Annotated in this window: 50 protein-coding genes and 1 riboswitch (2 of these 51 running past the window's edge); of the genes, 17 read left to right on the top strand and 33 right to left on the bottom strand. The window is 72.5% G+C overall.

The features are described 5' to 3' along the window. The 4 genes in view from cydC to ACIBST_RS01000 are tightly spaced (at most 10 nt apart) and all read right to left on the bottom strand, a layout consistent with a single transcriptional unit that may run on beyond the window. A protein-coding gene (cydC, locus tag ACIBST_RS01015; protein ID WP_397167966.1) for a thiol reductant ABC exporter subunit CydC crosses the window boundary here: on the bottom strand, window positions 1-1,086 show its 5' portion. 594 nt of this gene lie to the left of the window's left edge; 1,086 of the gene's 1,680 nt are visible here — the first part of the coding sequence; the start codon lies at window positions 1,084-1,086; its stop codon lies off the left edge, out of view. Then, window positions 1,083-2,807: a thiol reductant ABC exporter subunit CydD gene (cydD, locus tag ACIBST_RS01010; RefSeq protein ID WP_397167964.1), complete on the bottom strand. Its 1,725-nt coding sequence runs from the start codon at window positions 2,805-2,807 to the stop codon at window positions 1,083-1,085. The genes cydC and cydD overlap by 4 nt, the downstream gene beginning before the upstream one ends. 7 nt (window positions 2,808-2,814) lie before the next feature. Further along, window positions 2,815-3,579 (bottom strand): cytochrome d ubiquinol oxidase subunit II, encoded by a 765-nt coding sequence (locus ACIBST_RS01005; protein WP_397167962.1) that lies wholly within the window; start codon window positions 3,577-3,579, stop codon window positions 2,815-2,817. Between the two features lie 10 nt (window positions 3,580-3,589). Continuing rightward, complete coding sequence (locus ACIBST_RS01000) at window positions 3,590-4,759, bottom strand: cytochrome ubiquinol oxidase subunit I (protein ID WP_397167960.1); 1,170 nt, start codon at window positions 4,757-4,759, stop codon at window positions 3,590-3,592. Window positions 4,760-4,848: 89 nt separating this feature from the next. Here ACIBST_RS01000 and ACIBST_RS00995 point away from each other — a divergent pair, with 89 nt between their 5' ends. Then, window positions 4,849-5,196 carry a helix-turn-helix transcriptional regulator gene (locus tag ACIBST_RS00995; protein ID WP_397167959.1) on the top strand — a complete coding sequence of 116 codons (348 nt, stop codon included), beginning with the start codon at window positions 4,849-4,851 and terminating at the stop codon, window positions 5,194-5,196. A gap of 162 nt (window positions 5,197-5,358) precedes the next feature. On the opposite strand, the gene ACIBST_RS00990 is transcribed toward ACIBST_RS00995, so the two are convergent. Then, entirely contained in the window at window positions 5,359-6,042 is a 684-nt protein-coding gene (locus tag ACIBST_RS00990) for a permease prefix domain 1-containing protein (RefSeq protein ID WP_397167957.1), read from the bottom strand. 104 nt (window positions 6,043-6,146) lie between these two features. Here ACIBST_RS00990 and ACIBST_RS00985 point away from each other — a divergent pair, with 104 nt between their 5' ends. The 3 genes from ACIBST_RS00985 to ACIBST_RS00975 are packed head-to-tail and all read left to right on the top strand — an operon-like array spanning window position 6,147 to window position 7,247. Next, a complete protein-coding gene (locus tag ACIBST_RS00985; protein WP_397167956.1) occupies window positions 6,147-6,500 on the top strand; it encodes a VOC family protein in 354 nt (117 codons plus the stop codon). After that, a complete protein-coding gene (locus ACIBST_RS00980; RefSeq protein WP_358293072.1) occupies window positions 6,497-6,823 on the top strand; it encodes a metalloregulator ArsR/SmtB family transcription factor in 327 nt (108 codons plus the stop codon). The genes ACIBST_RS00985 and ACIBST_RS00980 overlap by 4 nt, the downstream gene beginning before the upstream one ends. Then, complete coding sequence (locus ACIBST_RS00975; RefSeq protein WP_397167954.1) at window positions 6,816-7,247, top strand: SRPBCC domain-containing protein; 432 nt, start codon at window positions 6,816-6,818, stop codon at window positions 7,245-7,247. The genes ACIBST_RS00980 and ACIBST_RS00975 overlap by 8 nt, the downstream gene beginning before the upstream one ends. Before the next feature lie 9 nt (window positions 7,248-7,256). On the opposite strand, the gene ACIBST_RS00970 is transcribed toward ACIBST_RS00975, so the two are convergent. From ACIBST_RS00970 to ACIBST_RS00960, 3 genes are all read right to left on the bottom strand, one after another. Then, a complete protein-coding gene (locus ACIBST_RS00970; protein WP_397167953.1) occupies window positions 7,257-7,700 on the bottom strand; it encodes a calmodulin-binding protein in 444 nt (147 codons plus the stop codon). A 66-nt stretch (window positions 7,701-7,766) separates the two neighbouring features. Then, on the bottom strand, window positions 7,767-8,894 hold the full coding sequence (locus ACIBST_RS00965) for a hypothetical protein (protein ID WP_397167952.1): 1,128 nt from the start codon (window positions 8,892-8,894) through the stop codon (window positions 7,767-7,769). A 133-nt stretch (window positions 8,895-9,027) separates the two neighbouring features. After that, entirely contained in the window at window positions 9,028-10,398 is a 1,371-nt protein-coding gene (locus tag ACIBST_RS00960) for a pentapeptide repeat-containing protein (protein ID WP_397167951.1), read from the bottom strand. A gap of 106 nt (window positions 10,399-10,504) precedes the next feature. Between ACIBST_RS00960 and ACIBST_RS00955 the strand changes: the two genes are divergently transcribed. Together ACIBST_RS00955 and ACIBST_RS00950 are read left to right on the top strand one after the other, a co-directional pair. After that, window positions 10,505-12,202, top strand: a complete 1,698-nt coding sequence (locus tag ACIBST_RS00955) for an ExeM/NucH family extracellular endonuclease (RefSeq protein ID WP_397167949.1) — start codon at window positions 10,505-10,507, stop codon at window positions 12,200-12,202. A gap of 150 nt (window positions 12,203-12,352) precedes the next feature. After that, window positions 12,353-12,727 (top strand): thioredoxin family protein, encoded by a 375-nt coding sequence (locus ACIBST_RS00950; protein WP_352351738.1) that lies wholly within the window; start codon window positions 12,353-12,355, stop codon window positions 12,725-12,727. On the opposite strand, the gene ACIBST_RS00945 is transcribed toward ACIBST_RS00950, so the two are convergent. After that, entirely contained in the window at window positions 12,693-14,144 is a 1,452-nt protein-coding gene (locus ACIBST_RS00945) for an MFS transporter (RefSeq protein ID WP_397167947.1), read from the bottom strand. The two genes, ACIBST_RS00950 and ACIBST_RS00945, sit on opposite strands and share 35 nt — an antisense overlap. Window positions 14,145-14,170: 26 nt before the next feature. Here ACIBST_RS00945 and ACIBST_RS00940 point away from each other — a divergent pair, with 26 nt between their 5' ends. Further along, window positions 14,171-15,022, top strand: coding sequence for a LysR family transcriptional regulator (locus ACIBST_RS00940; RefSeq protein WP_397167946.1), 852 nt, complete (start codon window positions 14,171-14,173; stop codon window positions 15,020-15,022). A gap of 43 nt (window positions 15,023-15,065) precedes the next feature. On the opposite strand, the gene ACIBST_RS00935 is transcribed toward ACIBST_RS00940, so the two are convergent. The 4 genes from ACIBST_RS00935 to ACIBST_RS00920 all read right to left on the bottom strand — a co-directional run bounded on the left by ACIBST_RS00935 (window position 15,066) and on the right by ACIBST_RS00920 (window position 19,729). Continuing rightward, window positions 15,066-15,833: an SAM-dependent methyltransferase gene (locus tag ACIBST_RS00935; protein ID WP_397167945.1), complete on the bottom strand. Its 768-nt coding sequence runs from the start codon at window positions 15,831-15,833 to the stop codon at window positions 15,066-15,068. A gap of 250 nt (window positions 15,834-16,083) precedes the next feature. After that, a complete protein-coding gene (locus tag ACIBST_RS00930) occupies window positions 16,084-17,421 on the bottom strand; it encodes a class II 3-deoxy-7-phosphoheptulonate synthase (RefSeq protein WP_397167943.1) in 1,338 nt (445 codons plus the stop codon). Window positions 17,422-17,489: 68 nt separating this feature from the next. Next, window positions 17,490-18,686: an FAD-dependent oxidoreductase gene (locus ACIBST_RS00925; RefSeq protein ID WP_397167941.1), complete on the bottom strand. Its 1,197-nt coding sequence runs from the start codon at window positions 18,684-18,686 to the stop codon at window positions 17,490-17,492. A 95-nt stretch (window positions 18,687-18,781) separates the two neighbouring features. Then, complete coding sequence (locus tag ACIBST_RS00920) at window positions 18,782-19,729, bottom strand: LysR substrate-binding domain-containing protein (RefSeq protein ID WP_397167939.1); 948 nt, start codon at window positions 19,727-19,729, stop codon at window positions 18,782-18,784. A 77-nt stretch (window positions 19,730-19,806) separates the two neighbouring features. On the opposite strand from ACIBST_RS00920, the gene ACIBST_RS00915 reads away from it, so the two are divergent. Further along, on the top strand, window positions 19,807-22,050 hold the full coding sequence (locus ACIBST_RS00915; RefSeq protein WP_397167937.1) for a M64 family metallopeptidase: 2,244 nt from the start codon (window positions 19,807-19,809) through the stop codon (window positions 22,048-22,050). Here ACIBST_RS00915 and ACIBST_RS00910 read toward each other — a convergent pair. From ACIBST_RS00910 to ACIBST_RS00870, 9 genes are all read right to left on the bottom strand, one after another. Continuing rightward, window positions 21,997-22,989, bottom strand: coding sequence for a phosphotransferase family protein (locus ACIBST_RS00910; protein ID WP_397167936.1), 993 nt, complete (start codon window positions 22,987-22,989; stop codon window positions 21,997-21,999). The genes ACIBST_RS00915 and ACIBST_RS00910 overlap by 54 nt on opposite strands. Before the next feature lie 18 nt (window positions 22,990-23,007). Beyond that, window positions 23,008-23,835: an aldose 1-epimerase family protein gene (locus ACIBST_RS00905; RefSeq protein ID WP_397167934.1), complete on the bottom strand. Its 828-nt coding sequence runs from the start codon at window positions 23,833-23,835 to the stop codon at window positions 23,008-23,010. A gap of 54 nt (window positions 23,836-23,889) precedes the next feature. Further along, a complete protein-coding gene (locus ACIBST_RS00900; protein ID WP_397167932.1) occupies window positions 23,890-24,888 on the bottom strand; it encodes a LacI family DNA-binding transcriptional regulator in 999 nt (332 codons plus the stop codon). Beyond that, a complete protein-coding gene (locus ACIBST_RS00895) occupies window positions 24,869-26,278 on the bottom strand; it encodes a GH1 family beta-glucosidase (protein ID WP_397167930.1) in 1,410 nt (469 codons plus the stop codon). The genes ACIBST_RS00900 and ACIBST_RS00895 overlap by 20 nt, the downstream gene beginning before the upstream one ends. Beyond that, a complete protein-coding gene (locus ACIBST_RS00890; protein ID WP_358293033.1) occupies window positions 26,275-27,105 on the bottom strand; it encodes a carbohydrate ABC transporter permease in 831 nt (276 codons plus the stop codon). The genes ACIBST_RS00895 and ACIBST_RS00890 overlap by 4 nt, the downstream gene beginning before the upstream one ends. Continuing rightward, window positions 27,102-28,058: a carbohydrate ABC transporter permease gene (locus ACIBST_RS00885; protein ID WP_397167928.1), complete on the bottom strand. Its 957-nt coding sequence runs from the start codon at window positions 28,056-28,058 to the stop codon at window positions 27,102-27,104. Before ACIBST_RS00885 ends, ACIBST_RS00890 begins: the two co-directional genes overlap by 4 nt. Window positions 28,059-28,115: 57 nt before the next feature. Continuing rightward, on the bottom strand, window positions 28,116-29,456 hold the full coding sequence (locus ACIBST_RS00880) for an extracellular solute-binding protein (protein ID WP_358293029.1): 1,341 nt from the start codon (window positions 29,454-29,456) through the stop codon (window positions 28,116-28,118). A 407-nt stretch (window positions 29,457-29,863) separates the two neighbouring features. Beyond that, window positions 29,864-31,156 carry an RNA polymerase sigma factor gene (locus ACIBST_RS00875; RefSeq protein ID WP_397167926.1) on the bottom strand — a complete coding sequence of 431 codons (1,293 nt, stop codon included), beginning with the start codon at window positions 31,154-31,156 and terminating at the stop codon, window positions 29,864-29,866. Between the two features lie 45 nt (window positions 31,157-31,201). Next, complete coding sequence (locus ACIBST_RS00870; RefSeq protein WP_397167925.1) at window positions 31,202-31,639, bottom strand: YciI family protein; 438 nt, start codon at window positions 31,637-31,639, stop codon at window positions 31,202-31,204. 154 nt (window positions 31,640-31,793) lie between these two features. On the opposite strand from ACIBST_RS00870, the gene ACIBST_RS00865 reads away from it, so the two are divergent. Next, a complete protein-coding gene (locus ACIBST_RS00865; RefSeq protein WP_397167923.1) occupies window positions 31,794-32,612 on the top strand; it encodes a class I SAM-dependent methyltransferase in 819 nt (272 codons plus the stop codon). A gap of 54 nt (window positions 32,613-32,666) precedes the next feature. Here the strand turns inward: ACIBST_RS00865 and ACIBST_RS00860 are convergent, their stop codons facing one another. The 3 genes from ACIBST_RS00860 to ACIBST_RS00850 form a co-directional block, all read right to left on the bottom strand. Continuing rightward, the gene (locus tag ACIBST_RS00860; RefSeq protein WP_397167921.1) at window positions 32,667-33,362 is read right to left on the bottom strand and encodes a CHAP domain-containing protein; all 696 of its coding nucleotides are present in this window, start codon (window positions 33,360-33,362) and stop codon (window positions 32,667-32,669) included. Window positions 33,363-33,374: 12 nt separating this feature from the next. Then, a riboswitch (cyclic di-AMP (ydaO/yuaA leader) is annotated at window positions 33,375-33,512 on the bottom strand. Between the two features lie 117 nt (window positions 33,513-33,629). Then, on the bottom strand, window positions 33,630-34,583 hold the full coding sequence (locus tag ACIBST_RS00855; protein ID WP_397167920.1) for a Gfo/Idh/MocA family protein: 954 nt from the start codon (window positions 34,581-34,583) through the stop codon (window positions 33,630-33,632). Window positions 34,584-34,602: 19 nt separating this feature from the next. Further along, complete coding sequence (locus ACIBST_RS00850) at window positions 34,603-35,424, bottom strand: aldo/keto reductase (RefSeq protein ID WP_397167918.1); 822 nt, start codon at window positions 35,422-35,424, stop codon at window positions 34,603-34,605. A gap of 97 nt (window positions 35,425-35,521) precedes the next feature. Between ACIBST_RS00850 and ACIBST_RS00845 the strand changes: the two genes are divergently transcribed. Both ACIBST_RS00845 and ACIBST_RS00840 read left to right on the top strand, forming a co-directional pair. Then, window positions 35,522-36,466: a hypothetical protein gene (locus ACIBST_RS00845; RefSeq protein WP_397167917.1), complete on the top strand. Its 945-nt coding sequence runs from the start codon at window positions 35,522-35,524 to the stop codon at window positions 36,464-36,466. After that, entirely contained in the window at window positions 36,463-37,641 is a 1,179-nt protein-coding gene (locus tag ACIBST_RS00840; RefSeq protein ID WP_397167915.1) for a DUF6716 putative glycosyltransferase, read from the top strand. The genes ACIBST_RS00845 and ACIBST_RS00840 overlap by 4 nt, the downstream gene beginning before the upstream one ends. On the opposite strand, the gene ACIBST_RS00835 is transcribed toward ACIBST_RS00840, so the two are convergent. The 5 genes from ACIBST_RS00835 to ACIBST_RS00815 form a co-directional block, all read right to left on the bottom strand. Then, the gene (locus tag ACIBST_RS00835) at window positions 37,625-38,860 is read right to left on the bottom strand and encodes a polysialyltransferase family glycosyltransferase (RefSeq protein WP_397167913.1); all 1,236 of its coding nucleotides are present in this window, start codon (window positions 38,858-38,860) and stop codon (window positions 37,625-37,627) included. The two genes, ACIBST_RS00840 and ACIBST_RS00835, sit on opposite strands and share 17 nt — an antisense overlap. Next, entirely contained in the window at window positions 38,860-39,846 is a 987-nt protein-coding gene (locus tag ACIBST_RS00830; protein WP_397167912.1) for a glycosyltransferase family 2 protein, read from the bottom strand. Before ACIBST_RS00830 ends, ACIBST_RS00835 begins: the two co-directional genes overlap by 1 nt. Window positions 39,847-39,849: 3 nt before the next feature. Then, window positions 39,850-41,886, bottom strand: coding sequence for an N-acetylneuraminate synthase family protein (locus ACIBST_RS00825; RefSeq protein WP_397167911.1), 2,037 nt, complete (start codon window positions 41,884-41,886; stop codon window positions 39,850-39,852). 73 nt (window positions 41,887-41,959) lie between these two features. Next, window positions 41,960-42,643: a response regulator gene (locus ACIBST_RS00820; RefSeq protein ID WP_397167909.1), complete on the bottom strand. Its 684-nt coding sequence runs from the start codon at window positions 42,641-42,643 to the stop codon at window positions 41,960-41,962. Then, window positions 42,640-44,133: an ATP-binding protein gene (locus ACIBST_RS00815; RefSeq protein WP_397167908.1), complete on the bottom strand. Its 1,494-nt coding sequence runs from the start codon at window positions 44,131-44,133 to the stop codon at window positions 42,640-42,642. The genes ACIBST_RS00820 and ACIBST_RS00815 overlap by 4 nt, the downstream gene beginning before the upstream one ends. Before the next feature lie 104 nt (window positions 44,134-44,237). Here ACIBST_RS00815 and ACIBST_RS00810 point away from each other — a divergent pair, with 104 nt between their 5' ends. Next, window positions 44,238-45,566 (top strand): cation:dicarboxylate symporter family transporter, encoded by a 1,329-nt coding sequence (locus ACIBST_RS00810; RefSeq protein ID WP_397167906.1) that lies wholly within the window; start codon window positions 44,238-44,240, stop codon window positions 45,564-45,566. A gap of 27 nt (window positions 45,567-45,593) precedes the next feature. Here ACIBST_RS00810 and ACIBST_RS00805 read toward each other — a convergent pair whose 3' ends face one another. The 3 genes from ACIBST_RS00805 to ACIBST_RS00795 form a co-directional block, all read right to left on the bottom strand. Further along, on the bottom strand, window positions 45,594-46,412 hold the full coding sequence (locus ACIBST_RS00805; protein WP_397167905.1) for an SAM-dependent methyltransferase: 819 nt from the start codon (window positions 46,410-46,412) through the stop codon (window positions 45,594-45,596). A gap of 47 nt (window positions 46,413-46,459) precedes the next feature. Beyond that, window positions 46,460-47,815 carry a sensor histidine kinase gene (locus ACIBST_RS00800; protein ID WP_397167903.1) on the bottom strand — a complete coding sequence of 452 codons (1,356 nt, stop codon included), beginning with the start codon at window positions 47,813-47,815 and terminating at the stop codon, window positions 46,460-46,462. Window positions 47,816-47,878: 63 nt separating this feature from the next. Continuing rightward, window positions 47,879-49,372, bottom strand: a complete 1,494-nt coding sequence (locus tag ACIBST_RS00795; protein ID WP_397167901.1) for a glycoside hydrolase family 13 protein — start codon at window positions 49,370-49,372, stop codon at window positions 47,879-47,881. 298 nt (window positions 49,373-49,670) lie between these two features. On the opposite strand from ACIBST_RS00795, the gene ACIBST_RS00790 reads away from it, so the two are divergent. The 5 genes in view from ACIBST_RS00790 to ACIBST_RS00770 are tightly spaced (at most 58 nt apart) and all read left to right on the top strand, a layout consistent with a single transcriptional unit that may run on beyond the window. Next, window positions 49,671-50,948 carry an extracellular solute-binding protein gene (locus ACIBST_RS00790; RefSeq protein ID WP_397167899.1) on the top strand — a complete coding sequence of 426 codons (1,278 nt, stop codon included), beginning with the start codon at window positions 49,671-49,673 and terminating at the stop codon, window positions 50,946-50,948. Between the two features lies 1 nt (window position 50,949). Further along, window positions 50,950-52,518: an ABC transporter permease subunit gene (locus ACIBST_RS00785; protein WP_397167897.1), complete on the top strand. Its 1,569-nt coding sequence runs from the start codon at window positions 50,950-50,952 to the stop codon at window positions 52,516-52,518. Further along, entirely contained in the window at window positions 52,515-53,354 is an 840-nt protein-coding gene (locus tag ACIBST_RS00780) for a sugar ABC transporter permease (protein WP_397167896.1), read from the top strand. Before ACIBST_RS00785 ends, ACIBST_RS00780 begins: the two co-directional genes overlap by 4 nt. Before the next feature lie 5 nt (window positions 53,355-53,359). After that, window positions 53,360-55,144, top strand: a complete 1,785-nt coding sequence (locus ACIBST_RS00775; RefSeq protein WP_397167895.1) for a glycoside hydrolase family 13 protein — start codon at window positions 53,360-53,362, stop codon at window positions 55,142-55,144. 58 nt (window positions 55,145-55,202) lie between these two features. Then, on the top strand, window positions 55,203-56,139 hold the 5' portion of the coding sequence (locus ACIBST_RS00770) for a right-handed parallel beta-helix repeat-containing protein (protein WP_397167893.1). Its footprint extends 314 nt past the window's final position; 937 of the gene's 1,251 nt are visible here — the first part of the coding sequence; it begins with the start codon at window positions 55,203-55,205; its stop codon lies beyond the right edge, outside the window.

Raw genomic sequence — 56,139 nt, 5'->3', positions numbered from 1 at the left:
CGTGCTCTTGCCCGCCCCGCTCGGGCCGACGATCGCCACCCGGCGGCCGGGGGTCAGGCGCAGGGAGACGCCGTCGAGCGCGGGCCGCGCGGCGTCGGGGTGGCGGACGACGAGGTCGTCGACCTCGACCGTCAGCGGAGCCGACGGCACGGGCGCGGGCGCGGCGGGCTCGGTGACGGCCGGCGCGGCGGCGCGGACCTCGCGCAGCCGCCGGATCGCCGCGGTGATCCCGGCCATGCGCTCGCCCGCCGCCGCCAGCGGCAGCACCGGCTCGAACGACACCAGCGCGGTCAGCGCGAGCACCGCCGTGGCGACGGACCCGGCGCCCGCCCCCTGGGCGAGCAGCACGATGGCGGCCACCGTCAGGCCCTGGGCCAGCGTCCCGACCGCGAGCGCGGCGGCGTGCACGCGCGACTGGCGGCGCTCCAGCGCGGCCAGCGCCTCGTCGGCGGCCAGCGCGCCGGACAGGGCCCGCTCGCCCGCGCCGTAGGCGGCCAGGTCGGCCGAGCCGTGCACGAGGTCGGCCACGCGGGCCGCCAGCGCGGCCCTGGCCGGGGCGATCCGGGCCGACCAGCGGCGCGCGGCGGCGGCGGTCGCGGCGGGCAGCAGCACGCCTGCCACCACGAGCCCGGCCACCAGCACCAGCGCGGTCAGCGGCAGCACGAACAGCCCGATGGCGACCGCGGCCAGCCCGGTCAGCAGCGCGGCGGCGGCCGGGAGCAGCGCGCGGACCAGCAGGTCCTGGACGGCCTCGGTGTCGTCCACCATGCGGCTGAGCAGGTCGGCGCCGCCGTGGCGGGGACGCTGGGGCGGGACGAGCGCCTGGTAGAGCCGCTCGCGGGTGCCGGCCTGGGCGCGCAGGGCCACGTCGTGGCCGGTGAGCCGTTCGGCGTAGCGGAAGACGCCCTTGCCGGTCGCGAACGCCCTGGTCGCCACGATCGCCACGCTCAGCGCGGCCAGGGACGGCTGCTGCGCGGCCCTGGTGATCAGCCAGGCGGCGGCCGCGATCAGCCCCAGCCCGGCCAGGTCGGCAGCCGCCCCGGCCAGCACGGCCCACACCAGCCGGGTGCCCATGCGCCGGTTCATCGCGCGCTCCCCTCGGGAAGGGAGGCCACGCCCTGCGGCTCCCGGAGATCGTCGCCGTCCGGGTGGGCCGGCCGGTCGCGGGTGGTGTCGGAGACGACGCGGCCCTCGTGCACCCGCACGATCCGGTCGGCGAGGTCGATCATCGCGGGCCGGTGGGCGACGATGACGGCGGTGCGCCCCCGCGCGAGCTGCGCGGTGGCGGCCACGACGGCGGCCTCGCTGCGGCCGTCGAGGCGGGCGGTGGGCTCGTCGAGCAGCAGCGCCGTGGCGTCCGGGCGGCAGAAGCCCCGGGCCAGGGCCACGCGCTGCCGCTGGCCGGCCGACAGGTTCGCGCCGCGCTCGCCGACCACGGTGTCGAAACCCTGGGGCAGGCCGTCCACGAAGTCGGCGTGCGCGGCGGCGGCCGCCCGCCGGACCTCCTCCAGGGTCGCGCCGGGCGCGCCCAGCCGGATGTTGTCGGCCACGGAGGTGGTGAACAGGTGGGGGCGCTGCGGCACGTACGCCAGGGCCGCCCGCCAGCTGTCCAGGTCCAGCTCGCGCAGGTCGGCGCCGTCGACCAGGACGCGTCCCTCGGACGGGCGCAGGAAGCCCAGGACCAGGTTCAGGAGGGTGCTCTTGCCGCCGCCGCTCTCGCCGACCAGCGCCACCCGCTCGCCGGGCGCGATGGTGAGCGTCACGTTCTCCAGGGTGGGCTCGTCCCTGCCGGGATAGCGGACGGTCACGTTCTCCAGGCGGATCTCCGGCGCGCCGTGCCCGTCGTACCGGCGGGCGGGGCCGGACGGGTCGCCGGCGGCCTCGTCCAGGACGGCGAAGGCCGCGTCGGCGGCGGCCACGCCCTCCATGGAGGCGTGGAACCGGGTCCCCATGGCCCGCAGCGGCAGGTACGCCTCCGGCGCCAGCAGCAGCACCAGCAGCGCCGTCGTCAGGTCCAGCGAGCCGCCGAGCAGCCGCAGCCCGATCGGCACCGCCACCAGCGCCAGCGACAGCGACGCGCACAGCTCCAGCACCAGCGACGACAGGAACGCCACCCGCAAGGTGCGCATGGTCGCGCTGCGGTGGGCGTCGGCGACCTGCCGGATGACGGTGGCCTGGTAGCGGGCCCGCCCGAAGGCGCGCAGCGTGGGCAGCCCGCGCACCACGTCGAGGAAGTGCCCGCCGAGCCGCGACAGGGCGTGGAACTGCCGCTCGGTGACGGCCTTGGTCGTCATGCCGACCAGCGCGCCGAAGACGGGGATCAGCGGCAGCGTCACCAGGACGATCACCGCGCTGCCCAGGTCGGCGGTGAACAGCCGGACCAGCACGGCCACCGGCACCACCGCCGCCACCGCGATCGAGGGCAGGTAGCCGGTCAGGTAGGCGTCGAGGCCGTCCAGGCCGCGGCCGGTCAGCGTGACCAGCTCGCCCGACCGGTGACCGGTCAGCCTGGACGGGCCCAGCTCGCCCAGGCGGGCCAGCAGCCGGTGGCGCAGCGCGGACTTCACGCCCGTCGCGGTGCGCCCGGCGAAGACGCCCTGCGTCCAGGCCAGCAGCGCCCGGACGCCCACGACGGCGGCCAGCGCCCCCAGCGCGGCGGCGGTGAACCGGCCCGACAGCACGCCGGCCAGCAGCTCGGCCTGCGCGAGCACGAGCAGCCCGGCGAGCACGGCCGCGACCATGGTGACTGTCAGGTGGCGGCGCACCGAGCGCTCGGCCCGCATGAGCCGCAGAAGATCCTTATGCACGTGGCCTTCAGAAGAACGAGGGGAGCGGGACGGCGCCCTTACCTGGCCGGAAAGTCCGCCATACCCATACTTGCGCGCCCAGCATGATCGGCGCGAACGGCAACGCCATGACACTGAGCACATTCAACGTAGCCGCCGGCGCGCTGTGCTCCAGCAAGTACGGCATGGCCCCCGCCAGCAGGCCGATCGCGGGCAGCGCGGCCACCAGCCCGGAGAGCAGCAGCGCCCGCCCCGACCGGACGGCCCCGAACACGCCCGGCTCCCGCCAGGCCAGGAACGTCCACCCGTGGAAGGCGAACAGCAGGGTCACCAGCACGCCCAGCAGCACGCCGACCGGATGCACCGGCGAGGAGGCGAACCCGGTGGCGGCGGCGTGCAGCGCCATGCCCCACCCGAACGACAGCCCCAGCGACCCGAACGCGATCATCGCGTCCCAGAAGCCGCGCCACCTCGCGCCGTCCAGCCGCCGCCGGAACCACAGCCCGGCGTCGCGCACGATCCAGCTCAGCAGCATGGCCACCACCAGCGGGTAGAGCCCGAACAGCACCTCGCCCTCCAGGCGCGGGTACACCCCGAACAGCGTCCCGGCCACCGCCACCAGCCACACCTCGTTGGCCAGCACGAACGGCGCCATCGCGGCCACCATGCGGTCGCGGTTGCCGCGCGTTCTGCCCAGCACCGGCAGCAGCAGGCCGACGCCGAGGTCGAAGCCCTCCAGGGCGAAGTACCCGGCCAGCAGCACCGCGAAGAACAGGAACCAGATCACTTCCATGTCAGCACTCCTAGTAGCTCATCGCCGGGGCGGGCTCGGCGCCGGCCGGGAGCGCCCCGAGGTCGAGGTCGCGCGGGCCGCGCCGGACGACCCGGGCGATGAGGACGTAGTCGACGACCGCCAGCAGCCCCAGTACGCCGGCGAACCCGATCAGCGAGGCGGTGACCATGCCCGAGGTCAGGCCGGGCGTCAGGGCGTCGGCCACGGTGAGCTTGTGCCAGACCATCCACGGCTGGCGGCCGATCTCCCTGGCCATCCAGCCCAGGATGGCCAGCGCGAACGGCACCGGGGTCATCACGATCAGCACCGGGTGCGTCCAGCGCCACCTCGGCAGCCAGTAGATGATCGGCAGGAGCACGAACAGCAGCACGAACGCCAGGAGCTGGCCGATCTCGATCATGAGCCCGAGCGGCACCCCGGCGCCCGCGTCGCCGTCGAACTTGCCCTCCTGGACGCCGCCGAACTGGGCGTACCCGAAGCCCAGGGCCAGGAAGGCGCCGACCGCCGCCACGCCGACCCCCGTGCGCAGCGACTTGGCGAAGAACAGCGTCTCGCGGGTGCGCCGCCGCAGCTGGTACGCGCTGGCCCCGGCCAGCACCAGGCCGCCGGTCAGCAGCCCCGCGCCGATGACGTGCGGGAAGGAGAAGATCAGCGTCTTGTTGGTGAGCAGGGCGCCGAAGTCGACCAGCTCCAGCCGGCCGTTCCTGACCATCGAGCCGGCCGGGTTCTGCAGGAAGGAGTTGGCGACCATGATGAAGAAGGCGCTGGCGTACGCGGTCAGCGTCACCAGCCAGATGCAGGCCAGGTGCAGCCACTTGGGCAGCCGTCCCCACCCGAAGATCCACAAGCCGAGGAACGTGGACTCCAGGAAGAAGGCCACCAGCGTCTCCATGGCCAGCGGCGCGCCGAAGACGTCTCCGGCGTAGTGGGACAGCCCGCTCCACGACAGCCCGAACTGGAACTCCATCACCAGGCCGGTGACGATGCCCAGGGCGTAGTTGATGACGTAGATCTGCCCCCAGAACCGCGTCATGCCGCCGTGCAGCGCGCTGCCGGAGAGCACGTGGCGGGTGTGCATGAGCGCCACGACCGGCGCCAGCCCGAGCGTGAGCACGACGAACAGGAAGTGCAGGCTTCCCGTCACGGCGAACTGCGTGCGGGCGAGTTCGAGTACGTCCATTCGATCGACTCCGTTGTTGTGCCTACCTACATATAGGCAGCCTACATGTAGACTGGCTACATGGCGAACGGTTGTCTAGGATCAGGACCATGAATCCAGACGCGCTGCGCGGGCACATGGACGCGTTGCTGCTCTCGGTGCTGGAGCGGGAGCCGCTGCACGGCTACGCGATCATCGAGGCGCTCCAGGAGCGCAGCGGAGGCGCGCTGAGCGTGCCCACCGGCACCGTCTATCCGGCGCTGCGGCGGCTGGAACGGGTCGGCTACCTGGCCAGCGAGTGGGCCACGGTGGGCGGCCGCAAGCGGCGCACGTACCGGCTGACCGAACCGGGCAGGAAGCAGCTCGAAGGGGAGCGGTCGGCCTGGCGGGAGTTCACCAGCGTGATCGGCGGCGTGCTCCAGGCCGACAGCAGGGCCGACGCGCGGGCCTCAGGCTGACGGGCCGACGCGCGAGCAGACGCGCGGGCCTCAGGCTGACGGGCCGACGCGCGAGCAGACGCGCGGGCCTCAGGCTGACGGGCCGACGCGCGAGCAGACGCGCGGGCCTCAGGCTGACGGGCCGACGCGCGAGCCTCAGGCTGACGGGCCGACGCGCGAGCCTCAGGCTGACGGGGTGGCGGCGGGCCGGCGGGCGCGGCTGACCCGCAGGCAGCGCGTGGCGCCGTAGATCTGCAGGCCCCAGAACGCGGTCGTGACCAGGTTCGCCAGGAACGCGGGCAGGTAGCCGGTCATCGTGCCGGGCCCGGGCGGGCTGTAGGACAGCACGAGGCTCATGGCGCCCCCGAGCGGCAGCATGCCCCACACGACGATGCCCAGCGACCTGGTCACCAGGTGCGGGCGGCGGATCCAGCGCGCGCCCCGGCCGAGCGCCAGCAGGGCGAGGCCGCCGTACAGGCCGGTGGCGAGCTGGCAGACGTCGAGCAGCTTCGAGATCAGGTGGTACCAGGCCGGACGGCCCATCCACAGCGCCGGGTCGGCGGGGTAGGTGCGCCACACCATCGACCACATGAGCGCGGTCAGCGGGACGCTGATGAACAGCAGCAGGCCCAGCCGCCGCCCGGCCACGGCGGTCAGCTCGCTCTGGTAGCCGGGGGCGATCTCGGTGACCGGGCCGAACTCGGCGACCGCCAGCCGCTCGGCCTCGGCGCGGTCGAGGCCGTCGGCCTCCAGGGCGTCGGCGGTGTCGGACAGGCTGTCGCGGGCCTCGACGACCAGGTCGCGCTTCGCGCCGGACGGGCCGGAGAGCGCACGATCGAGGTCGGCCACGTAGTCGTCGATCCGCATGATCCCAGTTTACGGAGTCAGCCGCCGATGGCCTATCAGGGAAGTCCCCGATATTTCCGGCCACGACTTGATATGTCGGAAAAATCCTACGTATAGTGTCCGACATGCTGATTTCCGGGATCCTCACCGTCACCGTGCCCGTCGCCGACCAGGCGCGGGCGCTCGATTTCTACACCGGCGCGCTCGACTTCGAGGTGCGCACCGACAACCCGTTCCCGATGGGCCGCTGGCTCACCGTCGCCCCCAAGGGCGCGGCGACCGCGCTCCTGCTGGCCTCCTGGTTCCCCGACATGGCCCCCGTCGGCGGGCTCGTGGTGGCCGCGCCCGACCTCGACGCCCTGGCCGCCCGCCTCGCCGCGAACGACGTCGCCTTCGAGGGGCCGAGCGAGCAGGCGTGGGGACGCCAGCTCCTGTTCCGCGACCCGTTCGGCAACGGGTTCGTGGTCAGCCAGGCATGACCGCCGACCACGTCTTCACCGCGCTGGCCAGCCCGGCCCGGCGCGAACTGCTGCGCCTGCTGCTCCAGGAAGGCCCCCAGCCCGCCGGGCGGCTGGCCGAGCGCTTCGACATGAGCCGGCCCAGCGTCTCGGAGCATCTCAAGGTGCTCAAGGACGCCGGGCTCGTGGCCGAGGCCCGCAAGGGGCGCGAACGGCACTACCAGCTGGAGGCGGAGCCGCTCATGGAGATCCGCGACTGGCTGACCCCGTACGAGAGGTTCTGGCGCGAGAAGCTGACCGGCCTGTCCGCGCTGCTCGACGAGATGGAGGAAGAGGATGGCTGAGGACCGGACCGCGATCAGGCTGGACGAGTTTCTCAAGCACCCGCCGGCCAAGGTGTGGCGGGCGCTGACCGACCCCGAGCTGATGGCCCGCTGGCTGATGCCCAACGACTTCCGGCTGGAGGTGGGCCACCGGTTCACCTTCACCACCCAGCCCAGGAAGGCGGTGGGGTTCGACGGGAGGGTCCACTGCCAGGTGCTGGAGTTCGAGGCGGAGAAGCTGCTGCGGATCAGCTGGAGCGACCGCAAGCAGGCCGACTGGACGGTCACCTGGCGGCTGGTGCCCGAGGGCCGGGGCACCCGGCTGTTCCTCGACCACGAGGGCTTCGACCCCGACGACCCCACCCAGCAGCTCTCCCGCCGGATCATGGGCGGCGGCTGGCCCCGGCACTTCACCGTCATCGAGGAACTGGCCACCGCCCTGTGAGCCGGGCTCCTACATGGCCGGCAGCTCGCGGGTCAGGCGCGAGCTCCACGGGCACCAGTGGCCGCCCGGCAGGAACGCGCCGCCCACCTCGTCGAGGTGGTCCTCCACGTACGTCATGCGCGCGTCGCAGACCTCGATGGCCACGTCGAAGAAGTTGATCGTCTCGGGCTGCAGGTGGTAGCTCCACCGGGCGTTGTAGGCGACGGGCCGCTTGGCGATGCGGCCGTGCACGTGCGGCCGCTCGTCGGTGGCGCCGGACAGCAGGTCGCGGGCGTGCCGGATGGAGCCGGGGTCGGTGAGCTGCATGACGAACCGGGACCGGCCGTCGGTGTCGGTGAACTCGAAGTACGCCTCTCCGGCCGCCTGGGCCGGGACGGCTCCCGCCGCGGCGAGCAGGACGGCGGACGCCAGGACAGCGCTGATCTTGGTGGCGATGCGGGGCACGGGGGACACCTCCGAAACTGTCGGCCGCACTCTGCGGCTCGTCACTCAAAGTAACTGAACGAATGCGCAAAGTCACTATGACGGAAGCCGGACGTGGGCCATGACCCGCGCGGCCACCTCCTGCGGCGGCCGGCCGTCGGTGTCCAGGCGCACGTCGCCCGCCCCCGCCCGGTCGAGGGCGGCGGCCTCCCGCGCCGCCCGCCCGGCCACGGCCCGCAGGGCGTCCGGGCCGAGCCCCCGCAGCTCGTCGCCGGGCGTGGCCGGGCCGCCTCCCCGGCCGCGCAGCAGTACGCGGTCCAGCAGCGTGGCGGGGGAGGCGTGCAGCCGGAACACGGTCGGCGTCAGGCCGGGAAGCAGGCGGGTGCAGGCGCGGACGGTCGCGTCGGAGTCCGCCCCGCCGGAGACGACCAGGCATCGGGCGCCGGCCGCCCGGTAACCGTCCCACAGCGCGGCCAGGCCGCGTGCCCTGAGCCGGCGGCCCTCCTCCCCGGTGGACGGGCGCAGCGCGGCGATCTGCCGCAGATCGACGTAGGCGGCCCGGACGCCCGACCGGTGGACGCGGCTGAAGACCTCGTAGCCGACCGTCGACTTCCCGGCCGCCGTCGCCCCCGAGAACCACAACAGGGGAACCGGCGCACCCGGAACAGCCGGGACGTGCGCCTCTTCTGCGACAGGGACGGTGACGGGCGGCGGCCAGCCGTCCAGCCGGTCGAGCACCAGATGGGCCGTCTCGGCCACCGTCCGGCCGCCGGTGTCCACGCACAGGTCGGCGTACCGGCTGCGGTCCTGCTCGACGGCCTCGGCCACGGCGTCCTCCACCAGGTCCGGACGCCAGCCCCGCCCGAGGAACCGCTCCCTCAGCTCCGCGTGGGGCACCCGCAGCCGGCACACGGTGAACGCCGCGCCGGGCAGCAGCGCGGTGTACTCGCCGACCTCCTCGGGCGTGTCCACGAAACCGGCCAGGACCAGGCAGCGCATCCCCGCGCGCCGGAAGCCGGGCCACAGGGCCGCCAGGTTGCGCGCCCGCAGGCGATGCGGGCCGCCCTCCGGCGCCGGATGGCACAGGCCGATCTGGTCGGCGTCGAGGAACGCCGTCTTGACGCCGCTCCGGCCGAGCCGGTTGAAGATCTCCCACCCGGCCGAGGACTTCCCGGCGCCCGTGGGGCCGGTCAACCAGAGCAGCGGCAGCGGATCGGTACTCACCGGCGCGACCCTAGCGAGCCCGCTCCGCCGCCTGCCACCGCATTTCGTCCCGCCCGCCGGTGCAGGCCCGGGTTGTGGCGGCCCGCTCGGCCCGGTTGCCGGTGGAGGGTCCGTGGCGGCCCGCTCCGCCCGGCTACTGATGGAGGACCGGGTTGTGGTGGACCGCTTCGCGGGCCGCGTGCGAGGTGGAGCTCCACAGCACCGCCGCCGCCGTCAGCGCCGCGAGCAGCGTGCACCAGGCCACCGCGCGTCCGAGCCGCATGCCATACCCCCACAGCAGCCACGACAGCGACAGCCACCAGTGCTCACCGGCCTGGCGGCGCATCTCCATGGCGGCGAAGGCGAAGTCCGCCGAGGTGTCGCGGTCCTCGATCCGGCCGCGCAGCCCGGCGTAGAGGGCGGCCAGCCGGTCGGGGGTCGTGGGCGAGCCGCCGGAGGCGTCCCAGCCGCGCAGGGCGTGCTCGTCGGCCAGCGCGCTGCGCCGCGAGATCCAGCGCAGCATCGGACGGCGCAGGCTGACCCGCACGCCGCGCGGCGTGAGCGCGAACGTGCAGTTCCTGACCCGCACCCCGGCCGGGTGCGTGAGCCCGGCGAAGCCGCATCCCGACAGGTCGAGGCCGGTCAGCGTGAGGCTGGCGGCGTCCACCTGGCGCAGCGAGCTCAGCATCGACAGCCCCTTGCCGGTCACGGAGGCGGGTCCGTGCAGCACGGCGCCCTCCAGGTCGGCGCTGGAGTCGGTCAGCCGTACGGTGGCGTTCCCGAAGACCTCGGCCCGCCGCAGGTCCACCCCGCAGCGCGCGACCGTCACGTCGAGCAGGCCGTCGGCGCGGGACCGCGCGGCCGAGAGCCTGCCGGAGGCCGACAGGTAGGCGTCCCCGGCGAAGTGGGCGTAGTCGAACCCCGCCTGCCCGCGCACCTTGCGGAAGGAGAGGGTCCGGCCGAACCTGGCCCCGCGGAACGTGGCGCCGGTGCCCAGGCGGGCGTCGTCGAAGGTGGCGTACCCGTCGAAGCGGGCGCCCTCGCAGGAGAGCCCGTGCTCGAAGACGGCCTGGCCGAACAGCGCGTCGCGGGACATCACGGCCCGGTCGAGCGAGACGTGCCCCCGGACGCGTACGCCGTGGAAGGACAGCTCGCGCGAGAACCTGGCCGCCGCCAGCGACACGTTCCCCTCGAAACGGGCCCCGAAGAAGGAGGCGAGCCGCTCGAACCTGGCTCCGTCGAGCGACACGTCCCCGGTGAACGTCACGCCCGACAGCCTGACGTCGCCGGTGAACCTGGCCCGGTCGAGCCGGGCGCGGCCCGGTCTGCAACTCGTCGCCTCCAGGACCCGCGACAGCAGGTCGCCGTTGACGGTGGTGCCGCGGAGGTCGAGCAGCCTGCCGGGGGACAACCGGGCGAGGACGGCGGGCAGGTCCTCGACCGGCAGATGCGCCAGGCACAGGCCGGACGGCTGTTGGGCGATTCCGGGGCAGGCAGCAGAAAACGCGCAGGTGACCCAGTCCATGCACTGGTCATACCCGCGTGCCGCCAATGTCAAGGTTCGATGATTTAATGTTCTATCCACTTTTGTGTGGAAATATGCGGGCAATAATCCCTCTAAAGTGCCGGTCATGCGCGTTTTATCCCGAGCAGTACTCGCTGCCCTCGTGGCGGGCGCCCTGACCGCCACCCCGGCCCTCGCCGACACGGCGGCGGCGCCCTGCGACACCCCGGCCGACCGCCGCGTGGCCGAGGTGCAGGGCAGCGGCGACACCGGCCCCCTGACCGGCCAGACCGTACGGGTCGAAGGCATCGTGACCGGCGACTTCCAGCGGACCGACCAGCTCAGCGGCTTCTTCCTCCAGGACCCGCGGCCGGACGCCGACCCCAGGACCTCCGAGGGCCTGTTCGTCTTCGCCCGCGAGTCCGTCAAGGACGTCAAGACCGGCGACCGCGTCCTGGTCACCGGCAAGGCCACCGAGTTCAACGGCTGGACCGAGCTGTCCCCGGTCACCGCCGTGGACGTCTGCGGCACCGGGAGCGTGGCGGCGCAGCCGTACACGCTGCCCCCGGCCGCGGACGGCCTGGAGGCCGTCGAGAACATGCTGCTCACCTTCCCGCAGCCGCTCACCGTGGACGACAACTACAACCTGGGCCGCTTCGGCGAGGTCACGGTGTCGGCGGACGGCCGGCTCTACCAGCCCACCGACCGGCCCGGCGTGGACCCCGCCGCCGACACGCGCCGCTCGCTGCTCATCGACGACGGCTCCAACCGGGAGAACCCGGCGACGCTGCCGCCCGTCACGCGGGCGGGCACCGTGGCCGCCGGCGTCACCGGCGTGCTCGGGTACGGCTTCGGCAAGTACCGCCTCCAGCCCACCAAGCCGATCGCCTACCTGGACGCCAACCCGCGCACGCCGCGGCCCTTCCCGGTGGTGGGCAACGTGAAGGTGGCCTCGTTCAACACCCTCAACTGGTTCACCACCATCGGCTCCCGCGGCGCGAGCAACGCCGGTGAGCAGCAGCGGCAGCTCGCCAAGCTGGTGGCCGCGCTGAAGGGCCTGGACGCCGACGCGGTCGCGCTCATGGAGGTCGAGAACAACGGCCAGACCGCGCTGCAGGCGCTCGTGGACGCCGTCAACGCCGAGGTCGGCGCAGGCACGTACGCGGCGCTCAGCCACCCCTACCCCGGCACGGACCTCATCCAGGTCGGCCTGATCTACAAGCCGGGCAAGCTCACCCCGGTCGGCGAGACCAGGGCCTCGGAGGACCCCGTCTTCAGCCGTCCGCCGCTGATCCAGACCTTCCGCAGGAAGGGCGGGGGCCAGCCGTTCACCATGATCGTCAACCACCTCAAGTCCAAGGGCAGCTGCCCGGCCGGCGGCCCCGACGCCGACCAGGGCGACGGCCAGAGCTGCTGGAACCCCACCCGCGTCAAGCAGGCGCAGGCGCTGCTCGGCATCATCGGCGACCAGGACCTGCCCAACCCGCTCGTGCTCGGCGACCTCAACGCCTACGGCGAGGAGGACCCGATCGACACGCTGGAGGCCGGCGGCCTGACCAGCCTCACCAAGCGGTTCGTGCCGCAGGCGCAGCGCTACAGCTACCTGTTCGACGGCCTGGCCGGCGAGCTCGACCACGCCTTCGCAGGCAAGCAGCTGCTCAAGCGGGTGACCAGCACCACGATCTGGCACATCAACTCCGACGAGCCGCGCATCCGCGACTACAACACCGAGTTCAACCCGCCCGGCCTCTACCAGCCGGACGCCTACCGCTCCTCCGACCACGACCCTCTGGTCATCGGCCTGACCCTGCCCGGCGGCCGCTGACCCGTGCGGAAGGCGCGGCCCGCGGGCCGCGCCTTCCGGCGTTCCGGATCGCCCGCCGCGGCGGGCTTGCGGGCCCTCAGGGCATGGAATGCTGGTGGGGGGTACGTGGTTGACACGGTTGCAATTTCACCGAAAGAGCGAGGAGCCGTTGTGGCGACCATCGAAGTAACAGAGAAGAACTTCAACGACATCGCCGACAAGGGCATCGTGCTGCTCGACTTCTGGGCGACGTGGTGCCCGCCGTGCAAGAAGTTCGGGCCGATCTTCGAAGCGGCCTCCGACAAGCACGACGACATCACCTTCGGCAAGATCGACACTGACGCCGAGCAGGCGCTCGCCCAGGGCTTCGACATCACCTCGATCCCCACGCTGATGGCGATCCGCGACGGCATCGTGGTCTTCGCCCAGGCCGGCGCGATCCCGGCCCCGGCCCTGGAGGACCTCATCCGCCAGGTCCGCGCCCTCGACATGGACGCGATCCGGGCCGAGCTCAGCGAGGAGCTGAAGAACGCCGAGCAGAACTGACCCCGGCGGGCCCCGCCTGCACGGCGGGGCCCTCGCGTCGCCCCGCCCGCGCCAGGGCGGCGGCCAGCGGGAACACCGCGATCACCACGAGCGTGCCGGGCAGCCCGGCCAGGCGTGACAGCGCGCCCGCCACGCCCAGCCCGATCCCGCCGCCGACGAAGAACGTCAGGTTCAGCAGGCCCATCGCGCCGCCGCGCCGCTCCACCGGGAAGCTCGCCGACATCCGGGCCGTGATCACCACCTGGGCCAGCGAGAACGCCGGGAACCCGAGCGAGGCGGCCACCACCAGCAGCACCGCGGCCCATCCCGCCGGCCCGCCGGGTCCGTCCTGCCCGTCCTGCCCGCCGGTGAGCGCCCCGGCGAGCCCCGCCGCGACCAGGCAGAGCGCGAACGCCGCCGCCACGGCGGGCAGCAGCCACGACCGGGTGCCCGCGATCCTGGCCAGCACCACGCCCACCAGCGCGCCCGGCAGCAGCCAGACGCCGATCGTCAGCACGCTCCACCCGTGCACCCCGGCCAGGAGTTGCGGGGCGGCCCACATGGTGGCGAACAGGCCGCCGTACACGCCGACGCCGATCAGGGCGGCCCTGCGGAAGACGCGGTCGGCCGGCAGGTCAGGCGGGACGAACGCGCCCGCGACCGTACGGGTGCGCCGGACCAGCGCGGCCCCCGCGAGCGCCGCCACCACCCCGGCCAGCGCCGCGACCGGCCAGGCCAGTCCCAGGTTTGCCGACTGGACGAGCACGAGGAACGCCGACACGCCCGCCGCCAGCAGCCCCGCGCCCACGACGTCCACCCGGCCGCCCGACCCCGCCCGCCGCGCCACCGGCAGGCAGAACGGCACCGCCACCAGCGCCAGCGCGGGCAGCGCGAGCGTGAGCCGCCACGACAACGCCTGGGTGACCAGCCCGCCGGCCAGCGTCGCGCCCGCCGAGAACACCGCCATCGCGCTGCCGAACCAGGCCAGCACCGCCTGGCGCCGCTCCGGCTCGGCCGTGGCCGCCAGGTTCAGCGCGACCGCCGACAGCGCGCCCGACCCCGCCGCCAGCACCGCCCGCGCCGCCACGAGCGCGGGCAGCGACGGCGCCACCAGGCAGGCCAGCGCCCCCGACGCCAGCACCGCCGAGCCGAGCAGCAGCGTGCGGCGCACCCCCCACGCGTCCGACAGGCGCCCGAACAGCGCCGTCCCGATGCCCAGCGCCAGCGCGTGCGCGGTCAGCACCCACACCACCGCGCCAGGACGCGCCCCCAGCTCGGCGGCGACGTCCGGCAGGGCCACCCCGGCCGCCGTGACGCCGAACACGGCCGGGCCGAAGAGCGCGCCCAGCCTGATCCCGATCGATCCACTCCCGTTCATGCGGGCCAGTCCATCGCGGGAAGAGCGGGCGAACCAGGAGACGTTCTCCTGGACAGTCATCACGGATCATGATGAATGGAGACACAGTGGAGCTGCGGCAGCTCGCCTACTTCGTCGCCGTCGCCGACGAGGGCGGCTTCGGCCGGGCCGCCGAGCGGCTGCACATCGTGCAGCCCGCGGTCAGCCAGCAGGTGAGCAGGCTGGAACGCGAGCTGGGCGCGCGCCTGTTCGACCGGTCGACCCGGCACGTACGGCTGACGGAGGCGGGGGAGCGGCTGCTGCCCGAGGCCCGCGCGGTGCTGGCCGCGGCCGAACGGGCCCGCCGGGCGGTCACCGGCCACCTGGCCGAGACGACCCTGCGGCTCGGCGTGTCGGCCGCGCCCGGCACCCGCCTGTACCCGATGCTCGACCGGCTCGACCGCGGCCTGCGGGTCCGGCTCAGCAAACAGGGGCTGGCCGAGCGGCTGGCGGCGGTGCGCTCGGGCGACCTGGACGCCGCCCTGGTGCGTCTCGTGGACGCCGCGCCCGGCCTGGAGTTCTTCCCCGCCTGGACCGAGCCGCTGGTCGTGGCGCTGCCAGCCGCCCATCCGCTGGCCGGCTCCGGCACGCTCGGCCTCGCCCAGCTCGGCGACCTGCCCGTACGGCTCGCCCCCCGCGAGCGCAACCCGCCCTTCCACGACCTGGTCACCGGAGCCCTGGCGCGGGCGGGCGTGGACCCGCCGCGCGGCCCGGCCTTCACCGGCCTGCACGACACGCTCATCGACCTGGCCTCGGGCCCGCCGTCGTGGACGCTGTTCTACCCGGTCTTCGACGAGCTGCCGCCGGTCCGCGGCGTGGCCTACGCCGGCCTGGACGAGCCCGAGGTGCGCACGTACCTGGCCGTGCCGGCCGGGCCGCCGACGGCCCGGGTGCGGCAGCTCCTGGCGGCCCTGCCCTGACCGCGCCCGGGGCGAGGGCCCCGGGCCGGGATCCGGCCGTCCGTCAGGGCTTGCGGGCGACGCCGACGTAGCCGACGTCGGTGCCGTTCGTCAGGGCGGGCGGCTCGGTGGGACGCCAGTCCTGGGGGAAGACCAGGCCCGGGTCGGCCAGCTCGTAGCCCTCGAAGAAGGCCAGGATCTCCTTGTCGGTCCGCAGGCTCAGCGCGGCCGTGGCCTGGTTGTAGACCTCCAGCGCCTGCGGGGTGGTGTCGGGCTTGGCGTCGATGGCGTGGCTGATCACCAGGTGGCTGCCGGGGGCGCTGACCTCGCGCAGCCGGGCCACGATCGGGTGGGCCTGCTCGTCGGGGATGAAGTGCAGGATCGCCAGCATGAGGAAGGCCACCGGCTGGTCGAAGTCGATCAGCGCGCCAAGCTTGTCCAGCAGGGTGTCCACCTCGCGGATGTCGGCCTGCAGGATGTCGACGTTGTCCGTACGGGCCAGCAGCGCCCGGCCGTGGACGCAGACCACCGAGTCGTAGTCGACGTAGACCACGCGGGCCTCGGGTGCGATCTCGTGCGTGTTGCCCTGCGTCGGCAGCCCGGCGCCCAGGTCGACGATCTGCCGTACGCCCGAGTCCACCAGATGCCGCACGGCCCGCTGCAGGAACGCCCGGTTGGAGCGGGCGGCCTCCTTGGTGTTGGGGAACACCTTGAGGATCTGCTCGGCCGCGGCGCGGTCGGCCGCGAAGTTGTCCTTGCCGTCGAGGTAGTAGTCGTACATCCGCGCGACGTTGGGGACGTTGGGGTCGACCCCCTCGGGGGCACTGTCCACTATTTCTCCCGAAATTTCGGTCCTTCGGGTGATCATAGCCTCGCCGACCCCGCCCGCACTGGAATTCGGTTCGGTTTCCCGCGCGGCGCGCGTCACGAGCACGCGCCGCGCGGAACCGGCTCACCCTGGGCGGACACCACGCTCAGCGGTACGGCCCAGCCCCGGTGGACCTCAGCCCCGCCGGAGCCCAGCCCCGCCGGAGCCCAGCCCCGCCGGAGCCCAGCCCCGCCGGAGCTCAGCCTCGGGGAGCTCAGCCGCGGTACAGCTCGGCCACGCGGAAGGCGAGGTCGAGCGACTGGCCGCGGTTGAGCCGCGGGTCGCAGGCCGTCTCGTAGCGGGTGCCGAGGTCGCCCTCGACGATCTCGTGGCCGCCGCCCACGCACTCGGTGACGTCGTCGCCGGTGAACTCGATGTGGATGCCGCCCGGGTGGGTGCCGAGCGCGCGGTGGACCTCGAAGAACCCGGCGACCTCGTCGAGCACGTCGTCGAAGTGGCGCGTCTTGTGCCCGCTGGGCGCCTCGAAGGTGTTGCCGTGCATCGGGTCGCAGATCCAGGCCACCTGGGCGCCGGCGGCCGTGACCTCCTTGACCAGGGTGGGCAGGTGCTCACGGATCTTGGAGGCGCCCATCCGGGTGATGAACGTGAGCCGGCCGGGCTCGTTGTCCGGGTTGAGCTTCTGGATCAGCGCCAGCGCCTCCTCCGGCGAGGTCGTCGGGCCGAGCTTGACGCCGATCGGGTTGCGGATGCCGGCGAAGAAGTCGACGTGCGCGCCGTCGAGCTGGCGGGTGCGCTCGCCGATCCAGACCATGTGCGCCGAGACGTCGTAGGGCAGGCCGGTGCGCGAGTCGATGCGGGTGAGCGCCCGGTCGTAGTCGAGGATGAGCGCCTCGTGGGAGGAGTAGAACTCGACCGTGTGGAACTCCTCGGGCTCGGCCCCGCAGGCCCGCATGAAGGCCAGCGCCTGGTCGATCTCGCGGGCGAGCTGCTCGTAGCGGCGCCCGGCGGGCGACTCGGCCACGAAGTCCTGGTTCCAGGCGTGCACCTGGCGCAGGTCGGCGTAGCCGCCCTTGGTGAAGGCGCGCGCCAGGTTGAGCGTCACCGCCGAGGAGTGGTACGCCTTCAGCAGCCGCCACGGGTCGGGCTCGCGCGACTCGGCGGTGAACTCGAACCCGTTGACCATGTCGCCCCGGTAGGCCGGCAGCTCCACGCCGTCGCGGATCTCGGTGCCCTTCGACCGCGGCTTGGCGAACTGGCCCGCCACCCGGCCGATCTTCACGACCGGCACCTTCGCCGCGTAGGTCAGCACGATCGCCATCTGCAGCAACGTCTTGAGCTTGTTGCGCACGTTGTCGGCGGTCGCGCCGGAGAAGGTCTCGGCGCAGTCGCCGCCCTGCAGGACGAACGCCTCTCCGCGCGAGACGGCCGCCAGCTGCCTCTTGAGCTGGTCGCACTCGCCGGCGAAGACGAGCGGGGGCAGGCCGCCGAGCTCGGCGACGACCTTGTCGAGCTCACCGCGATCGGGCCAGTCGGGCTGCTGGGCCGCGGGGAGGGCTCGCCAGGAATCGAGATCCACGAGATTGCTGCTCACGAGATACGAGGGTATTCCACTGACCCGGCACCACCGACCCCCTTGTCCACGTTGTGAGAATGCATTTATCAGCTTTCGGGAGACTTCACATGCTCAGGCAGCACGCCGAGGCCGATGAAACGCCGCGGCAGCCGGTTGAGCAGCGGGATCCTGGTGAGGTCGCGCGGCATCCTGGACGCGTCGAACCGCCGGCCCAGCGCAGGCGTGATCACCCGGTTCTGCACCAGCCGCTGGGCCGCCTGGGTGACCCGCGTGGGCAGCATGCGCCGCCGCTGCAGCCGGTGCAGGACGGACTCCGGGATCGGCAGGCCCGCGGCGAGCGGCGCGGCCAGCAGGTTGGCGGCGGCCACCGCGTCCTGGACGGCCAGGTTGATGCCCACCCCGAACACCGGCGACATGGCGTGCGCGGCGTCCCCGATGCACAGGAATCCCGGGCGGTGCCAGCGGCGCAGCCGGTTGAGCGCGACCGTGAGCACGCTGACGTCGTCGAAGCCCTCGATCTGCCCGACCCGGTCGGCCAGGTACGGCAGCAGCGTGGCCACCGGCCGGCGCAGGGCGTCGATGCCCTGCCCGGTCAGCCGCCCGAAGCCGCCCTTGGGGATCAGGTAGGCGAGCTGCCAGTAGGTCTCGCGGTTGATGGCGACCATCATGTGGCCGCTGGAGATGCGCAGGAAGGTGTCGTCGGGGTCGTCGTCGTGGCGGGGCAGGCGGAACCAGACCACGTCCATCGGCGCGTGCAGGTCCTGGGGGACCAGGCCGGCGCGGGCGCGCAGCGCCGAGTGCCGCCCGTCGGCCGCCACGGTCAGCGTGGCCCGCAGCTCGTGCTCGCCGGACGGGTCGCGGTAGCGCACCCCGCGCACGGCCCCGCCCTCGCGGATCAGGTCGTGGGCCTCGGCGTTCATCAGCAGCCGGAAGTTCGGGTACGCGCTCGCGGCCGAGGTGACCAGCTTGAGGAAGTCCCACTGGGGCACGAACGCGATGTAGTCGTAGCCGCCCGGCAGGCCGCGCAGGCTGGCGAGCCTGATGTCGCCGGCGTCGGTCACCAGCCGCAGCTCGTGGGCCTTGCGGTGGGGCAGCTTCAGGAAGTCCTCCGCCAGGCCGAGCTCGGCCAGCACGCGCAGGGTGGAGGGGTGGATCGTGTCGCCGCGGAAGTCACGCAGGAAGTCGGCGTGCTTCTCCAGCAGCGTGACCTCGACGCCGGCCCTGGCCAGCAGCAGTCCGAGCACGGCCCCGGCGGGACCGCCTCCGGCTATCACACAAGTCATAATTCATCACCCAATGAGATTGTGTCACGTCCCCGGAAATGAGCAAGCCCCCGCCGCCCTCCGGCGTGCCCCGGGCGGCGGTGAGCGGGGCGGGGTCAGGAGGGGAGGGGCGGGCGGCCGTAGCGGGCCGTCCAGGCGGTGTAGACCGGGCTGCGGGCCGCCACGGCGGCGTGGGCCGCGCGGGCGCTCTCCAGCAGCGCCGGCGCGTGCGCGGCGAACGACGACCGCCAGATGAGCACCTGGCGCATCCACAGCGGGTTCCCGCGCAGCGGCAGCACCGACACCCGCTCGCCCGGGTCGTAGAGCGCCTGGCAGGCCGACACCGCGTGCCCGGCCGCGATCAGCTCCCGCCGCACCCCGGCCTCCACGAGCTGGTACCGCCCGCGCGGCGTGAACCCGGCCCGCCGGCACGCCTCCAGCAGGTGCTCCGGCCAGCCCATCCCGTCGGGCGGCGGCAGCACCCACGGCTCGCCCGCCAGCTCGGCCAGCTCCACCTCGGTACGCCCGGCCAGCGGATGGGCGGCGGGCAGCGCCACGAACACCGGCTCGACCGCCACCACGCCCATCCCCATGGCCGGGCCGGGCCGCAGCTCGTGGTCGGGGTAGTCGGCCACCAGCGCCACGTCGAGCCGCCCGTTGGCCACCATGTCCACCAGCACCCGGACGTAGTGCTCGGTCTGCAGCGTGATCCGCGCCTCGGGCAGCGCGCCCGCCAGGTTGGCGACGAGGGGCACGACGACGGGGTTCTCGAAGCCCCCCACCCGGACCGCCTGCCCGGCCAGCTCGTACGGCCCGGCGGCCAGCAGGTCGTCCACCCCGGCCAGCACCACTCGCGCCCTGGCCAGCACGAACTCCCCGAACGCGGTGGCCGCCACGCCGCGGTGGTCGCGGGTGAAGACCGCCCCGCCGAGCAGGCGCTCGATCCGGCCGAGCTGGGCGGTGAGCGCGGGCTGGGAGACGCCGAGCGCCGCCGCGGCCCTGGTCACACTGCCGTGGTCGGCGATGGCGCGCAGCGTCCTGAGATGTCTCAGTTCGAGCTGCATCCCGCAGAAGCTATCACTCCGGAGTTATGCCCTTATGGGATGAGACTGCCGCATCCATCGGGCCGATAGTGCATGACATGCGTAGATTCGCGGCCCTGGTGCTGGCCGCCGCTGTTCTATATGTCCCATCCGCCCACGCGTCCGCAGCCGCCGACGGGCCCGGCGCGGCCACCGTCGTGCCGGTCCAGGTGACCGGCGCCCCGGCCAAGCGGTTCAACCTGATCGTCATGGGCGACGGCTACACCGAGGCCGAGCAGGCGAAGTTCCGGGCCGACGTGGACCGGCACCTCAACGTGATGTGGTCGATCGAGCCGTTCAAGACCTACCGCGACTACATCAACGTCTACCGGATCGACATCGTCTCCGGCGAGTCCGGCGTGAGCTGCGACCCCGGCCTGGACGCGCCCCGCCGTACCACGCCGCTGAGCATGGGCTTCTGGGGCGGCTGCAACCCCGGCAGCGTGCAGCGGCTGATCACCATGGACAACTCCGCCGCCACCCGGTTCGCCAACCTGGTCACCGGGACGACGTCGGGCAACCGGCAGATCCTCGCCCTGGCCAACAGCGGCACCTACGGCGGCGCGGGCGGCAGCTACGCCACCGCCTCGGGCAGCAACTCCATGTCCGCCCTGATCAGCCCGCACGAGCTCGGCCACTCCCTCGGCGGCCTCCAGGACGAGTACGACTACTACCAGCGCGGCGTCCCCGGCGGGACCTACGGCGGCGCCGAGCCCTCCAGCGCGCACCACAGCCTGCTGACCGAGCAGCAGATGCTCGACCAGCGCCGCAAGTGGTGGCGGTGGCTGGGCGAGGACAGCGAGTCCGGCGGCCCGATCGCCCGCTACGAGGGCGGCCTGTACTACACGAGCGGCGTGTGGCGGCCGAGCAAGCACTCCATGATGAAGACCCTCGGCTACTACTTCGACCAGGTCAGCCGCGAGGTCATGACCCAGCGCATCACCGCCAAGACCACGCTGATCCAGGACTCCGCGCCCACCGCCGCGCCCGTCGGGGCCGACCGGGTGCTCTGGGTCGAGCCGATGCGCCCGGCCGGGCACTCGCTGACCACCACCTGGGCCGTGGACGGCAAGAACCTGCCCGGCGACGCCGACGTCCTCGACCTGCGCACGCTGGGCCTGGCCGCGGGCACGCACACGGTCACGGCCACGGTCGCCGACCCCACGGAGTTCGTCCGGGACCCGGCCATCCGGACGGCCATGAGCAGGACCCGCACCTGGACCGTGGACACCACGCTCAGCACGCCGCCCGACGGCGTCCAGGCCGCCGTCGTGTCGTCCACGCCGACGGACCGCCCGGCCGGACGCGACACCGTCGTGTACGTCGAGACCACCCACCCGGCGGCGTCCGTCCCCGCCGTCACCTGGGCGCTGGACGGCCGGCCGGCGGGCACCGGCGCCGAGTTCGACCTGGGCGCGGCCGGCCTGGCGCCCGGCGCCCACACCCTCACCGCCACCCTCGGCGCCACCACGCTCACCTGGCAGGTCGACGCCACCGAGCCCACCACCGGCTACGAGCTGTCCGAGCCGCTGGCCCGCTCCGGCGACACCTACGTCTACAACGGCCCGTTCACGATGAAGCTCACCGGCGACGACGACCGCGACGGCTACGTCGTCTCGGAGTCCCGGGTGGACGGCGACGGCTGGTTCAACTACTTCGGCTGGCCCACCTCCTCCGAGCTGCCCTGGACGTTCACCGAGCAGGGCACCGTCATCGACTCCCTGGTCTACGGCAAGCTGCCGCGCGGCCGGCACACCGTCGAGTACCGCTCGATCGACGCCGCCGGCAACTACGGACAGGCCAAGAGCTTCACCGTCACCACCATCGCCCCGCCGCCCGCCTGCGACCGCACGGTCACCGGCGCGCACCGGGGCCCGCTCACCGTGGCCGGCGGCGTCACCTGCCTGAAGGACGCCGAGGTCACCGGCCCGGTCACGGTCAAGGCCGGCGCCTCCCTGGTGACCGACGGCGGCCGGATCAGCGGCACGCTCACCGCCGCCAGGCCCGCCGCCGTGCACCTGATCAGGACGCGCGTGGACGGCGCGCTCAGCGTCACCGGCGCCGCCCAGCTCACGGTCGTGGGCGCCGAGCTGCGCGGCGCGGCCGTGCTCACCGGCAACACCGCGCCGATCCTGTCCGGCGTCACGGTCAAGGGCGCGCTCGCCTGCACCGGCAACACCCCCGGACCGGCCGACCTCGGCGTGCCGAACCAGGTGGACGGCGCGGGCGGCGGTCAGTGCGGCAAGCTGTCAGCGGGCGTCAAGGGGAAGCCGTACGAGGCGGTCCAGGACGTCCGTCAGTGAGCTGACGGCCAGATCGCGGACCCTGGCGTACTCGGACTCCGGGTACTGCCGGGGTCCGTTCTCCACCAGCAGGATCAGGTAGAGGTAGGCGCGGTACAGGTCGAGCCGGACGCGGGCCGAGGAGGTCAGCTCCAGCGGCGTCACCTCGCGGTAGCCGGCCAGCAGCGGGTCGTCCTCGCGCAGCTCGTCGAAGATCGTCGGGGTGACGAACTCGGCGATCGGGTCGCCCCAGAACGCCCGCTCGTGGTCGATGATCGCCTGGATGCGCGGCTCGCCGGTCAGGTCGAGGAACACGTTCCCGGCCCAGACGTCGAAGTGCACCAGGCACGGCGTGGTCACCTCGTCCAGCACCGGCGCGGCCCGCTCGAAGACCGCCATGATCTCGGCGGCCGGGCGGGGCAGCGGCGCCGGGTAGCGCTCGGTGTCGGCCAGCAGCGCGCCGGCCATGGCCAGGAACGCCTCCCGCCAGGTCGAGCCGACGATCCCGGCGTGCGGGTAGCCGAACACCTCGCCGGTCACCGCGTTGAAGGCGGCCAGATGGCGGCCGAGCTCCCGGCGCAGCGCCTGCTCGCCCTCGGGCTTGACGTCGTTCCAGGAGACCCCGTCGAGCGCGGTCAGCATCAGGTAGTCGCCGCCGAGCACCGGGTCGTCGAACCCGGCCACCAGCAGCTCGGCCATCGGCACGCCCGCCGCGGCGGCCAGCTCGTAGGCGGTGGCCTCCATGCGCAGCAGGTTGCGCTCGTAGCTGAGCTGGTCGAGGTCGGGCGAGGGGGAGAGCTTGAGCACCACCTCGCGGCCGTCCTCCAGGGTCAGCCGCCACACGGCGTTGGCGTAACCGTCGGTCAGCTCGACGGCCGTGAAGACACCGGCCCCCACGGCCCGCCTGGCCAGCGCGTCGAGCTCGGCGGGCGATAAGCGGCGCTTGGTCCTGCTGTCCACGCAAGGCCCCTTCCGGGTTCAGGCGACGCTGATCGTCCAGCTCGCCACGTGTTCGTCGCCCGGCCGCAGCACGACCAGGTCGGTGCCGGAGTTGAAGGCGTCGGGCGGGCAGGTCATCGGCTCGACCGCGACGCCCTCGTAGCCGAGCTGCCGGCTCGTGCAGACCTGCACCCACGGCAGCACCGCCGGGTCCCAGGCGAGCCGCACCCCGCCGGCCCGCACCTCCCCCCGGTCGAGGCCGGTGAAGGCGTGGTCGATCACGGTGTCGCCGACCGGGCGCGGCTTCCTGAAGTCGTACGGGGTGCCGGCGACGTCGGCCAGGCCGGCCGGCAGCAGCCGGTCGTCGGTCGTCAGGTAGCGGGCGGCGGGCAGCTCCAGCTCCTCGCCCAGCAGCCACGGGTGGGGCCCGCAGCCGTAGGGGGCGTCGGCCTCGCCGGTGTTGCGGGCCGTGACCGTCGTGGTCAGGCCGCCCGCGTCGAGCCGGTGCTCGGCCGACAGCGCCAGCGCGAACGGGTAACCGGGGGCACCGGCCAGCTCGTACGTCAGGCGCGCCCGATCGGCCTCGGCCTCGGCCACCTTCCAGTCGACGACGGCGACCAGGCCGTGCAGCGCGTGACCGCGGTCGGGCTCGGTCACCTCCAGCCGGTGCGAGCGGCCCTGGAAGGTGTAGCGGGCGCCGCCCACCCGGTTGGGCCAGGGAGCCAGGACGGTGCCCGCGAAGTAGGGGACCGGGCCCTGCTCGGGCCAGGTCGTCACCAGGTCGCGCCCGCCGTGCCGGAGCATTCTGAGCGCGGCGCCGCGCGGGCTGATCTGCGCGGTGTAGCCGCCGCCTTCGAGCTGGGGCACGGGAGAAGGTCCTTTCGTCGGGCGTGCGAGCAGCCGGGCCAGGATAACGCCTGGTCAGGCAGACTCTCGGCGAACCAGGTGCGTGTCGAGGATCACCACGGGCTGGCGCAGCTCCTCGCCGTTGATGCGGGCCACGAGGAGCTGGGCCATCTGGCGGCCCATGGCCTCCGTGGGCTGGTGGACGGTGGTCAGCGGCGGATCGGCGTGCAGCGCCGCCTTGGAGTCGTCGAAGCCGATCACGGCGACGTCGCCCGGGATCGCCCTGCCCGCGGCCTTGAGCACGCGCATCGCGCCCAGGGCCATCGGGTCGGAGGCGGCGAAGACCGCGTCGAGCTCGGGATGGCTGTCCAGCAGCTCCTGCATGGCGGTGGCGCCGCTCTCCTCGGAGAAGTCGCCGAAGGCCACGATCTCCGGCAGCCCCGAGGGCAGCAGCGCGTCGCGGTAGCCGGCCAGACGGTCGACGCCCACGCCCATGTCCTGGGGGCCGGCGATCGTGGCGATCGCGCCCCGGCCGAGGCCCAGCAGGTGTTTGACCGCCTGCCGGGCCCCCGCACGGTTGTCCATGTCCACGAAGCTGTAGGGATCGAGGCCGACGGGCCTGCCGCCGAGCACGGTCGGCACGCCCATCTCCTCCAGCCTGCCCGGCAGCGGGTCGGCGCCGTGCAGCGACAGCAGCAGCACGCCGTCGACGTGCTGCCCCGTCAGGTACGTCTCCAGCCGCTCGTGCTCCTCGGGGGAGCGCGCCATCGCCAGGATCAGCTGCAGCCCGGTCTCGGCCAGCGCCGAGCCGATGCCGCGGATGGTGCCGGCGAAGTACGGCTCGTCGAAGACCCGGAACTGGGACTCCGACACCACCAGGGCGACCGTGTCCGTGCGGCGCGTGACGAGGGCGCGCGCCGCCCTGTTGGGCACGTAGCCCAGCTCGCGGATGGCCAGCTCGACGGCCTCGCGGGCCTTCGCGCTGACGTTCGGCGAGCCGTTGATGACTCTCGACACCGTGCCCCGGCCCACACCGGCCCGAGCCGCGACTGCCTCAAGAGTCGGTCGGTTCATGTCGCCTATTCTGCCGGATGATCTCCGAGTACCAGTGCGCGCTGTCCTTGAGCAGTCGCTCCTGGGTGTCGAAGTCGACGTGGACCAGGCCGAAACGCTTGCCGTAACCCCAGGCCCACTCGAAGTTGTCCATCAGCGACCAGGCGAAGTAGCCCTGCAGGGGCACGCCCGCGTCGATCGCCTGCCTGCACGCGCCGAGGTGCGCCTCCACGTACGCCTGCCGCTGCGCGTCGTGGATGCGGCCGTCGGCCAGCACGTCGTCGAAGGCGGCGCCGTTCTCGGAGACCACCATCGGGATCGGCGGGTAGTCCCGCGCCACCCGGGTGAGCACCTCCACCAGGCCGTCCTCGTCGATCTCCCAGCCCATCGCGGTGACCGGACGGCCGCCGTTGACGAACGAGACGTGCTCGCTGCCCACCCACGGCGAGGCCGTGTCCGTGGGGGCCGCCGCCGCCGACGCCCTGCCGCCGGGCGCGCCGGAGACCGTGAAGCGGCTGTAGTAGTTGACCAGCAGCACGTCGATCGGCGCGTTGATGATCTTCATGTCACCCGGCCGCACGAGGTCGTCGTCGATCGGGATGTCGTTCAGGACGTCCTCGGGGTAGCGGCCGGTCAGCATCGCGTCCAGGAAGAACCGGTTCTGCAGGCCGTCGATGCGGCGGGCCGCGTCCAGGTCGGCCTCGCTGCCGGTCTCGGGGGAGATCGCGTACAGGTTGACGCAGCCGCCCGCGCGGCGCGCGTCCATCGCCTGGACGGCCAGGCCGTGGGCCAGGTTGAGGTGATGCGCGCCCCTGATCGCGTTGCGCGGCTCACGCCGGCCGGGGGCGTGCTCGCCCGAGGCGTAGCCGAGGAACGCGGCGCACCACGGCTCGTTGACCGTGCTGAAGGTGTGGACGTGGTCCTTCAGCGCCTCGTGCACGATCGTGGCGTACTCGGCGAAGCGGTAGGCCGTGTCGCGGTTGGGCCAGCCGCCCTTGTCCTCCAGCTCCTGCGGCAGGTCCCAGTGGTAGAGGGTCAGCCACGGGTCGATGCCGTTCTGCCGGAGCTCTTCGGTGAGCCGCTTGTAGAAGTCCAGGCCCTTCTGGTTGACCGCGCCCGAGCCGGTCGGCTGGATCCGCGGCCAGGACACCGAGAAGCGGTAGGCCGTCAGGCCCAGGTCCGCCATGATGGCGACGTCCTGCCGGTATCGGTGGTAGTGGTCCATGGCCACGTCCCCGTGGTGCCCGTTGAGCACCCGTCCGGGGGTCTTGGTGAAGGTGTCCCAGATGGACGGGCCGCGTCCGTCCTCGGTGACCGCGCCCTCGATCTGGTACGCCGAGGTGGCCGCGCCGAACGCGAAACCGGGAGGGAAGCGCAGCCCGGGACGAATCTGTTCCTCTTGTGTCGTCACGCCTTGACCGCACCTTCCATGAGTCCGCCGACGATCTGGCGGCCGAATGCGACGAATACCGCGATGAGCGGAATGATGGACAGCGCGGTACCCGCGAAGATCAGCGAGTAGCTGGTCGAGTAGCGCGCGTTGAGCGAGTTGATGGCGATCTGCACGGTCGGGTTGTCCGGCGTCAGCACGATCAGCGGCCACATGTAGTCGTTCCACATGAGCATGAAGGTGTTGATGCCGAGCACCGCCATGCCCGGACGCACGGCCGGCAGCACGACGTTCCACCAGATCCGCAGCGTCGCCGCGCCGTCCACCCTGGCCGCCTCGACCAGTTCGTTCGGCACGGCCTGCCGCGTGTACTGCGTCATCAGGAACACGCCGAACCCGTTGAGCAGGTACGGCAGGATGATGGCCTTCAGCGTGCCGGTCCACTCCAGGCTCACCATCATGCGGTAGAGCGGGACCACGCCCATCTGCTGCAGCGGCACCGCCATCGTCAGCAGCACGAGCAGCAGCAGGATGTTGCGGCCCTTGAACTGCAGGCTGGCGAAGGCGAACCCGGCCAGGGTGGAGATGATCACCACGGACACGGTGACGATCGCCGCGCTGAAGAAGGAGTTGGTCAGGCCGAGCAGGAAGTGCGCGTCCTCGTTCTCCAGCACCGCGACGATGTTCTCGCCGAGGTTGCCGCCGGGCAGGAACTTCGGCGGCACCGACACGGCGTCGGAGTTCGTGCGCGAGGCGATGACGAGCATCCAGTACAGCGGGAACGCCGACAGGAAGATGGCCACCCCGAGCATGACCCGCGTCATGACGGTCGGTTTCCAGCCGGTCACTTGGCGCCTCCGATCCGCCGGACGAACAGGAAGTTGACGGCCGCGCCGATCAGGATCAGCAGGAACAGCAGCCAGGCGGCGGCCGCGGCGTAGCCGTAGTCGAACTCGCGGAAGCCCTGCTTGACGACGAACATCGCCACCGTCTGGAACTGGCCCTGCGAGCCGCCGTCCACGTTGCCGTTGTAGAAGGTGGTCGGCTCGGAGAACAGCGTCAGGCCGCCGATCGTGGAGTTGAGCACCACGAAGATCATGGTCGGGCGCAGCATCGGCAGCGTGATCTGCCAGAACTGGCGCCGCCGGGACGCGCCGTCGATGGCGGCCGCCTCGTACAGGTCCTTGGGGATCGTCTGCATGCCGGCCAGGAAGATGATGGCGTTGTAGCCCGTCCAGCGCCAGTCGACCATCGCGGCGATGGCCAGCCAGGACGGGAAGCGCTCGGCCCGCCAGTTGATCTTGTCCCCGCCGAACCAGCCCAGGACCCAGTTGACCAGGCCCCAGTCGCGCGCGAACAGCTGGGTGAACACCACCGCGACCGCGACCACCGAGGTGACCAGCGGCAGCAGCACGCTCATGCGGATCGGCAGCCGCCAGCGCAGCTTCTTGTTCAGCGCGTTGGCCAGGAACAGCGCCATCAGCATCTGCGGGATCGTGGCGAGCAGGAAGATGCCGACGGTGTTGGTGACGGCGTTCCAGAAGTCCTCGTCGGCCAGCAGCGCGGCGTAGTTGCCCAGCCCGGCCCACTTGGTGTCGCCGGCCAGGTCGTAGTCGTAGAGCGAGTAGTAGAGCGTGAAGGCCAGCGGGAACAGCCCGAAGGCGGCGAACAGCAGGAAGTACGGGGACACCAGGGCGTACGGCATGGCTCTGACGTCGAGTCGAGAGCGCCAGAAGCGGCCGGGTGGGCGGGCGCGGCGACGGTTGGTCCGCACCGGCCGCGGATGAGAGTCGAAGCTCATAAACAGACCTTTCGGCGGCAAGCCCGGCCCGCCAGTCGCGGGCCGGGCGGAGCAAGATCAGCCCGCGGCCTTCACCGCGTCGTCGACCAGCTGCTGCCAGGCCTTGTCGTAGGCCACCGAGCCGTCGTCCATGCCCTGGATGACCGACTCGACCGCGTTCTTGACCTGCGCGTGCTTCACCCCGAGGAACACCGGCTGCAGGCTCTCCGCCGACTTGGCGAAGATCTCACCGATGGGGGCGTCGCTGAAGAACTCGTTCTTCGCGCCCTGCACGGCGGCGTCGGCCTGGGCCTTGCTGTTGCTCGGCATGTTGCCGAAGTCGGTGAAGATGCTCGCCTCGGTCTGCGCGCTGGTCAGGTAGTCGGCGACCTGCGCGGCCTCCTTCGGGTGCTTGGACTGCTTGGGCACGGCCACCCACGAGCCGCCCCAGTTGCCGCCGCCGCCGGGCACCGAGGCGACGTCCCACTTGCCCTTCATGCCGTCGCCGGCGTTGCCGGAGACCACGCCGAGCATCCAGGACGGGCAGCCGACCGTGGCGAAGGCGCCCTTCTGGGTGCCCGCCGCCCACTCGTCGGTGAAGTTGCGCAGCTTGGCCGTCAGGCCGGACTGGCTGAGCTTGGAGGCGAAGTCGAAGCCCGCCTTCACCGCCGGGTTCTTGTCGACGATGAGGTTGTTGTCCTTGTCGAAGTAGGCGACGTTGCCGTTCTTGGCCGCCTCCTGGTAGAGCACCACGTTGTAGAGCGTGTTGGTGCCGTCGGTGAACTTGGTGTCCTTCACCTTCGCCTGGAACTGCTGGCCGACCTTCATGAAGTCGTCCCACGTCGGCCACAGGGCGGCGACCTTCTCGCGGTCCGTGGGCAGCCCGGCCTTCTTGAACAGGTCCGTGCGGTAGCACAGGCTCATGCCGCCGATGTCGGTGCCGAGGCCGAAGATCTTGCCGTCGGCCGTCACGCCGTTCTCCCACTTCCAGGCGGGGTAGTCGGCCTTGCGGCCCTCAAGGCCGTACTCCTTCAGGTCGGCCCACCACTCGGGGTGCGCCTTGGCCAGGCCCATGCCGCCCTCGTCGATGCCGACGACGTCGCCCGCGCCGTTGCCGGACTGCAGCCACTGGATCATCTGGGGCCAGTACTGCTGCTCGAACTGGTCGGTCAGGTGCTCTTCCTTGATCTGGATGTCCTTGTGCTCGGCGTTCCACTTCTCGATGGCGTTCTTGTAGCCGAAGTTGGAGCCGCCGCCGAAGGTCTGCACCCGGATGGTGACGGGCTCGGCCGCCGCCGCGGAGGAGGCGGGAGAGTTGCCGGCGGCCGGCGTGTCGCCGCTGCCGCACGACGCGACGGTCAGCGCCGCCGCGGCCAGGGCTGAGGCCGCGGCCAGACCGCGACGCTTGCTGATCATCATGGGAGACCCCTTCTCGGGTGACTGATGGGAGGTGCACCGCGGCACGCGCTCCGCCGCGGTGGGAGTGTTTGGGAGCGCTCCCACAAAGGGTGCACTTACCGGCTGTGTCCGTCAATCCGCCGAAACGGAACCGTTACCAATCGTGCGTTTTGCCGCCCGTAATCAGGATTTAAGGGGATGAAGGGTGTGAAGAGCTGTTTGGGAGCGCTCCCACCTCAAGAGACATCTTTCGTGCCGCATCAAGGGCATGTCGCCCGGACCCTCCGGGCTTGCTCCCGGTCAGGCCGCGTTGTCACCGAGCGTGACGATCTGTTGGCACGTTCCAACACCGGGCTCACGGCGGCGCTTCCGGCGCGGCCAGGCGGCGCGGCGGGCGGCGCAGTGCCCCGCCCCTTCGGGGGCGGTGCTCAGCAGGCGGCGGCGCGTTCGCGTAGCAGGGCGCGTTCGCGGGAGTTGCGGGTCATCGAGGCCGCGCGTTCGAACTCGGCCCGCGCCTCGCCGCGCCGGCCCAGCTTGAAGAGCAGGTCGCCGCGGACGCTCGGCAGCAGGTGGTAACCCTTGAGCGCCGGCTCGTCCACGATCTGGTCGAGCAGTTGCAGGCCCACCGCCGGGCCGTAGGCCATCGACAGGGCCACCGCGCGGTTGAGCTCGACGACGGGGGAGCGGGCCAGGCGGGCCAGCGACTCGTACAGGCTCGCGATGCGCACCCAGTCGGTGTCGCCGGGGTCGAAGGCGCGGGCGTGGCAGGCCGCGATCGCAGCTTGCAGCGTGTACGGCCCCACCGCGCCGCCCCGCTCGTCGGCTCCCTCGTCGGCCTGCTCGTCGCCCCGCTCGTCGGCCCGGTCCCGGGCCAGTTGCTCGGCCCGAGCCAGTGCCGCCAGCCCGCGCCCGATGAGCAGCCGGTCCCACCGGGTGCGGTCCTGCTCCAGCAGCAGCACCGGCTCCCCGGACGGTCCCACCCGGGCCGCCGCCCTGGACGCCTGGATCTCCATGAGCGCGACCAGCCCGTGCACCTCGGGTTCGGCGGGCATCAGCCCCGCCAGCACCCGGCCCAGCCGCAGCGCGTCCTCGCACAGGCCGGGCCGCATCCAGTCGTCGCCCGCGGTCGCCGAGTACCCCTCGTTGAAGATCAGGTAGATGACCTCCAGCACGGACGACAGGCGTCCGGCCAGCTCGGCGCCCTGCGGCACCTCGAACGGGACCCTCCGGTCGGCCAGGGTGCGCTTGGCCCGCACGATCCGCTGGGCGGCGGTCGGCTCGGGCACCAGGAACGCGCGGGCGATCTCCTCGGTGCTCAGGCCGCCGAGCACCCGTAGCGTCAGGGCCACCCGGGCCTCCATCGACAGCGCCGGATGGCAGGCGGTGAAGACCAGCCGCAGCAGGTCGTCCTCGATCTCGTCGGGCTCGGGCGGCTCACCGGCGGCCTCCAGCCGGTGGCCCAGCTCGGCCAGGTTGCGGGACATGCGCTCGTTCCTGCGGATCAGGTCGACGGCGCGGCGCTTGGACACCGTCATCAGCCAGGCGCCCGGGTTGCGGGGCACGCCCGATCCCGGCCACTGCTCCAGGGCCGCGACCAGCGCGTCCTGGGCCAGCTCCTCGGCCAGGCCGACGTCGCGCACCAGCCCGGCCAGGCCGGCGATGAGCCGGGGCGCCTCGATCCGCCAGACCGCCTCGATCGCCCGGTGGGTGTCGGAAGCCATCACCGGCTCATGACACCAGCACCGTCCGGGGGCCGCAAGCCGAGGTCAGCCCTCCTGCCCGTCCAGACGCCTGCGCATGGCCTTCTCCCGCTCGATCTCCGCCGGGTCGGACGAGGCCGCGTCGGGCGCGTCGGAGGCGTCGTAGACCCGCCACACGTCCAGGCCGATCCCGTCGGAGCCCTCCGGGACGGGCACGCGCATGGCCCATTCCAGAGCCTCCTCCCTGGACTTCACCTGGATCAGCCAGAACCCCGCGATCAGCTCCTTGGCCTCGGCGAACGGGCCGTCGATCACCGTGGCCCGGCCGCCGCTGTAGGCGATCTGCGCGCCCTGCGAGCTCGGGTAGAGCCCTTCGGCGGCCAGCAGCACCCCCGCCTTGGCCAGCGCCTCGTTGTAGGCGTGCATGTTGTCGACGAGCTCCTGGCTGGGCAGCGCCCCGGCCTCGGTCTCCCCGTTGGCCTTGCCGACGATCATGAATTTCATCGTGCCGTCCCTTCCGTCCGCGGCCCCCGGGCGGAGCCGGCCTCGCCGAAGCGTCGAACGGGCGCCGGCCGGATCGACACGCGGGCGCGGACCGTCCGCCTCCAGGCACCGTACCGGTCGTGCGGCCGGGGGGCCGATGTGCCATCCTCGCCCCATGCACCAACCCGCACAAGACGCCCCCGTCCCCAACCGGGCCCTCTGGGACGAGCGCGCCCGCGTCCACGGCTCCACCTCCGCCGACCGGTTCTACGACGTCGACGCCTTCCTCGCCGGCCGGCAGACCCTCTACGCGCTCGAACGCCGCCTGGCCGGCGACGTCGCCGGCCTGGACCTGCTCCACCTCCAGTGCCACTTCGGCCTGGACACGCTGAGCTGGGCACGGCTGGGAGCGCGGGTGACCGGCGTCGACTTCTCCCCGGTGGCGGTCGCCCGCGCCCGCGACCTGGCGGACAGGGCCGGGCTGGCGGCCACGTTCGTGGAGGCCGACACGCAGCGGCTGCCGGAGTCGCTGGCCGGCGGGTTCGACCTGGCGGTGGCCACGTACGGCGTGCTGTGCTGGATCGGCGACCTGGACGCCTGGATGCGCGGCGCGGCCATGGCGCTGCGGCCGGACGGGCGGCTGGTGCTGGTCGACCTGCATCCGGCCTACGAGACGGTGTCCTCGCTCGACCCGCTGGTGGCCGACTGGCCCTACGGCGGCGGCCAGGCCCACCGGGAGACGGTGACCGGCACGTACGCCGACGCCGCGGTGGTGACCGAGGCCCACGAGGCGGTCGAGTACCCGCACTCGGTGGGCGAGATCGTCACGGCGGCGGCGCGGGCCGGGTTCACGGTGGCCGAGCTGGGCGAGCACGTCGAGACGGAGATGGACCCGCGCGGCCTGCTGACCCAGGGCGCGGACGGCCGGTACCGGTTCCCGTTCGGCGACTCGCACCTGCCGATCCTGTACTCGCTGCTGGCGGTCCGGCCCTGAAGACGCGGCGAGCGCGCGTCCTCGTGCGGGACGCGCGCTCGGAGCGGGGGGAGGTCAGCTCGCGTACTGGGGGTATCCGTAGCCGACGACCTGCGACTTCGGACGGACGCGCTCCTCGACCTTGCCGTTGCCGGTGTTGCCCTCGATCGTGGAGATCGTGCCGTCGCCGTTGTCCTTGACGACGAAGCCGACGTGCTGGATGGCGTCCAGGCTCTTGCTGCCGCCCCAGGAGAAGAAGACCACGGCTCCGGGCCTGGCCTCGGCTCCCCAGCGGTCGTTGGCGGCGAACCACTTGGCGTGGGCCACGGTCCAGGCGTCCCAGCCGACCTGCGGGCGGGCGCCGGTGTGCTCGCCGACCCAGGAGACGAAGATCGAGCACCAGGGGGCGTTCAGGTACATCGCGCGGGTGCCGCCGTCGCGGGCGATGGTCTCGGCGGCGCGCTGGGAGTCGGCGTACCACTTCTGGAACTTGGTGCCGCCGCCGTAGGCGTTCTCGGAGGTGCCGACCTGGGCCTTGGCCATGGCCAGGACCTGCTGGGCGGTGACGTTGACCTGGGTCTCCTCCGCCTTGCGGGTCTGGGCGGCGGCCTGCGGCGCGACGGCCGAGTGGCCGGTCGCCGCCGCCGGGCCCGCGCTGTCGGCGGCCGCGGCGGTGGCGTGGGCGCCGATGGCGGAGGCGAGGATGGCCGCGCCGAGCGCGGCGTGGGCGTAGGTGATCTTCGGGGCACGGATGGGACGGTGCTTGGCCATCGAGGGCATTACTCCTTGCTTCCATGCCGCTTACCGGGTTAGCTGACGGGTTCGGACGTGGAAGCTGCCCTACGGCACCGAAGTGCCGATTCACCCCAAAGGACGTGGGTCCCCGGTTCCGCCCGGAGGCGGATTCAGCGGTCACAGGACGATCCTGTGAAATGTCTTGCGATGGTTGGACAAAGCCGGACAAACCGGACGTCTGCCGCGAGATGCCCCACAAGGTAATACATCGGGCAAGAGTGTGGCAAATGCCTAAAGGTCCAGCTAGGAGAGTTGTGCCCGTGCTTCGGCCAGAAGCCCCATCATGGCAAGGGATTCGTCAAGCGGCATGATCGCGCTCTCGGTGCGGCCCTCGATCGTGGCCGCGCGCACCTCGCGCAGCTCGCCCGCGTACCCGTTGTCGGCCGGGTCGAGCACCAGCTCCTCCGTCTCCATCGACGGCCCCGACAGCAGCACCCGCCGCGGCGCCCAGAACGGCGCCGCGATGTCGGCCCGCATCGTCGTGCCCACCACGCTCGCGTCGTTGGCGTGATGGGCCAGCAGCGAGACGTCCACCAGGGCCCGCCGCCCGTCCGGGTACAGCAGCAGCCCGCCGGCCTCGGCGTCGACCCCGCTGGGCGCCAGCGAGCCGGCCATCCGCAGCTCCGCGGGCATGCCGAGCAGCAGCTGCGCCAGCCCGAACGGGTAGATCCCCAGGTCGAGCAGGGCTCCGCCGCCCAGCTCCGGCGCCCACAGCCGGTGGGCGGGGTCGTAGGGCAGCGCGAAGCCGAACGAGGCCCGCACCGACCGGATCTCACCGAAGCGCGGATCGGCCGCCACCCGCTGGATGAGCGGGTTGAAGCGCATCCACATGGCCTCCATGAGAAAGACCCCGGCCGCGCGGGCCAGCGCCACCATGCGCTCGGCGTCGGCCACGTCGGCCGCCAGCGGCTTCTCGCACAGCACGGACTTGCCCGCCGCGATGGCCGCCTCGGCCACCTCCAGGTGCTGGGCGTGCGGCGTGGCGACGTAGATCGCGTCGACGGCCGGATCGGCGCACAGGGCCTCGTAGGAGCCGTAGGCCGACTCCGCGCCCAGCTCGTCGGCCAGCGCCCGCGCCCTGAGCGGGCTCCGCGAGCCGACGGCGGCCACCCGCATGCCGGGCTCGGCCACGATGGCCGCCCCCACGGTACGCGCGATGCCGCCGGTCGCCGCTATTCCCCAGGTGAAATCTCGCACGACCGAGATCGTAGAGCGCTCAGGTCAGGTTGAACGAGTCGGGGTCGGGCCCGATCCGCCGCCCCGCGTTCATCGCGCCGATGGCCGCCATGTCCTCGGTGTCGAGGATGAAGTCGAACACGTCGATGTTCTCCTCGATCCGCGACGGCGTGACCGACTTGGGGATCACCACGTTGCCGAGCTGGAGGTGCCAGCGCAGCACGATCTGGGCGGGCGTCTTGCCGTACTTCTCCGACAGCACGCGCAGCGCCGGGTCGGCCAGCAGCCCCTTGCCCTGCCCGAGCGGGCTCCACGCCTCGGTCAGGATGCCGTTGGCCTCGTGGAAGGCGCGCATCTCGCGCTGCTGGAAGTACGGGTGCAGCTCGATCTGGTTGATCGACGGCGTGATGTCGGTCTCCTCCATCAGCCGGGTCAGGGTGGCGATCGTGAAGTTGGAGACCCCGATGGCCTTGGCCCGGCCGTCCCGGTAGATCTTCTCCAGCGCCCGCCAGGCCTGCACGTACCTGTCCTGCTGCGGGACCGGCCAGTGGATCAGGAAAAGATCTACGTAGTCGAGGCCCAGGCGGGCCAGGCTCTCGTCGAAGGCCTGCTCGGCGCGCCCGTGATCGCCGTTCCACAGCTTGGTGGTGACGAACACCTTCTCCCGCGGCACCCCGGCGGCGCGCACGGCCCGGCCGACGCCCTCCTCGTTCTCGTAGGCGGCGGCGGTGTCGACGTGCCGGTATCCGGCGCGCAGCGCGGTGGTCACCGCGTGCTCGGCGTCGTCGGCAGGGACCTGCCAGACGCCGAAGCCGAGCTGTGGTATCTGCACACCGTCGGTGTTGAGCATCAGCGAGTTCATACCCTCCATTGTTCACGTGTCGTTTCTTGCGGCTTAAGCAGGCCGGGCTACCTTGAGGCGGGTCGTGCAAGGCCATCCACCGGCTGGGGGAAACAGAGTGGTCAGACAGGCGTCGGCCTGGGTGGAGTCTCCGCTCCAGATGCTGTGCGCCGTCGAGGCCCACCATGCCGGGCTGCTCGGCCCGGACACCGTGGTCGTGCCGCGCGCCGGCCTGCGTCCGCTGCGCGCCACCCGCAAGGAGCTGCGCCGCCTCGACCTGCCCGCCGGCCTGGTGCTGGACGAGCCGCGCGAGCGCATGCCGCGCCGCGTCCAGGCCGTGGGCGACGCGTTCTCCGGCAAGGTCCAGATGCGCTGGCTGACCTCCGACCCCGGCCGCATCGTCGTCGTGGACGACGGCCTGGCCACGCTCAGGCTGCTCGAACTGCTGGCCGCCGGGCCGTTCCGGCCGCTGCTGCGGGCGCGGGCGACTCCGTCGCGGGCGCGCGCCCTGCTCGGCCTGGCCGCCGCGCTGCGGCTGCGGCTGAGCCGGGTGTCGGTCTTCACCGCCCTGCCCGTCCCCGACGAGCTGGCCGCCGCCGTCCGGGGGGCGGGCGTCGACCTCGTCCGCCACGACTTCGCCTGGCTGCGCGCCCAGCCGCCGAGCGCCCAGGGGCCCGCCGAGCGCACGGTCGTCCTCGGCACGTCCCTGGTCCGCAACGGCCTGGTCCACCGCGACCACTACCTGCGCTGGCTGACCGACCTGGCCGGGCGCGAGCCGCTGGCCTACTACCCGCACCGCCGCGAGGACCCCGTCGACGTGGCGCTGATCGGCGAACGTCCCGGCATCACCGTGCACGACGCGGGCGTGCCGGCCGAGCTGACGCTGCGCGGCCTCGACGCCGGGCAGCGGGTGCTCAGCCTGCCCTCGACCGCGATCACCTCGCTGCGGGTGCTGCTCGGCCCGCGCGGCGTCGAGGTCGAGCCGGTGGACGTTCCCGACGACTGGTGGACGAGCAGGGCGGCCCCCGGCCTGCGATCGCATTTGACAGGAGCTTCCAGGTGAGGGTGCTGGCGGTAGCCGACTCCGACTCGTATCTGAAGTGGGCGGCCTGCCTGCTCGATGACCTGCCCGCGGGCTGCGAGAGCGAGCTGGCGGTGGTGCGCACCCCGATCGCGCCCTCGCCGGAGCAGATCGCGGCGGCGGTGGGCGGGCGTGCGGCGCCCCCGGTGCTGTCGGCGCGCTCGCTGCGCCGCCTGGCCGAGCGCACCCGGCCCGACGCGATCCTGGTGGGCTGCACGGGCCCGGTGGTGGACGTCCTGGTGGCCGACGTGCTGGCCGGGCTGCGGCCGGACGGCCGGGCACGGCCGGTGTTCGTCAGCGGGCTGCCCGGCATCTCGGTGCCGGCCACGGAGAAGGCGTGGCTGTTCCGCAGCGGCTGCGACCTGTTCGTGGTGCACAGCGAGCGCGAGGTGGCCGAGTTCTCCGAGATCGCCGGCCGGCTCGGCGGGGGAGGGGCGGTCGGGCTGGCCCGGCTGCCGTTCCTGCGGCCCGGCGCGGCGTCCGGCGGCGGCGACCGGGTCGTGTTCGCCACCCAGGCCAAGGTGCCGCGGGCGCGGGAGGAGCGCGAGCGGGTGCTGACGGCGCTGGCCGAGCTGGCCGCCCGCCGGCCCGGCCTGGAGGTCGTGGTCAAGCTGCGCGCCCTGGAGCACGAGCGCCAGACCCACAACGAACGCCACCACTACCAGCGGCTGTGGCGCGAGATGGGCGAGCCCGGCAGGCTGACGTTCGCGGCCGGGTCGATGCACGAGCAGCTGTCGCGGGCGGCCGGGTTCGTCACGGTCAGCTCGACGGCCGCGCTGGAGGCCGTCGCCATGGGCGTGCCGTCGCTGGTGCTGAGCGACTTCGGCGTCAGCGCCGAGATGATCAACCTGGTCTTCGAGGGCAGCGGCCTGCTCGGCACGCTCGACGACCTGGCCCTGGGCGACTTCCGCACGGCCGAGCCGCGCTGGTGCGAGGCCAACTACTTCCACCCGGCCGGCCGCGACGACTGGGCGGCCCTGCTGACCGGCCTGGCCGCGGACGGGACGCGCCCGCCCGCCCGCTCCCTGCTGGACGGCTCCGAGCACGCCGCGGCCCGCCGCCGGGCCAGGTTGCGGGTGGAGGTGCCGCCCACGATGCTGCGGGCGGGCTACCGGGCCAAGCGGCGGGTGCGCCGCTACCTCAGATCGCTGACCTGATCCTCCTGCGCAGCCTGGACAGCGCCGAGGGCGGCTCGGCCAGCCCCAGCGTCTCCAGGCGCTTGCGCTTGAAGTAGCGCCCGTCGAACGCGACGCTCGACGGGCGCAGCCCGGGATAGGCGTCGGCCTGCATGCAGTAGCCGACCGCGCGCACCAGCGCGGGCAGGTCCGTGCGCGGCGGCTCGTCGATCACGCCGTCGGGGTTCAGCCGGGGCAGCAGCGCGTCCACGATCGTGGCCGGCACCCGGTTGCTGTTCTCGTACGGCGTGAGCCGGTCCAGCACCAGGCCGGTGCCGAAGGAGGCGACCGGCAGGCCGAAGTAGCGCCGGGCGGTCACCAGGCCGGTGGAGAAGCAGCCCACGACCAGCTCGGGCCGCTGCGTCGCGAAGCACACCTCGGCCGGCACGCTCTCCCCGGCCACCGTCAGCCGCACACCCAGCGGCCCGGCCGCCGCGCGCAGCAGTTGCGCGTGCCGGCGTCCGGCGGCCGGATGCGGCTTGAACACCACGTCGGTGCAGCCGCGGGCGGCCAGGGCGCGCAGCATCGAGGCGTGCAGCCCGGCCTCCTTCTCCGGCGTGACGATCTCCAGCGCCGACAGGTACTGGCCGAGGACGACCGCCTGCCCGGCGCGCAGGTCCGGCGCGGTGGCGGCCACCTCGTCCACGACCGCGAGGAAGCGCTCCTGCGGCAGCACCACGGGCGGCACGCCGTACTCGCTGAGCAGCAGCGGGGTCAGGCCGGGCACCAGGTCCAGGTGGAGCAGCCGCTCGATGCGGCGGGAGATCTCCGCGGGCAGCGGGTCGCGGGTCGGCCCGTAGCTCATCAGGCCGTCGGAGTAGACGGTGATCGGACAGTCGCGCACCAGGCCGGCGATCGTGCGCGCGGGCGGCACCGCGATCGACTCCAGCACCAGCTCCTCGACGCCGTCCAGGGCCAGGTGGGAGCGGATCAGCCGTTCGAACATCGGCACCTCGATGACCCGCGCCCGCCAGTCGGAGGGGTGCAGCGGGGCGATCAGCTCGTTCCAGGAGTGCACCTCGTCGAAGCGCGAGCGCAGGGCGGCGAAGCCGGGCGTGCCGTCGAGCGGCACCGACACCTCGGGGATCGCCGCGTTGTTCGACACGATCAGCACGCGCCGGCCCGTGCCGAAGCGGCCGTCGTCGATGGCCGCGGCCAGCGACATCGCGCCGAACAGCGTCGAGGCGTAGAAGACCTTCATCAGGAGTCCTCCCGATCCCGGCGGATCCGGACGTGGGGGCTGGGGGGAATGTCGGGCACCAGGGCGCGCAGCACGGCCTCCCGCTCGACGGCCATCCGCGACACGGCGTCGGCCACCAGGGCGGGCGGCAGGCCGCGGACCATCTGCGCGCCCCGCTCCTCGAACCGGGCGCGCAGCGCGGGCGTGAAGCGGCCCGCGAGCTCCAGATGGTGGGCCAGCAGCGCGCAGAAGTTGCGCGCCGCCTTGGGCAGGAACTCCGGCTCCAGCTCCTTGAAGACCAGCTCGAAGGCGTCGAAGAAGTGCAGCTGCCGCTCGTCGCCGACCTGCGTCAGCGACCCGGACACCAGCCGCCGGTAGAACACCCCGGCCAGCGGCACCACCGCGAACGTGGCCGCCTCCCGGTGCAGCCGCCAGATCCACGGCCGGTCCTCGGCGGTGTGCAGCGAGCCGGGGAAGTGCAGCAGGTCCCGCAGCGAACGCCGGTAGACCCCGGCCCACGCGTACGGGTAGTCCACCATGGTCCGCTCCCCGGCCGGCAGGATCGCCGAGCGGGGGTCGAGCACGACGCCGCGGCGCGACAGCGGGGCCCGGTGCACCACCCGCTTGCGCCCCTCCACCTGGACGTGGTCGACGCGCACGAAGTCGCAGCCGAGCCCGTCGATGGCCGCCACCAGCCCGGCCAGGTAGCCGGGCGCCAGCCAGTCGTCGCCGTCCATGAACGTGACGAACCGCCCCGAGGCGGCCGACAGCCCGGTGTTGCGGGCGTCGGCCAGCCCCACGGGGGCGGGGTTGCGCAGCACGGCCAGGCCGGGCAGGTCGCGGGCGAAGTCGGCGACGATGTCCGGGGTGGCGTCCACGGAGCCGTCGTCCACGACGATGAACTCGAAGTCGTGCCGGGCGTTGCGGGCCAGCGAGGTGAGCGCGTCGGCGATGAAGCGCTCACCGTCACGCACCGGCACGACGACGGAGAGAGTGGTCGGCGTCATGACTCAGACGGTCACCCGGCGCAGCCGGGCCTTGGGCGCCTCCTCGCCGGGGAAGACGCGCTTGACGCCGTCGCCCATGGCCTGCTCGATGATGCGGATGTCGCGGACGAGGTGCTCCAGCCCCGACGGCTCCAGCGAGGCGGCGTGGTCGGAGCCCCACATGGTGCGGTCGAGCGTGATGTGCCGCTCGACGCAGACCGCGCCCAGGGTGACCGCCGCCAGGGAGATCTGCAGGCCGCGCTCGTGCCCGGAGTAGCCGACCGGCACGCCGTAGCGCTCCTTGAGCGTGGTGATCGTGCGCAGGTTGGCCTCCTCCGGCGGCAGCGGGTACGTGGAGGTGGCGTGCATCATGATCAGCCGGTCGGTGCCGAGGATCTCGACCGCCTGGTCGATCTCCGACAGCGTGGACATGCCGGTGGACAGGATGAGCGGCTTGCCGGTGGCCGCCAGGGCGCGCAGCAGCTCGTGGTCGGCGACGCTGGCCGAGGCGATCTTGTGCGTCAGCACGTCCATGTCTTCCAGGAACTCCACGGACGGCACGTCCCACGGCGAGGCGAACCAGTGCAGGCCGCGCTCGTCGCAGTACTTCGCGATCTGCCGGTACTCGTCGTGGCCGAACTCGGTGCGCTCCTTGTACTCCAGGTACGTCATCTCGCCCCACGGCGTCTGCCTGATCTGGCCCTTCTGCTCCTCGGGCACGCAGATCGCGGGGGTGCGCTTCTGGAACTTGACCGCCTGGCAGCCGGCGTCGGCCGCCACGTCGATGAGCCGGCGGGCGAGGTCGAGGTCGCCGTTGTGGTTGATGCCGATCTCGCCGATCACGTACACCGGCTCGCCGTCGCCGACCAGCACGTCGCCGATCGCGACCGGGCCGAGCCGCGGCCGGGCCTTGGCCTCGGCGACCGGCGGCTCGGGCCGGGCGGCCACCACCAGGTCGCACAGCTCGCGCACCGCGCCCGAGCCGCCGGGCCTGGTCAGCACCACGCGGGCGGCGGCGCGCACGCGCGGGTGCGCGTCGGGGGTGGCGATCGGCCAGCCGACCTCGGCCATCGGGCCCAGGTCGTTGACGTCGTTGCCGACGTAGGCCACGCGCGCCGGGTCCAGGCCCTCGATGGCCAGCCAGTCGCGCAGCACGATGCGCTTCTCGGCCAGGCCCTGCAGCACGGGCACGCCCAGCTTGCGGGCGCGGGCGGCCACGACCGGGTTCTGCTCGGTGGACATCACCAGCACCTTGACCCCGGCGCGGCGCAGCAGCGAGACGCCCATCCCGTCCGAGCGGCTGACCAGGACCATCTCCCGGCCGTCGGAGTCGATGTAGGCGCGGTCGTCGGTGTGCACGCCGTCGAAGTCGGTGATGACCGCGTCCACGTCGATCGGCTCGGGCTTGTCGATGAACGGCGCCAGGGCGCGCACCAGCTCCAGGTCCTCGGGGTCGTCGACCTCGATGGCGTGCTGCGGCGGCACCGGCTGCACGGCGACCTCGCCGAAGAAGCGGTGGCCGTGCTCGCGCAGGCCGGCGGTGCGCATGACGTAGAAGGCGCCGTTCTCGCGGAACTGCGGCTCGCGGTCCTGCCTGCGCTGCCGTACGGCGGGGTCGTGGTTGACGCCCGCGCCCGCGGCCGTCCACAGGAACTCGTGCGTCGGCAGCCCGGACACGACCGAGTCGGCCTCGCCGTCCAGGACCTTGCGCACGGCCGCCGACAGGTCCTCGGGGTCGATGAACGCGCTGGTGCACTGCACCAGGACGACCACGTCCGGGTCCGCGCCGAGCGCGTCCAGGGCGTGCAGCACGGCCGACTCGCTGGAGGCGGTCGCGCCGCTCAGCTCCTCGGGCCGCTCCACCACGGTCGCCCCCGCCGCGCGGGCGGTCTCGGCGATCTGCGGGTGGTCGGTGCTGACCACGACCTGGTCGACGAGCTCGGCCCGCAGGCACGCCCGTACCGCTCGGGTGACCAGCGGGACGCCCCCGACCAGGGCGAGGTTCTTCAGGGGTACGCCCGCCGAACCTCCGCGGGCGGGAACAACGGCCAGGACTCGCAAGTGACTTCTCCTCAGTGCATCGGATCGCACCCAGAAGCTAAGGGCCCGGATTGAACGGGCAGCGTCACCGCCATTAACTTTCCATGGGGATCCGGTAGAGCAACTCTGGCCGGCCCACCCCGCCGTACTGCGGCACGCGCACCGCCGTCCCCAGCTCGACCAGGTGTTCCAGGTAGCGGCGGGCGGTCACCCGCGACACCCCGACGGCCTGCGCCACGCTCTGCGCGGTGCTGCCGCCGGGCCGCTCGCGCAGCCGCGCCGACACGGCGTCGAGGGTGTCGCGGGCCAGCCCTTTGGGCAGCTCGGAGCTGCCGCGCAGGGTGCCGAGCACCCGGTCGACGTCGCCCTGGGCGACGATCACGCCGGTGTCCTGCCTGAACCGGGCGTAACGCGCCAGCTTCTCGGCCAGGGTCGCGTAGGTGAACGGCTTGAGAAGGTACTGGGAGACGCCCAGCGACACCGCCGAGCGCACCGTCGCCAGGTCGCGCGCCGAGGTGACGGCGATGACGTCGCACAGCAGCCCGCCGGCCCGCACCGCGCGGCACACCTCCAGGCCGTGCATGTCGGGCAGGTACAGGTCGAGCAGGATGAGGTCGACGGGCCGGCCGCGCAGGAACCGCAGGGCCTCGCCGCCCGACCGCGCCACCCCGGCCACCTCGAAGCCGGCCACGCGCTCGACGTAGACCCGGTTGGCCTCGGCGGTGATCTCCTCGTCCTCCACGATCAGCACGGACACCGCCGCACCCGGCCGGTTCATCGGACCCGCTCCGGGACCGGCAGCCGCACCGTGAACGCCGACCCGGTCACCTCGATCGTGCCGCCCAGCCGCCGCACCGCCTGCCCGACCAGCGCCAGCCCGAGCCCGTGGCCGTCGCCCTTGGTGGTCCAGCCCTTCGCGAACGCCTCCGGCGCGGTCAGCCCGGGCCCGTCGTCGGCGACCCTGATCACCACCCCGTCCGGGTCCGCGCTCAGCCGCACCTCGACCCTGGTGGCGGCGTCGAGGGCGTTGTCGATCAGGTTGCCGACGATCGTCACCAGGTCGCGCGGGTCCAGGCCCAGGTCGTCGAGGTCGCTGTCGGGCGTGAGCACCAGCTCGCCGCCGCGTTCGGCCGCCTCGGCGCTCTTGCCGAGCAGCAGCGCGGCCAGCACCGGCTCGCGCACCGCGCCCACCACCCGGTCGGTCAGCTCCTGCGCCGCGCGCAGCTCGGCCGTGCCCAGCGCGACGGCCTGCTCGGTGCGTCCCAGCTCGACCAGCGTGATCACGGTGTGCAGCCGGTTGGCGGCCTCGTGCGCGGCCGAGCGCAGCGAGTCGGCGAAGCCGCGTTCGGCGTCGAGCTGCCCGGCCAGCGCCTGCAGCTCGGTGTGGTCGCGTACGGTCACCACCGTGCCCAGCCGGCTGGCCGCGCCGTTGACGGCCAGCACCCGGTCGCCGGCCAGGTGCACGCGCTCCTCGCGGCCCTCCAGCAGCGCCGACAGGCCCAGCTCGGCCACGTGCCGGCCCTCGGCGTCCGGCGGCAGGTCCAGGAGCTGCCGGGCGGCGTCGTTGCAGAGCGTCAGCGTGCCGTCGGCGCCGACCAGCAGCAGGCCCTCCCTTACGGCGTGCAGGACGGCGTCGTGGTGGTCGTGGATGCGGCCCAGCTCCACCGGGCCGAGCCCGTGGGTCTGGCGGCGCAGCCGTACGGTGACCAGCCACGTCCCGGCCGCGCCGAGGCCGAGCGCGAGGGCGGCGACCAGGCCGCTCCAGGCGACCTGGTCACGCAGCCGGGCGCTGATCCGGTCGATCGTGATGCCCGCGCTGACCAGGGCCCGGACCCGGCCGCCGGACCACACGGGCGTCACGGCCCGCTTGGAGGGGCCGAGCGTGCCGGTGTAGGTCTCGACGAACGTCTGGCCGGCCAGGGCCCGCCCGGTGTGGCCGAGGAAGCGCCGGCCGATCTCGGCCGGGTTCGGATGGGTGTAGCGGGTGCCGTCCGGCTTCATGATGGTGACGAAGTCGACGCCGGTCTCCTTGCGCACCCGTTCGGCGTACGGCTGCAGGGCCAGGGTCGGCTCGGGGCCGTCGAGGGCGGCGGCCACGCCCGGCGCGGCGGCCACGCTGACCGCCACGGCCCTGGCCGTGGCGCCCGCCTCCTCGGTGAGCAGGCGGTGGGCCTGCACCAGCGCGAGCACCGCGCAGCCGGTCACGGCGACCGCGACCACGACCAGTTGCAGGACCAGCATCTGGCCCGCCAGGCTCCAGCGGCGCATGAGCCCCCCTTGCGTGAACGAAACTTACTCAATCGTGACGTGGGTCACAGCGAGCCGCATAGTCGCACGACCAGCCCCTTTTTCCAAAGCGGTGGAGACCCCTCATGCGTGATCGCACTCGTTATCTGTACCTGGCCGTCATCGTGGCGGTCCTGCTCGGCATCCTGGTCGGGTTCGTCTGGCCGGAGGCGGGCAAGGAGCTCAAGCCCCTCGGCACCGGGTTCGTGGCGCTGATCAAGATGCTGATCAGCCCCATCATCTTCTGCACGATCGTGCTCGGCATCGGCTCGGTGCGCCAGGCCGCCAAGGTCGGCAAGGTCGGCGGCCTCGCGCTCGGCTACTTCATGGTGATGTCCACCGTGGCCCTGGTCATCGGCCTGCTGGTCGGCAACGTCATCGACCCCGGCTCCGGGCTGCACCTGACCGACGCCGCCCGGCAGGCCGCCGAGGCCGAGGCGGCCAAGGGCGAGGCCACCGGCGGGGTCGACTTCCTGCTCGGCATCATTCCCGTCACGCTGGTGTCGGCCTTCACCGAGGGCTCGGTCCTGCAGACGCTGCTGGTGGCGCTGCTGGCCGGGTTCGCGCTGCAGGCCATGGGCGAGCGGGGAGCGCCGATCCTGCGCGGCGTGGAGCACGTCCAGCGGCTGGTGTTCCGCATCCTGGCCATGGTCATGTGGGCCGCGCCGGTCGGCGCGTTCGGGGCCATCGCGGCCGTGGTCGGCGCCACCGGCATCGAGGCGCTCAAGAGCCTGGCCATCATCATGATCGCCTTCTACGTCACCTGCCTGCTGTTCGTGGGCGTGGTGCTGGGCGCGCTTCTGTGGCTGGTGGCCCGGGTCAACCTGTGGTCGCTGCTGCGCTACCTCGGCCGGGAGTTCCTGCTGATCCTGTCCACGTCGTCGTCGGAGACCGCGCTGCCGCGGCTGATCGCGAAGATGGAGCACCTCGGCGTGAGCCGGACGGTGGCCGGCATCACCGTGCCGACCGGCTACTCCTTCAACCTGGACGGCACCGCCATCTACCTCACCATGGCCACGCTGTTCATCGCCTCGGCCACCGGCGCGCCGCTGCAGGTCGGCGAGCAGGTCTCGCTGCTGCTGTTCATGATGGTCGCCTCCAAGGGCGCCGCGGGCGTGACCGGGGCGGGCCTGGCCACGCTCGCCGGCGGCCTGCAGTCGCACCGCCCCGAGCTGGTGGACGGCGTCGGCCTCATCGTCGGCATCGACCGGTTCATGTCCGAGGCCAGGGCGCTGACCAACTTCGCGGGCAACGCCGTGGCCACCGTCGTGGTCGGCACCTGGACGGGCGACTTCGACCGCGGGCGGGCCGCCGAGGTGCTGGCCGGGCGGGCGCCGTTCGACGAGTCCACGCTGATCGACGAGGAGGACGACCGCCCCGAGCCGGAGCCGGAGCGGGCGGCCGCGCGCGTCTAGGGTTGCCGGCTCCCGGCGCTCGCAGCTCTAGGGTTTGCGGCCGATGCCGGCGTACCCCATGCGGGCGAAGTCGTCGTCGTAGAAGGGCGGGCTCTCGGGGTCGGTGAACGGGAAACCGAGCTCCGGCCCCTTGCCCGTGGCCAGACCGGGCGGGATCAGCTCGAAGTCGCCGAAGAAGGCGGCGATCTCCTTGCCCGGCCGCGGGCAGAACGGCGCGTTGGCCCGCCGGTAGAACTGGCTGACGCGGGCCACGCGCTCCGGCGCGTGGTCGGTGCCGACGTGCGAGAGGGCCAGGTAGCTGCCGGGCGCGAGCGCGTCGCGGTAGGCGGCCACGAAGCCCTGCGGGTCGTCGGTGTCGGGGATCAGGTGCAGCAGGAACATCATGAGCACGGCGACGGGCCTGCCGAAGTCCAGCAGCCCGCGCACCTCGGGGCTGTCCAGCACCTCCCGCGGGCGCCGGACGTCGCCGTGCAGCATGGCCACCTGCCCGGGGCCGGCCAGCAGGGCCCGCCCGTGGGCGGCCACCACCGGGTCGCTGTCCACGTAGACCACGCGGGCCTGCGGCGCGTACCGCAGCGCCACCTCGTGCACGTTCTCGGCGGCCGGCAGGCCGGAGCCCAGGTCGAGGAACTGGGTGACGCCCTGCTCGCACAGGTACCGCACCACCCGGCCGATCAGCAGCCGGTTCTCCCGCGTGCCGTCCCTGACCTCCGGCATCGCGCGCAGCACCAGTTCGGCCAGCTCGCGGTCGGCCGGGAAATTGTTCTTGCCGCCCAGGAAGTAGTCGTACATGCGCGCGGTGTTGGGGATGTGAGGATCCACGCCCTGGGGGACTTCTTGCGTCATGAGGGCATGATCCACTAACCGGCTGCCGGAAATCTACGCTTTCGACATCAGATGGCCGGAAGCCGCAGGACGAACCGCGCCCCGCCCGGACGGTCCTCCACGCGCACGCTGCCCCGGTGGGCCATCGCCACGTCCCTGGCGATGGCCAGGCCGAGCCCGGTGCCGCCGGAGTCGCGGCTGCGGGCGGCGTCGAGGCGGGTGAACCGCTCGAAGATGCGCTCGCGGTCGGCCTCGCGGATCTCCTGGCCGTCGTTCTCCACCGCCAGCACGGCGGTGCCGCCCCTGGCCGGGCCCGCCTCCCTGGTGACCACGACCCGCACCATGGTCTCGGCGTGCCGCTGGGCGTTGTCCAGCAGGTTCGTCAGCACCCGGGCCAGTTGCAGGCGCACGCCCTCGACCACCACGCCCTCGGTCAGCTCCAGGCGGGTGGGCAGCTTGTCGCTGCGCACGGCCAGCTCCTGCCGGACGAGCTGGGCCAGGTCCACCGGCTCCCTGGCCACGTCCACCCGGGAGCCGATCCGGGCCAGCAGGAGCAGGTCGGTGATGATCGCCTCCAGCCGGTCGGTGTCCCGCAGGGCGCTGTCCACCAGCGCCTCGACGTCGGTGTCCTCCGGGTAGAGCTGGGCGCTCTCCAGCTGGGCGCGCAGCCCGGCGATCGGGGTGCGCAGCTCGTGGGAGGCGTCGGAGGCGAACTGGCGCTGCTGCAGCGCGGAACGTTCCAATCGGGCCAGCGTGTTGTTGACGGCCTTGGCCAGCATGGCGACCTCGTCCTCGCCGCCCGGCTGGGTGACCCGGTGGCTCAGGTCGCCGGCGCTGACCGCGTCCAGCTCGGCGCGCATGGTCGCCACCGGGCGCAGCGCGCGGCCGGTGACCAGCCAGGTCGCCCAGGCGGTGAGCGCGATCAGCACCGCCACCTGGGAGAACACGATCACCTCCAGCGTCTGCGAGGCCAGCACCTCCGGGGTGCTGCGGCCGGCGTAGACGATGGGGGAGTCCTCCGACATGCCGGCCTTGACCGCCGACAGGTGCACGCACTCGGTCGGCAGGCAGTTGGTGGTGTTGACCACCCGGCTCTCGGCGGTGGGCCGCACGTCGCTGAGCGGCGGCAGGTTCCTGGCCGCGTCGCTGCTGGCCAGGACGCGGCCGTCGGTGCCGACGATCTGGATCAGGTCGATGGACGGGTTGGGCACCGGGATCGTGGCGCCCTGCGGCAGTCCGCCCGCGCGCATCTCGGAGGCCACCCGCTCGGCGGTGTCGCGCGTGTCCCGGTAGACGCCGGCCGTCACCAGGGAACGCGAGACGATGCACCCGGCGATGCCCACGGGGATCAGCACGAGGGCGGCTACGGCCGTCGCGATGAGGGTGACGCGTCCGCGCAGGGAGCGGGCCCACAGGGGTGGCACTCCCCGAGACTACTAACCGTCATTGCCGCCAAATGCCGCGTCAAGGGAAAGGTTCCCCCAACCTCAACGCTGGATCCACACGGTGGTGTCCGGCGGGATCGAGCCGTCCGCCGCCAGCGGGCCGCTGGCCAGCAGGACCGTGCCGGGCACGACCGGGGCGACCGGGTGCTCGCCGGTGTTCAGCATCACGACCAGGCCCGGGTCGCGCTGGACGGCCAGCACGTCCTCGGGGGCCTCCAGCCAGCGCAGCGTGCCGCCGCCGAGCGCCGGGTGCTGCCTGCGCAGCCGGAGCGCGGCCCGGTAGAGGTTGAGCGTGGAGTCCGGGTCGTGCTCCTGGGCCTCGGCCGACAGCCGCGTCCACGACGGCGGGATCGGCAGCCACGGGTCGCGCCAGCCGCAGCCCGGCTCGCTCGTCCACGGGATCGGCACCCGGCAGCCGTCGCGGCTCTCGCCCGTGCGCCGGAAGGCCGGGTCCTGGCGCAGCTCGTCGGGCAGGTCGAGGACCTCGGGCAGGCCCAGCTCCTCGCCGTTGTAGAGGTAGGCCGAGCCGGGCAGGGCCAGCATGAGCAGCGTCGCCGCGCGGGCGCGGGCCAGGCCGCCGTGCCGGGTGACGTGGCGCGGCTTGTCGTGGTTGGACAGCACCCACGTGGTGGGCGCGCCGACCAGCTCGGCCTCCGCCAGCGACTTCTCGATCACCGTGCGGAACGACTTGGCGTGGAAGTCGGCCATCATGAACTCGAAGTTGAACGCCTGGTGCAGCTCGTCCGGCCCGACGTAACGGGCCAGCCGCTCGGGCGAGGACACCCACGCCTCGGCGACGGCCATCCGGCCGCCGGGGTAGGAGTCGAGGATCGGCCGCCACTCCCGGTAGATGTCGTGCACGCCGTCCTGGTCGAAGTAGGGCACCTGCTCGTCGCCCAGCATCTCGGCCTGGCGGCCCTCCTTCGGGCCCACGTCGGGCAGCCCCTCGGCCTTGACCATGCCGTGGGCCACGTCCACGCGGAAGCCGTCCACGCCCCGGTCCAGCCAGAAGCGCAGGACGTCGCGGAACTCCGCGCGCACCTCGGGGTTGTCCCAGTTGAGGTCGGGCTGCTCGGGCGCGAACAGGTGCAGGTACCACTGGCCGTCCTCGACCTGGGTCCAGGCCGGGCCGCCGAAGATCGACTCCCAGTCGTTGGGCCGGTCGCGGAAGATGTAACGGTCGCGCAGCCCGGCCTGGAACCAGGGGTGCCGGTCCGAGGAGTGGTTGGGGACCAGGTCCACGATCACCCGGATGCCGCGGTCGTGGGCGTCGGCGACCAGGGCGTCGAAGTCGGCCAGCGTGCCGAACATCGGGTCCACGTCCCGGTAGTCGGCCACGTCGTAGCCGCCGTCGGCCATGGGGGAGGTGTAGAAGGGGCTCAGCCAGATCGCGTCCACGCCCAGCCGGGCGAGGTGGCCCAGGCGTTCCCGCACGCCCTTCAGGTCGCCGGTGCCGTCGCCGTCGGCGTCGGCGAAGCTCCGGGGATAGACCTGGTACACGACGGCGTCCCGCCACCAGTCGTCGTTGCCGAGCATGGCTTTCCTTCCCCCGATGTCCGTGATGTCTGGTGCAGGATGTCGCGCGTCCTTGCGACAGGTCAAGTGCAAGTTTCGGAAAGTTGCAGATTCCCCGTACGGCCGTTATCAAAGGTGCGGCGAGGTCAGCGCGTCGCGGGTCGGATGTGGTTCCGGTAACGCTCTTTCGCAAGTTCTTCCAATTCTTGCAAAGAGCCGCTAACGTCCCGGAAACGTAAGCCGTGAACAGCGGCGGAAAACGATCTTCGGCGGCGGCGCACGCAGGCGTCGCCGCTCCTCCATGACCTCGGGAGGTCTCATGCGTGTACGGGTCCTGGGAGTGGCCGCCCTCTCCACCCTCGCGTTCGCCGCTACGGCTTGTGGTGACTCCGGCTCGACCGCCCCGTCGGCGCAGCCCAGCGGGTCGGCCTCGGCCTCGGCTCCGGCCCCGGCGGCCGGCGGCACGCTGGTCATCTGGGCCGACCCGAGCCGGGTCAAGCCGCTCAAGCCCTTCGCCGACCGGTTCGGCAGCGAGAACGGCGTGACCGTCGAGGTGAAGGAGATCAGCAAGGACAACCAGATGACCTTCCTGACCGCCTCCCAGCAGGGCAGCGGCCCGGACATCATGATCGGCGCGCACGACTGGATCGGCAACCTCGTCCAGAACGGCGCCATCGACCCCGTCACGCTGACCGACGAGCAGAAGGCGGCCTTCTCCGAGATCGCCATCAAGGCGGTCACCTTCAACGGCCAGGTGTACGGCGCCCCGTACGCGGTGGAGAACATCGCCCTGATCCGCAACACCGAGCTCGCCCCGGACGCCCCCGCCACGCTCGACGAGATGATCGACAAGGGCAAGGAGCTGAAGAAGGCCGGCAAGGTCAAGGAGGTGCTCTGCCTGCCCGTCGGCGTCAAGGGCGACGCCTTCCACGCCTACCCGCTGTTCGCCTCCGCCGGCGGCGCGCTGTTCGGCCAGACCGCCTCCGGCGACCCCGACCCCAAGCAGGTGCTGCTCGGCTCCGAGGGCTCGGTCAAGGCGTTCGGCAAGCTGAAGGAGCTCGGCGAGAAGGGTGACGGCGCGCTCAAGACGTCGGTCACCAACGAGAACTACATCGTCAACTTCGCCGCCGGCAAGTGCGCCTACCTGATCTCCGGCCCGTGGGCCATGAGCGAGGTCAAGAAGGGCGGCATCTCCTACGACATCACGCCCGTCCCGGCGTTCAAGGACGGCAAGCCGGCCACGCCGTTCGTCGGCGTCCAGTCGTTCTTCGTGGCGGCCAAGGGCAAGAGCAAGGCCCTGGCCCAGGAGTTCGTCGCCAACTACGTCACCAACAAGGACGTCGCCAAGGCCCTGTACGAGGCCGACCCGCGGCCCCCGGCGCTGACCGCCGCCCTCCAGGAGGTCCAGGCCGCCGACCCCGACGCCGCCAAGTTCATGGACGCCGGCAAGAGCGGCATGCCGATGCCCGCCATCCCCGAGATGGCCGCGATCTGGGAGCCGTTCGGCATCGCGGAGACGGCCGTGGTCAAGGGCGGCGACGCGGCCAAGGCCGCCGCGGCCGCGCAGAAGGCCATCGACGGCGCGCTCAAGAACTGACATGGCCCAGGACGTGCACGAGGCCGTGGGGACCGCCGTGTCCCCGCGGCCTCGCCGGGAGCTCACCACGGCGTTCGTGGTGAGCAGGATCGCGGTGCTGGCCGTGGCCGCGGCGATCCTGCTCTACGCCGTTCCGCCGCTGGTCGCCGCGGAGTCGTGGGTCTCGCTCACGCTGCTGGGGCTGGCCGCCGCGGCCATCGCCTACCTCTACCTGACCCGCCGCTTCATCCCGGCCAAGTACCTCGTCCCCGGCACCGTCTTCCTGATCGCCTTCCAGGTGCTGCCCGTGCTCTACACGGTGACCACGGCGTTCACGAACTTCGGCGACGGGCACCGCGGCGACAAGGCCGAGGCCGTCACCGCCATCGAGACCGGCTCGGTGCGCCAGGCCCCCGGCTCGCCCGAGTACGGCCTGACCGCCGCCCTGCGCGGCGACGAGCTGGTGTTCCTGCTGGTCGACCCCACGACCAAGCAGGTACGGCTGGGCACCGCCGAAGGGCTGACCCCGCTCGCCGGCGCCCAGGTCGGCCTCACCGGCAAGGTCCTGTCGGCCCCCGGCGTGACCGTGCTGAAGGCGCCCGAGGCGGCCGCCCGCGGCCAGGAGATCTCGGCGCTGTCCGTGCCGACGCCGGGCGGCGCGATCAAGGCCAACGGCCTCAGCCGGGCCGTGGAGGGCAAGGCCGCGCTGGTCTACGACGCCGCCTGCGACTGCGTCAAGGGCAACGGCGACACCTGGACGGCCGACGAGGCCCAGGGCTACTTCGTCAACGCCGAGGGCGAGCACCTGGCCCAGGGCTGGCAGACCAACGTCGGCCTGGACAACTTCGCCCGCGTGCTGACCAACCCCACCATCTCCGGCTACTTCGTCGGCGTGCTGGGCTGGAACCTGGTGTTCGCGCTGGCCTCCGTGGCCGGCACGTTCGGGCTCGGCATGGCGGTGGCGCTGGCGCTGCACCACCCGCGCATGCGCGGCACGAAGATCTACCGGATCGTGCTGATCCTGCCGTACGCGATGCCGGCCTTCGCCATGCTGCTGGTCTGGCGCGACATGTTCAACCGCGACTTCGGCCTGATCAACCAGTTCTTCGGGCTGAACGTCGACTGGCTCGGCGAGCCCGTCACCGCCCGCTTCGCGGTCATCCTGGTCAACCTGTGGCTCGGCTTCCCGTACATGTTCCTGGTCACCACCGGCGCGCTGCAGGCGATCCCGCGCGAGCTGACCGAGGCGGCCTCCATCGACGGCGCCACGCCGTGGAAGGCGTTCCGCCGGGTGACGCTGCCGCTGCTGCTGGTCGCGCTGACGCCGTTGCTGATCTCGTCGTTCGCGTTCAACTTCAACAACTTCAACGCCATCGCGCTCACCACCGACGGCGGGCCGTTCCCGGCCGAGAGCCCGCAGGTGGGGGCCACCGACCTGCTGATCACCTACACCTTCCGGCTGGCGTTCGGCGCGGGCGGGGCGCAGTTCGGGTTCGCGGCGGCGATCTCGGTGTTCATCTTCACGATCGTGGCGGTCATCTCGGCCGTGGCCTTCCGCCGCACCCGCAAGCAGGAGGAGGTCTACGCATGAGGATCGCGCTCAGGCACGTGTTCGTGCTGGCGGTGTGCGCGTTCGCGCTGTTCCCGATCCTGTTCGTGGTCTCGGCCGCGATCAACCCCATGGGCACGCTGGCCTCCACCGACCTGCTGCCGTCGGGGGCGAGCCTGAACAACTTCGCCAACCTGCTCGCCTCCGACGACTATCCGTTCGGCCGGTGGTTCTTCAACTCGGTGTTCATCGCGCTGGTCTCGTCGTTCGCGAGCCTGCTGCTGTCGATGCTGGCCGCCTACGCCTTCAGCCGCATGCGCTTCACCGGCCGCCGGGTCGGGCTGCTGGCGCTGCTGCTCATCCAGATGTTCCCGCAGTTCCTGGCCATCGTGACGATCTTCATGATCTTCACCAGGGTGACCGAGCTGTACCCGGCGTTCGGCTTCAACACCGTCTGGGGCCTGCTGCTGCTCTACCTGGGCGGCGCGCTGGGCGTGAACACCTGGCTGATGAAGGGCTTCCTCGACACCGTGCCCAAGGAGCTCGACGAGGCCGCCACCGTGGACGGCGCCACCCACGCGCAGATCTTCTGGCGGATCATCATGCCGCTGGTCACACCGATCCTCGCGGTCACCGCGCTGCTGGCCTTCATCGGCATCATGAGCGAGTTCCTCATGGCCAACGTGTTCCTGCGCGACCCCGAGAGCAAGACCCTGGCCGTCGGCATGTACGGCATGATCGCCGGCGACCACCGCAACGCCAACTTCGGCATGTTCGCCGCCGCGACGTTGCTCACCGCCGTACCCACGGTGAGCGTGTTCCTATGGCTGCAGAAGTACATCGTCTCCGGCCTGACGGCCGGGGCTGTCAAGGGATAGGTCCATTGCGCCATGTCGGCGAGCCGCACCACGACGGCTCAGCTCTGTACGTCTCCAGCCGGGAACCGGCGCTCGGCTCGCGGGTGACCCTCTGGCTGCGTGCCCCGCGCGCCGCCGGGATCACCGGGGTGCACGTGCGCACCGTCTGCGACGGCGAGCCCCGCTACGCCGAGGCCCGCGTCGACGACTCCAGGACGGGCACGCCGGTCGCCGGCTACGGCGCGGACGACGTGTGGTGGCAGGCGGAGATCACCGCCGTCAACCCGGTCACCCCGTACCGCTTCCTGCTGCACACCCGCCGCGGCCGGCTCTGGCTGACCGCGGCCGGCCCGGTCGCCCACGACGTGACCGACGCGGGCGACTTCCGCCTGGTCTGCCACCAGGCGCCGCCCTCGTGGATGGCGGACGCGATCGTCTACCAGATCTTCCCCGACCGCTTCGACCGCTCCGGCCCGATGCCGGACCTGCCCGACTGGGCGCTGCCGCGCGACTGGGACCGCGACCCGGTGATCCCCAGCGGCCCCGGCGTCGCCCAGCAGTTCTACGGCGGCGACCTCGACGGCATCACCCGCCGCCTGGACCACATCCAGGGGCTCGGCGCCGACACCGTCTACCTGACGCCGATCTTCCCGGCCCGCTCCAACCACCGCTACGACGCCGCGAGCTTCGAGCACGTCGACCCACTGCTCGGCGGCGACGAGGCCCTGCACCGGCTGTCCGGCGCGCTGCACGCCCGCGGCATGCGCCTGCTCGGCGACATCACCACCAACCACTGCGGCGACGCCCACGAATGGTTCACCGCCGCCGTCTCCGACGTCAACGCCCTCGAACGGGAGATGTTCTACTTCGACCCCGACACCGGCGACTACGAGTCGTGGTGGGGCGTCAAGTCGCTGCCCAAGCTCAACTGGGGCAGCGAGCTGGTGCGCTCCAGCATGCGCGCGGTGCTGAAGAAGTGGCTCGGCCCCCTGGACGGCTGGCGCGTGGACGTCGCCAACATGACCGCCAGGCTCGGCGCCGACGACCGCAACCACGAGGTCGCCGCCATGCTGCGCCGGCAGCTCGGCCCCGAGGCCGCCTTCATCGCCGAGCACAACCACGACGCCTCGCTCGACCTCGACCGCGACGGCTGGCACGGCACCATGAACTACGGCGGCTTCACCCGTCCGGTCTGGGCCTGGCTGCGCGGTCCCGACCTGGATCTGCCGCACTTCCTCGGCGTGCCGGGCGGCGTGCCCGAGCGCGACGGCACGGACACCCTGGCCACGTTCAGGGCCTTCGCCTCGCACATGTCCTGGCGCTCGCTCACGCACTCCTGGCAGCTCCTGGACTCCCACGACTCGCCGCGCATCCGCACGGTGACCGGCTCGCGTGAACGCCACCTGCTGGCCCTCGGCCTGCAGGCCACGCTGCCCGGCACGCCCATGGTCTTCGCCGGCAGCGAGTTCGGCCTGACCGGGATCAACGGGGAGCACTCGCGCACCCCCATGCCCTGGAACCGGCCGCACGACCAGGACCTGGCGACCCTGTCGGCCTACCGCGAGCTGCTGGGGCTGCGTCGCGCGGAGCCCGCGCTCCGTCACGGAGGGTTGCGCTGGCTGCACTCCGACGCCGACTGCCTGGTCTTCGCGCGCGAGACGTTCGAGGAGTCGCTGCTGGTGGCCGTCCGCCGGGCGCCCGGCGCGGCGCTGCCCATCGGGGCGCAGGCCCAGGGCGTCCACAATGCCCAGGACGGAGACGTGATCCCGGGGGACGGTCCTTCGGTGAGTGTGTGGCGCATCACACGCTGATCACGCTACGGTATGGCCTGGCCCCGTACCGTCTCCAACTGGATAGTGGTGTGCCCGCATGAGGTTGCTCTCCGTAGCCGTCGCAGCTTCGCTTCTTACCGCCGTACCGACCGCCGCGGAAGCCAGGGCGGCCACCACCTACTACGTCGACTCCAGGACCGGCGACGACTCCGCCGCCGGCACCAGCCCCGACAAGCCGTGGAAGTCGCTGGAGAAGGTCAGTGCCGCCGGCCTCAAGCCGGGCGACGTCGTCAGCCTCAAGCGGGGCGGCAGCTTCACCGGCCCGCTCCGGCTCACCGCCAACGGCACCGCCGCCCGGCCCATCGTCGTCCGCTCGCACGGCACCGGCGCCCTGCCCCGCATCAGCGGAGAGGAGCGCGACTGCGTGGTCGTCAAGGGCGCCTACTGGCAGATCAGCGGCCTGCGCGCCACCGGCTGCCGGTTCGCCGGGTTCCAGCTCGGCGGCCACCACATCGAGCTGACCGGCGTCGCGGCCGACGGCAACGTCGCGGGCGTGTGGGTCACGCCGTCCGGCTCGCACAACACCGTCCGCGACAGCACGCTCACCGGCAACAACCGCATGAGCGTCGACGACGAGGGCGGCGACAACGACTCCGGCGCCTTCGGCGTGCTGCTCAACGGCGACGACAACCTGGTGACCCGCAACACCATCACCGGCAGCTACGCCAAGAGCCACGACTACGGCACCGACGGCGCCGCCGTCGAGATCTTCAACGGCGACCGCAACCGCATCACCCACAACACCGCGCGCGACAACGAGACCTTCACCGAGCTCGGCGCCCAGAAGGGCAAGACCGCCACCGGCAACGTCTTCGCCTTCAACGTCGTCACCTCCGCCCGCAGCCGCGGCTCCTTCCTCATCACCCGCGGCCCCGGCCACGTCGTGGGCCCGGTCAAGGGCACGATCGCCGTGCAGAACTCGGTCTACCTGCCGGCCAAGGACACCATCGGCTGGTCCTGCCACGACGGCTGCT

The organism is Nonomuraea sp. NPDC049684, assembly GCF_044465345.1.
Lineage (GTDB): Bacteria > Actinomycetota > Actinomycetes > Streptosporangiales > Streptosporangiaceae > Nonomuraea.
This window is presented reverse-complemented; position numbering and strand designations above follow the sequence as displayed.

What these genes read in the sequence shown, in the direction of transcription:
- ACIBST_RS00830 (WP_397167912.1), bottom strand. Translation starts at nt 39,846, where the DNA reads ATGACGCCGACCACTCTCTCCGTCGTCGTGCCGGTGCGTGACGGTGAG.
- ACIBST_RS00790 (WP_397167899.1), top strand. Translation starts at nt 49,671, where the DNA reads ATGCGTGTACGGGTCCTGGGAGTGGCCGCCCTCTCCACCCTCGCGTTC.
- ACIBST_RS00920 (WP_397167939.1), bottom strand. Translation starts at nt 19,729, where the DNA reads ATGCAGCTCGAACTGAGACATCTCAGGACGCTGCGCGCCATCGCCGAC.
- ACIBST_RS00990 (WP_397167957.1), bottom strand. Translation starts at nt 6,042, where the DNA reads ATGCGGATCGACGACTACGTGGCCGACCTCGATCGTGCGCTCTCCGGC.
- ACIBST_RS00945 (WP_397167947.1), bottom strand. Translation starts at nt 14,144, where the DNA reads ATGACTGTCCAGGAGAACGTCTCCTGGTTCGCCCGCTCTTCCCGCGAT.
- ACIBST_RS00815 (WP_397167908.1), bottom strand. Translation starts at nt 44,133, where the DNA reads ATGCGCCGCTGGAGCCTGGCGGGCCAGATGCTGGTCCTGCAACTGGTC.
- ACIBST_RS01005 (WP_397167962.1), bottom strand. Translation starts at nt 3,579, where the DNA reads ATGGAAGTGATCTGGTTCCTGTTCTTCGCGGTGCTGCTGGCCGGGTAC.
- ACIBST_RS00820 (WP_397167909.1), bottom strand. Translation starts at nt 42,643, where the DNA reads ATGAACCGGCCGGGTGCGGCGGTGTCCGTGCTGATCGTGGAGGACGAG.
- ACIBST_RS00995 (WP_397167959.1), top strand. Translation starts at nt 4,849, where the DNA reads ATGAATCCAGACGCGCTGCGCGGGCACATGGACGCGTTGCTGCTCTCG.
- ACIBST_RS00880 (WP_358293029.1), bottom strand. Translation starts at nt 29,456, where the DNA reads ATGATGATCAGCAAGCGTCGCGGTCTGGCCGCGGCCTCAGCCCTGGCC.
- ACIBST_RS00885 (WP_397167928.1), bottom strand. Translation starts at nt 28,058, where the DNA reads ATGAGCTTCGACTCTCATCCGCGGCCGGTGCGGACCAACCGTCGCCGC.
- ACIBST_RS00955 (WP_397167949.1), top strand. Translation starts at nt 10,505, where the DNA reads ATGCGCGTTTTATCCCGAGCAGTACTCGCTGCCCTCGTGGCGGGCGCC.
- ACIBST_RS00795 (WP_397167901.1), bottom strand. Translation starts at nt 49,372, where the DNA reads ATGCTCGGCAACGACGACTGGTGGCGGGACGCCGTCGTGTACCAGGTC.
- ACIBST_RS00870 (WP_397167925.1), bottom strand. Translation starts at nt 31,639, where the DNA reads ATGAAATTCATGATCGTCGGCAAGGCCAACGGGGAGACCGAGGCCGGG.
- ACIBST_RS00925 (WP_397167941.1), bottom strand. Translation starts at nt 18,686, where the DNA reads ATGACTTGTGTGATAGCCGGAGGCGGTCCCGCCGGGGCCGTGCTCGGA.
- ACIBST_RS00915 (WP_397167937.1), top strand. Translation starts at nt 19,807, where the DNA reads ATGCGTAGATTCGCGGCCCTGGTGCTGGCCGCCGCTGTTCTATATGTC.
- ACIBST_RS00850 (WP_397167918.1), bottom strand. Translation starts at nt 35,424, where the DNA reads ATGAACTCGCTGATGCTCAACACCGACGGTGTGCAGATACCACAGCTC.
- ACIBST_RS00985 (WP_397167956.1), top strand. Translation starts at nt 6,147, where the DNA reads ATGCTGATTTCCGGGATCCTCACCGTCACCGTGCCCGTCGCCGACCAG.
- ACIBST_RS00835 (WP_397167913.1), bottom strand. Translation starts at nt 38,860, where the DNA reads ATGAAGGTCTTCTACGCCTCGACGCTGTTCGGCGCGATGTCGCTGGCC.
- ACIBST_RS00785 (WP_397167897.1), top strand. Translation starts at nt 50,950, where the DNA reads ATGGCCCAGGACGTGCACGAGGCCGTGGGGACCGCCGTGTCCCCGCGG.
- ACIBST_RS00960 (WP_397167951.1), bottom strand. Translation starts at nt 10,398, where the DNA reads ATGGACTGGGTCACCTGCGCGTTTTCTGCTGCCTGCCCCGGAATCGCC.
- ACIBST_RS00805 (WP_397167905.1), bottom strand. Translation starts at nt 46,412, where the DNA reads ATGACGCAAGAAGTCCCCCAGGGCGTGGATCCTCACATCCCCAACACC.
- ACIBST_RS01000 (WP_397167960.1), bottom strand. Translation starts at nt 4,759, where the DNA reads ATGGACGTACTCGAACTCGCCCGCACGCAGTTCGCCGTGACGGGAAGC.
- ACIBST_RS00865 (WP_397167923.1), top strand. Translation starts at nt 31,794, where the DNA reads ATGCACCAACCCGCACAAGACGCCCCCGTCCCCAACCGGGCCCTCTGG.
- ACIBST_RS00980 (WP_358293072.1), top strand. Translation starts at nt 6,497, where the DNA reads ATGACCGCCGACCACGTCTTCACCGCGCTGGCCAGCCCGGCCCGGCGC.
- ACIBST_RS00900 (WP_397167932.1), bottom strand. Translation starts at nt 24,888, where the DNA reads ATGAACCGACCGACTCTTGAGGCAGTCGCGGCTCGGGCCGGTGTGGGC.
- ACIBST_RS00780 (WP_397167896.1), top strand. Translation starts at nt 52,515, where the DNA reads ATGAGGATCGCGCTCAGGCACGTGTTCGTGCTGGCGGTGTGCGCGTTC.
- ACIBST_RS00875 (WP_397167926.1), bottom strand. Translation starts at nt 31,156, where the DNA reads ATGGCTTCCGACACCCACCGGGCGATCGAGGCGGTCTGGCGGATCGAG.
- ACIBST_RS00975 (WP_397167954.1), top strand. Translation starts at nt 6,816, where the DNA reads ATGGCTGAGGACCGGACCGCGATCAGGCTGGACGAGTTTCTCAAGCAC.
- ACIBST_RS00810 (WP_397167906.1), top strand. Translation starts at nt 44,238, where the DNA reads ATGCGTGATCGCACTCGTTATCTGTACCTGGCCGTCATCGTGGCGGTC.
- ACIBST_RS00860 (WP_397167921.1), bottom strand. Translation starts at nt 33,362, where the DNA reads ATGGCCAAGCACCGTCCCATCCGTGCCCCGAAGATCACCTACGCCCAC.